The 56,135-nt window shown below is 50.0% G+C and carries 64 protein-coding genes (2 of these 64 cut by a window edge); 36 read left to right on the top strand and 28 right to left on the bottom strand.

What is annotated here, in order from left to right:
- The 7 genes in view from AF_RS06215 to AF_RS06185 are tightly spaced (at most 51 nt apart) and all read left to right on the top strand, a layout consistent with a single transcriptional unit that may run on beyond the window.
- Positions 1-1,841: the 3' portion of a hydrophobe/amphiphile efflux-3 (HAE3) family transporter gene (locus tag AF_RS06215; RefSeq protein ID WP_010878724.1), read on the top strand. 412 nt of this gene lie to the left of the window's left edge; 1,841 of the gene's 2,253 nt are visible here — the last part of the coding sequence; the start codon falls outside the window, past its left edge; its stop codon occupies positions 1,839-1,841.
- Between the two features lie 48 nt (positions 1,842-1,889).
- Positions 1,890-2,186, top strand: coding sequence for a hypothetical protein (locus tag AF_RS06210; protein ID WP_010878723.1), 297 nt, complete (start codon positions 1,890-1,892; stop codon positions 2,184-2,186).
- Positions 2,164-2,496, top strand: coding sequence for a hypothetical protein (locus AF_RS06205; protein ID WP_010878722.1), 333 nt, complete (start codon positions 2,164-2,166; stop codon positions 2,494-2,496). The genes AF_RS06210 and AF_RS06205 overlap by 23 nt, the downstream gene beginning before the upstream one ends.
- 4 nt (positions 2,497-2,500) lie before the next feature.
- Complete coding sequence (locus tag AF_RS06200; RefSeq protein ID WP_010878721.1) at positions 2,501-3,007, top strand: hypothetical protein; 507 nt, start codon at positions 2,501-2,503, stop codon at positions 3,005-3,007.
- Entirely contained in the window at positions 3,004-3,642 is a 639-nt protein-coding gene (locus AF_RS06195; protein WP_010878720.1) for a hypothetical protein, read from the top strand. Before AF_RS06200 ends, AF_RS06195 begins: the two co-directional genes overlap by 4 nt.
- Before the next feature lie 51 nt (positions 3,643-3,693).
- On the top strand, positions 3,694-4,242 hold the full coding sequence (locus AF_RS06190; protein WP_010878719.1) for a TIGR00295 family protein: 549 nt from the start codon (positions 3,694-3,696) through the stop codon (positions 4,240-4,242).
- The gene (locus AF_RS06185; RefSeq protein WP_010878718.1) at positions 4,242-5,069 is read left to right on the top strand and encodes a DMT family transporter; all 828 of its coding nucleotides are present in this window, start codon (positions 4,242-4,244) and stop codon (positions 5,067-5,069) included. Before AF_RS06190 ends, AF_RS06185 begins: the two co-directional genes overlap by 1 nt.
- On the opposite strand, the gene AF_RS06180 is transcribed toward AF_RS06185, so the two are convergent.
- The 6 genes from AF_RS06180 to lysS all read right to left on the bottom strand — a co-directional run bounded on the left by AF_RS06180 (position 5,034) and on the right by lysS (position 11,463).
- The gene (locus AF_RS06180) at positions 5,034-6,554 is read right to left on the bottom strand and encodes a sodium:solute symporter family protein (protein ID WP_143274408.1); all 1,521 of its coding nucleotides are present in this window, start codon (positions 6,552-6,554) and stop codon (positions 5,034-5,036) included. The two genes, AF_RS06185 and AF_RS06180, sit on opposite strands and share 36 nt — an antisense overlap.
- Positions 6,555-6,712: 158 nt before the next feature.
- Positions 6,713-7,936, bottom strand: coding sequence for a peptide chain release factor aRF-1 (gene prf1 / locus AF_RS06175; RefSeq protein WP_010878715.1), 1,224 nt, complete (start codon positions 7,934-7,936; stop codon positions 6,713-6,715).
- Entirely contained in the window at positions 7,936-8,691 is a 756-nt protein-coding gene (gene uppS / locus AF_RS06170) for a polyprenyl diphosphate synthase (RefSeq protein WP_010878714.1), read from the bottom strand. The genes prf1 and uppS overlap by 1 nt, the downstream gene beginning before the upstream one ends.
- Positions 8,688-8,981, bottom strand: a complete 294-nt coding sequence (locus AF_RS06165) for a DUF2551 domain-containing protein (RefSeq protein WP_010878713.1) — start codon at positions 8,979-8,981, stop codon at positions 8,688-8,690. The genes uppS and AF_RS06165 overlap by 4 nt, the downstream gene beginning before the upstream one ends.
- Positions 8,982-8,989: 8 nt before the next feature.
- Entirely contained in the window at positions 8,990-9,985 is a 996-nt protein-coding gene (locus tag AF_RS06160) for a radical SAM protein (protein ID WP_048064351.1), read from the bottom strand.
- The gene (lysS, locus tag AF_RS06155) at positions 9,982-11,463 is read right to left on the bottom strand and encodes a lysine--tRNA ligase (protein ID WP_010878711.1); all 1,482 of its coding nucleotides are present in this window, start codon (positions 11,461-11,463) and stop codon (positions 9,982-9,984) included. The genes AF_RS06160 and lysS overlap by 4 nt, the downstream gene beginning before the upstream one ends.
- Positions 11,464-11,573: 110 nt before the next feature.
- Between lysS and AF_RS06150 the strand changes: the two genes are divergently transcribed.
- Together AF_RS06150 and AF_RS06145 are read left to right on the top strand one after the other, a co-directional pair.
- Positions 11,574-12,749: a tubulin/FtsZ family protein gene (locus AF_RS06150; protein ID WP_048064350.1), complete on the top strand. Its 1,176-nt coding sequence runs from the start codon at positions 11,574-11,576 to the stop codon at positions 12,747-12,749.
- The gene (locus AF_RS06145) at positions 12,749-13,297 is read left to right on the top strand and encodes a UbiX family flavin prenyltransferase (RefSeq protein WP_010878709.1); all 549 of its coding nucleotides are present in this window, start codon (positions 12,749-12,751) and stop codon (positions 13,295-13,297) included. The genes AF_RS06150 and AF_RS06145 overlap by 1 nt, the downstream gene beginning before the upstream one ends.
- 34 nt (positions 13,298-13,331) lie before the next feature.
- On the opposite strand, the gene AF_RS06140 is transcribed toward AF_RS06145, so the two are convergent.
- Genes AF_RS06140 through acs form a run of 3 tightly spaced genes read right to left on the bottom strand, consistent with a single transcriptional unit; the run spans position 13,332 to position 16,905 of the window.
- Positions 13,332-13,781: a hypothetical protein gene (locus AF_RS06140; protein WP_010878708.1), complete on the bottom strand. Its 450-nt coding sequence runs from the start codon at positions 13,779-13,781 to the stop codon at positions 13,332-13,334.
- A gap of 7 nt (positions 13,782-13,788) precedes the next feature.
- On the bottom strand, positions 13,789-14,844 hold the full coding sequence (locus AF_RS06135) for a phosphotransacetylase family protein (protein ID WP_244372830.1): 1,056 nt from the start codon (positions 14,842-14,844) through the stop codon (positions 13,789-13,791).
- A 3-nt stretch (positions 14,845-14,847) separates the two neighbouring features.
- Positions 14,848-16,905: an acetate--CoA ligase alpha subunit gene (gene acs, locus AF_RS06130; RefSeq protein ID WP_010878706.1), complete on the bottom strand. Its 2,058-nt coding sequence runs from the start codon at positions 16,903-16,905 to the stop codon at positions 14,848-14,850.
- Positions 16,906-17,013: 108 nt separating this feature from the next.
- Between acs and AF_RS06125 the strand changes: the two genes are divergently transcribed.
- The 9 genes from AF_RS06125 (at position 17,014) to AF_RS13710 (ending at position 25,255) form a co-directional block, all read left to right on the top strand.
- Entirely contained in the window at positions 17,014-17,955 is a 942-nt protein-coding gene (locus AF_RS06125) for a 3-keto-5-aminohexanoate cleavage protein (RefSeq protein WP_010878705.1), read from the top strand.
- Positions 17,956-17,971: 16 nt separating this feature from the next.
- On the top strand, positions 17,972-18,613 hold the full coding sequence (npdG, locus tag AF_RS06120) for an NADPH-dependent F420 reductase (protein ID WP_010878704.1): 642 nt from the start codon (positions 17,972-17,974) through the stop codon (positions 18,611-18,613).
- Positions 18,614-18,778: 165 nt separating this feature from the next.
- Positions 18,779-19,123 carry a cupin domain-containing protein gene (locus AF_RS06115; protein WP_010878703.1) on the top strand — a complete coding sequence of 115 codons (345 nt, stop codon included), beginning with the start codon at positions 18,779-18,781 and terminating at the stop codon, positions 19,121-19,123.
- Positions 19,124-19,133: 10 nt separating this feature from the next.
- Positions 19,134-19,979, top strand: a complete 846-nt coding sequence (locus tag AF_RS06110; RefSeq protein ID WP_010878702.1) for an SDR family NAD(P)-dependent oxidoreductase — start codon at positions 19,134-19,136, stop codon at positions 19,977-19,979.
- Positions 19,970-20,917 (top strand): 3-hydroxyacyl-CoA dehydrogenase, encoded by a 948-nt coding sequence (locus AF_RS06105; protein ID WP_010878701.1) that lies wholly within the window; start codon positions 19,970-19,972, stop codon positions 20,915-20,917. Before AF_RS06110 ends, AF_RS06105 begins: the two co-directional genes overlap by 10 nt.
- 17 nt (positions 20,918-20,934) lie before the next feature.
- The gene (locus AF_RS06100) at positions 20,935-22,395 is read left to right on the top strand and encodes a sodium:solute symporter family protein (protein ID WP_148183449.1); all 1,461 of its coding nucleotides are present in this window, start codon (positions 20,935-20,937) and stop codon (positions 22,393-22,395) included.
- A 6-nt stretch (positions 22,396-22,401) separates the two neighbouring features.
- On the top strand, positions 22,402-22,524 hold the full coding sequence (locus AF_RS13715; RefSeq protein WP_010878699.1) for a hypothetical protein: 123 nt from the start codon (positions 22,402-22,404) through the stop codon (positions 22,522-22,524).
- A 120-nt stretch (positions 22,525-22,644) separates the two neighbouring features.
- Positions 22,645-24,765, top strand: coding sequence for a molybdopterin-dependent oxidoreductase (locus AF_RS06095; protein WP_048064349.1), 2,121 nt, complete (start codon positions 22,645-22,647; stop codon positions 24,763-24,765).
- A gap of 1 nt (position 24,766) precedes the next feature.
- Positions 24,767-25,255, top strand: coding sequence for a 4Fe-4S dicluster domain-containing protein (locus tag AF_RS13710; protein ID WP_048064348.1), 489 nt, complete (start codon positions 24,767-24,769; stop codon positions 25,253-25,255).
- On the opposite strand, the gene AF_RS06085 is transcribed toward AF_RS13710, so the two are convergent.
- Positions 25,230-25,790, bottom strand: coding sequence for a hypothetical protein (locus AF_RS06085; RefSeq protein ID WP_048064347.1), 561 nt, complete (start codon positions 25,788-25,790; stop codon positions 25,230-25,232). The genes AF_RS13710 and AF_RS06085 overlap by 26 nt on opposite strands.
- 322 nt (positions 25,791-26,112) lie before the next feature.
- On the opposite strand from AF_RS06085, the gene AF_RS13470 reads away from it, so the two are divergent.
- From AF_RS13470 to AF_RS06005, 17 genes are all read left to right on the top strand, one after another.
- Entirely contained in the window at positions 26,113-26,859 is a 747-nt protein-coding gene (locus AF_RS13470; protein ID WP_052270508.1) for a cyclase family protein, read from the top strand.
- Between the two features lie 50 nt (positions 26,860-26,909).
- Positions 26,910-27,926 carry a CoA transferase subunit A gene (locus AF_RS06075; RefSeq protein WP_231487661.1) on the top strand — a complete coding sequence of 339 codons (1,017 nt, stop codon included), beginning with the start codon at positions 26,910-26,912 and terminating at the stop codon, positions 27,924-27,926.
- Positions 27,927-27,931: 5 nt separating this feature from the next.
- Complete coding sequence (locus AF_RS13465; RefSeq protein WP_244372828.1) at positions 27,932-28,243, top strand: hypothetical protein; 312 nt, start codon at positions 27,932-27,934, stop codon at positions 28,241-28,243.
- Entirely contained in the window at positions 28,137-28,694 is a 558-nt protein-coding gene (locus AF_RS06070; RefSeq protein WP_244372826.1) for a CoA-transferase subunit beta, read from the top strand. The genes AF_RS13465 and AF_RS06070 overlap by 107 nt, the downstream gene beginning before the upstream one ends.
- Positions 28,695-28,706: 12 nt before the next feature.
- Entirely contained in the window at positions 28,707-29,981 is a 1,275-nt protein-coding gene (locus AF_RS06065) for a thiolase family protein (RefSeq protein WP_010878693.1), read from the top strand.
- A gap of 65 nt (positions 29,982-30,046) precedes the next feature.
- A complete protein-coding gene (locus AF_RS06060; RefSeq protein ID WP_010878692.1) occupies positions 30,047-31,093 on the top strand; it encodes an LLM class flavin-dependent oxidoreductase in 1,047 nt (348 codons plus the stop codon).
- 27 nt (positions 31,094-31,120) lie between these two features.
- Entirely contained in the window at positions 31,121-32,560 is a 1,440-nt protein-coding gene (locus tag AF_RS06055) for a replication factor C large subunit (protein ID WP_010878691.1), read from the top strand.
- Positions 32,561-33,007 (top strand): DUF2240 family protein, encoded by a 447-nt coding sequence (locus tag AF_RS06050; protein WP_048064346.1) that lies wholly within the window; start codon positions 32,561-32,563, stop codon positions 33,005-33,007.
- Position 33,008: 1 nt separating this feature from the next.
- Entirely contained in the window at positions 33,009-33,590 is a 582-nt protein-coding gene (locus AF_RS06045; RefSeq protein WP_010878689.1) for a metallophosphoesterase, read from the top strand.
- 50 nt (positions 33,591-33,640) lie between these two features.
- Positions 33,641-35,635, top strand: coding sequence for an acetate--CoA ligase (locus tag AF_RS06040; protein WP_010878688.1), 1,995 nt, complete (start codon positions 33,641-33,643; stop codon positions 35,633-35,635).
- A gap of 41 nt (positions 35,636-35,676) precedes the next feature.
- Entirely contained in the window at positions 35,677-36,501 is an 825-nt protein-coding gene (locus AF_RS06035) for an enoyl-CoA hydratase-related protein (RefSeq protein WP_048064685.1), read from the top strand.
- On the top strand, positions 36,502-37,389 hold the full coding sequence (locus AF_RS06030) for a 3-hydroxyacyl-CoA dehydrogenase NAD-binding domain-containing protein (protein WP_010878686.1): 888 nt from the start codon (positions 36,502-36,504) through the stop codon (positions 37,387-37,389). It abuts the gene before it with no gap.
- 283 nt (positions 37,390-37,672) lie between these two features.
- Entirely contained in the window at positions 37,673-37,864 is a 192-nt protein-coding gene (locus AF_RS06025) for a C2H2-type zinc finger protein (protein WP_010878685.1), read from the top strand.
- Positions 37,864-38,388: a metal-dependent hydrolase gene (locus tag AF_RS06020; RefSeq protein ID WP_148183508.1), complete on the top strand. Its 525-nt coding sequence runs from the start codon at positions 37,864-37,866 to the stop codon at positions 38,386-38,388. The genes AF_RS06025 and AF_RS06020 overlap by 1 nt, the downstream gene beginning before the upstream one ends.
- Positions 38,381-39,730, top strand: a complete 1,350-nt coding sequence (locus tag AF_RS06015) for an AN1-type zinc finger domain-containing protein (RefSeq protein ID WP_010878683.1) — start codon at positions 38,381-38,383, stop codon at positions 39,728-39,730. Before AF_RS06020 ends, AF_RS06015 begins: the two co-directional genes overlap by 8 nt.
- 139 nt (positions 39,731-39,869) lie before the next feature.
- Positions 39,870-41,345, top strand: coding sequence for a homocysteine biosynthesis protein (locus AF_RS06010; protein WP_010878682.1), 1,476 nt, complete (start codon positions 39,870-39,872; stop codon positions 41,343-41,345).
- A 5-nt stretch (positions 41,346-41,350) separates the two neighbouring features.
- A complete protein-coding gene (locus AF_RS06005; RefSeq protein ID WP_048064682.1) occupies positions 41,351-41,737 on the top strand; it encodes a 4Fe-4S binding protein in 387 nt (128 codons plus the stop codon).
- On the opposite strand, the gene AF_RS06000 is transcribed toward AF_RS06005, so the two are convergent.
- The 13 genes from AF_RS06000 to AF_RS05940 all read right to left on the bottom strand — a co-directional run bounded on the left by AF_RS06000 (position 41,721) and on the right by AF_RS05940 (position 51,675).
- The gene (locus tag AF_RS06000; RefSeq protein WP_010878680.1) at positions 41,721-43,091 is read right to left on the bottom strand and encodes a sensor histidine kinase; all 1,371 of its coding nucleotides are present in this window, start codon (positions 43,089-43,091) and stop codon (positions 41,721-41,723) included. The two genes, AF_RS06005 and AF_RS06000, sit on opposite strands and share 17 nt — an antisense overlap.
- A gap of 37 nt (positions 43,092-43,128) precedes the next feature.
- Entirely contained in the window at positions 43,129-43,452 is a 324-nt protein-coding gene (locus tag AF_RS05995) for a Zn-ribbon domain-containing protein (RefSeq protein ID WP_010878679.1), read from the bottom strand.
- Between the two features lie 13 nt (positions 43,453-43,465).
- Positions 43,466-43,813 carry a DUF2073 domain-containing protein gene (locus tag AF_RS05990; protein WP_048064681.1) on the bottom strand — a complete coding sequence of 116 codons (348 nt, stop codon included), beginning with the start codon at positions 43,811-43,813 and terminating at the stop codon, positions 43,466-43,468.
- A 5-nt stretch (positions 43,814-43,818) separates the two neighbouring features.
- Entirely contained in the window at positions 43,819-44,454 is a 636-nt protein-coding gene (locus tag AF_RS05985) for an Era-like GTP-binding protein (protein WP_010878677.1), read from the bottom strand.
- Between the two features lie 35 nt (positions 44,455-44,489).
- Positions 44,490-45,794 (bottom strand): phospholipase D-like domain-containing protein, encoded by a 1,305-nt coding sequence (locus AF_RS05980; protein ID WP_010878676.1) that lies wholly within the window; start codon positions 45,792-45,794, stop codon positions 44,490-44,492.
- Positions 45,751-46,698, bottom strand: coding sequence for a GTP cyclohydrolase MptA (mptA, locus tag AF_RS05975; protein WP_010878675.1), 948 nt, complete (start codon positions 46,696-46,698; stop codon positions 45,751-45,753). Before mptA ends, AF_RS05980 begins: the two co-directional genes overlap by 44 nt.
- 62 nt (positions 46,699-46,760) lie before the next feature.
- Positions 46,761-47,081, bottom strand: a complete 321-nt coding sequence (locus AF_RS05970) for a nucleotide pyrophosphohydrolase (RefSeq protein ID WP_010878674.1) — start codon at positions 47,079-47,081, stop codon at positions 46,761-46,763.
- A gap of 23 nt (positions 47,082-47,104) precedes the next feature.
- Positions 47,105-47,296 carry a hypothetical protein gene (locus AF_RS13090; RefSeq protein ID WP_048064344.1) on the bottom strand — a complete coding sequence of 64 codons (192 nt, stop codon included), beginning with the start codon at positions 47,294-47,296 and terminating at the stop codon, positions 47,105-47,107.
- Complete coding sequence (locus AF_RS05960; RefSeq protein WP_010878673.1) at positions 47,277-48,215, bottom strand: 3-hydroxyacyl-CoA dehydrogenase family protein; 939 nt, start codon at positions 48,213-48,215, stop codon at positions 47,277-47,279. Before AF_RS05960 ends, AF_RS13090 begins: the two co-directional genes overlap by 20 nt.
- A 103-nt stretch (positions 48,216-48,318) precedes the next feature.
- Positions 48,319-49,065, bottom strand: a complete 747-nt coding sequence (locus tag AF_RS05955; RefSeq protein WP_010878672.1) for an acetoacetate decarboxylase family protein — start codon at positions 49,063-49,065, stop codon at positions 48,319-48,321.
- 9 nt (positions 49,066-49,074) lie between these two features.
- Positions 49,075-50,379: an acyl-CoA dehydrogenase family protein gene (locus AF_RS05950; protein WP_048064343.1), complete on the bottom strand. Its 1,305-nt coding sequence runs from the start codon at positions 50,377-50,379 to the stop codon at positions 49,075-49,077.
- 20 nt (positions 50,380-50,399) lie between these two features.
- On the bottom strand, positions 50,400-51,020 hold the full coding sequence (locus tag AF_RS05945) for an SCP2 sterol-binding domain-containing protein (protein ID WP_010878670.1): 621 nt from the start codon (positions 51,018-51,020) through the stop codon (positions 50,400-50,402).
- A 61-nt stretch (positions 51,021-51,081) separates the two neighbouring features.
- Entirely contained in the window at positions 51,082-51,675 is a 594-nt protein-coding gene (locus AF_RS05940) for a hypothetical protein (protein WP_010878669.1), read from the bottom strand.
- 180 nt (positions 51,676-51,855) lie between these two features.
- On the opposite strand from AF_RS05940, the gene AF_RS05935 reads away from it, so the two are divergent.
- Positions 51,856-52,566, top strand: a complete 711-nt coding sequence (locus AF_RS05935) for an RAD55 family ATPase (protein ID WP_010878668.1) — start codon at positions 51,856-51,858, stop codon at positions 52,564-52,566.
- Here AF_RS05935 and AF_RS05930 read toward each other — a convergent pair.
- The 5 genes in view from AF_RS05930 to AF_RS05910 are tightly spaced (at most 48 nt apart) and all read right to left on the bottom strand, a layout consistent with a single transcriptional unit that may run on beyond the window.
- On the bottom strand, positions 52,518-53,171 hold the full coding sequence (locus AF_RS05930) for a hypothetical protein (RefSeq protein ID WP_010878667.1): 654 nt from the start codon (positions 53,169-53,171) through the stop codon (positions 52,518-52,520). The two genes, AF_RS05935 and AF_RS05930, sit on opposite strands and share 49 nt — an antisense overlap.
- Complete coding sequence (locus AF_RS05925; RefSeq protein WP_231487681.1) at positions 53,168-54,271, bottom strand: ATP-binding cassette domain-containing protein; 1,104 nt, start codon at positions 54,269-54,271, stop codon at positions 53,168-53,170. The genes AF_RS05930 and AF_RS05925 overlap by 4 nt, the downstream gene beginning before the upstream one ends.
- The gene (locus AF_RS05920) at positions 54,255-54,875 is read right to left on the bottom strand and encodes a biotin transporter BioY (RefSeq protein WP_010878665.1); all 621 of its coding nucleotides are present in this window, start codon (positions 54,873-54,875) and stop codon (positions 54,255-54,257) included. The genes AF_RS05925 and AF_RS05920 overlap by 17 nt, the downstream gene beginning before the upstream one ends.
- Positions 54,876-54,923: 48 nt before the next feature.
- Positions 54,924-55,553, bottom strand: a complete 630-nt coding sequence (locus AF_RS05915; RefSeq protein WP_010878664.1) for a V-type ATP synthase subunit D — start codon at positions 55,551-55,553, stop codon at positions 54,924-54,926.
- Between the two features lie 25 nt (positions 55,554-55,578).
- On the bottom strand, positions 55,579-56,135 hold the final stretch of the coding sequence (locus tag AF_RS05910; RefSeq protein WP_048064680.1) for an ATP synthase subunit B. It continues 856 nt past the right edge of the window; only the last 557 of its 1,413 coding nucleotides appear in the window; the start codon falls outside the window, past its right edge — the gene reads right to left on this strand; the stop codon is at positions 55,579-55,581.

The raw sequence follows: 56,135 nt of genomic DNA, 5'->3' as shown, positions 1-56,135 counted from the left end.
TCGTTCCAAAGCCAACCCTCGCCATGATGATTATACAGCTCGGCACGGCGGATGATACAAAACAGGAGGAGATTGCCATTGAGGTGGAGAAGGTCATAAGCTTCACGAACCCACCCCACGGCCTCGTTCTTCAGCTCACCGGTGGGCCAGCATTGAGCTACCAGATTGAGAGGGAGATTGGCAAAAGCTTTGGCATCACAATGATGGTCTCGATAATTCTGATGGTTCTGCTCCTCTTCCTAACTTTCAGCGGTGCTGTGAGGAAGAAGTACACCGCCTTTCTGCCACTCGTAATTTCAGTAATGTCCGTCACCGTTGTTTACGGTCTCATGCCCATCCTCGGCATCCCTCTTTCGGAGCACACCAACGGAGCGTTGCCCATGCTCATCGGCCTTGCCATTGAGTACGGAGCGCAGCTTCAGAACCGCTACGAGGAAGAGAGGAGGGAGGGGCGTGATGTTGACGATGCAGTTGTGATATCCATCACGAGAACTGGACTGGCAATTGTGATGGCGCTAATAACCACAGTTATAGGCTTCATGTCCATGCTCGCTCCCGGAATGCCCGCTATGGCCCAGTTCGGCATCATATCCTCTCTCGGCCTCATCGTTGCCTACCTCCTAACCCTGACCTTCCTTCCTGCCGTTCTGAAGCTAATAGACCACTGGAATGATGCCAAGGAGCAGAAGAGGGAAGAAGAGAAGTCTGTTGGCACGCTGGAGAGGAGCTTGTCCGCAATCTCAACTCTTACAGCCACAAGGCCTGTGGGAATACTTGTTGCTGCATCCATCATCGTTCTCTTTGGACTTTACGCAGCCCCCCAAATTGGCCTTGAGACGAACTACAACAAGTACGTTCCGCAGGATTTGACGGCGATGCAGAGGTTTAAGGAGATTGAAAGACTCGTCGGGGGGCAGGCAACCTACACTCTCGTTCTGGAAGTTGATGAGCTAAACGCTGAAACTCTGAAGGAGATAGACGAGCTCTCAAAGTACATTGTCGAAAAGGAGGAGCTCATTTACGACTACAGCTCCATAACAAAGCTCATTTCTGAAGTTAGAAAGGCCTACGGTTTTGAAGGTCTGCCAGAAAGCGATGCCGAGCTAATGCAAATTCTCTCCGCCTTACCACAGGAGGAGGTTAGCAGGTACATCTCAGGGGGGCAGATAGCGGTTCACTTCTCCTCAAACGCTGACAGTCAGGATGAGTACATCTCAACCCACAAAAGCATTGTCAGGGATGTTGAGTTCTTCGGCTGGAGTGGGGGATACTACGTTACGGGTGGCCCCGTCATTTACGGGGAAATGGGAAGGCTCATGACCTCAGGCCAGACCACGATGACTGTTGTTGCTTACGCTTTAATTATCATGCTTCTCCTCGCAGTTTATCGCTCCATAAGAAAGGCTGTTGTTCCTCTGATAGCCATCACCTCCGTAATAGGTGCGATGAACACCATCATGTTTCTGACGGGAACAAAGCAGACGATGATAAGCATCGCCCTGAACTCCATCACTCTCGGCCTTGGCATAGACTTCTCCATCCACGTCCTTGAGAGGTACTTCGAGGAGAGAGCAGCATTTTCTCCAGTTGAGGCGGTGAGAAGAACCATTGAAAGGACTGGAAAGGCCATAACAACCTCAGCGTTGACGATGGCAGGTGGATTTGGCTCGCTGATGTTCTCAACCTTCCCGATAATGCAGAACTTCGGCTTCATTGCCCTCGTGGCAATCCTGTTTTCGCTTCTGGCAGCACTAACAGTGGTTCCAGCCTTCCTGATGCTCACTGAGGGAATAGAGGCCAGAATTTCGGCTGCAATAAACAACATCAAAAATACCACATGAGCATGAGTATGAGGAAAATTTAAATACTTTTTATCACATTTTTTGTTAATGTTGGAAAAAATTTACTCTGTATTAGGCACAGGTTCATGCTTAGTAAAGGATGGTGAAATTATCGAAAGCTACCTTCTCAGCGATGAGGAGGTGAAGCTGATTGAAAAAATAGCAAAAGTAATACCCTTCTTACCCGAAAAATTCAAAGTTGGGTTTTTTGAGCATGAAGGTGGAAGAATAATTGCGATAAAGCATGGTGAGGTTTTCATCTGCTTTCCTGCAAGGTCGGATAACGTAATGAGCGAGCTTAGGAAGGTGGAGGTAGAGGTTTATGATAAAATCCTATCTCCTTAAAACGGGTGAAGAGCTGAGGGAGCACGGAGACGTTCCAGCGGAATACAGGGAGCTGTTCTCAATTTTGATTGAAAACGAGTTCAAAAATGCCGTGCTCATCCTCAACGGCGAAGCTCTGTACTTCGAGAGCAACAGCGTTTCAGGACTCGTCGAGGTTGACAGGAAACACATAGGAGCGGCAAAAATTCTCCTAAGAAGAGTTGCAAAGGAGGCAAAGAAGGTTGACCTCTCTTCTATCGAGGAGGCATTTGAGTTTGCGGAGCAGCTTGAGAAAGCTGATCTGGATGGGATTGCAAAATTTTTAAGGTGATGGTATGGTGTACGAGGTTCTCGCAGTAGTTTCGGGCGGGTTGCTCGGTTTTGGCGTTACATGGGCATATCTGAACTACGCGCTGAAGGAGGAAAAGGCCAAAGAGGAGGAGGTAATGAGGGCAAAGATATCCAACGTAACTTCTTCAGTAGAGCCAAAGTTGGAGACAAAAATGGAGAAACCCCCATCTGACCTGTCGGAATTCGTTGACTACCTCTGCAACAAGTACATGCTCAGCGACGTTACTCTGCTAACACCCGATGGCCTTCCAATAGCCTCAAACAGCCCCACACCAGAGGAAGATGCTGCAATAGCGCCGGAACTCATTAAAGTCGGAAAAGGGATGTTAAACTCAAGCAGAATTCTTCTAAGCGGGGAGAACACCAGAGTTCTCGTGATGCAGGTTAACCCAGATGTCCTGCTTCACGCGAGAGTTGCCAGGGACATTTCAAAGAGAGAGATAGAGAGGATTGGCGAGGAGGTAAACATGGTTTTGGAGGGGATAATATGATTCCTCTTGTCGCCCTGCTCGTCCTTTTAACTCTCCAAGCTTCTCCGGGAGATATTGTCAGCGTCAACGTAACGGATACGGCGACGCTAACAGTCGGCGATAGCTGCATGTACTTCGTGGACAATCTCCAGCCGTCCATCAACGCCACACCGGGGGAGTATGAAGTAAAGATAGGTATAAACTGCACTCCGGGGCTGAAAGAGGTGTACGCTGACGGAAGCGTTCTTGCACAGATCGATGTAAATGAAACCACCATTGACTACCAGGCTTACGCTGCAAGTTTGGAAAAGGAGAACCTTGCTTTGCAAAAGGAGGTTGAAAGTCTCAAGGAGAAACTGAAGATTTCGCAGGAGCAAATAGAAACGCTGAAATCACAGCTTGAAGACCTGCAGAATAAAGCGAAAATGCTTGGAATCCAGAACGAGTTGCAAAAGCAGCAGATAGAAGAACTTCAGAAGAAGCTTGAGAGAGCAAAAACGGAGCTCCAGAAGAAAAAGAGTGACTTGGATGAGTTAGAGGAGAAAATCAGGGAGTTGAACAGGCAGAGCAGCATTTACAGGCTTGCAACGTTCTTCATGGTATCCCTGTTCGTAGGCTCTTTCGTTGCCCTCGTGTTTGTAGCGAGGAAGGAGTGATTTCTCATTTTTTTGTTAAACCTTAAATAAACCATTTTCCCACTCCCCTCGATGGATGTACCTGAGGACGTCCAGAGGTTGTGGGATAAATACAAACTCGACGAGAGTGTTAGGAGGCACTGCCTCACTGTGGCAAGAGTTGCGATGAAGATTGCCGAGAATATCCGCAAAAAGGGTCACGAAGTTGACATGGATGCGGTTTTAAAAGGAGCGCTTCTTCACGACATTGGCAGAGCGATAACTCATGATCCGTTCCAGCACTTCATAAAATCCGCCGAAATACTGAGGAAGGAGGGGGTTGACGAGAAGATTGTAAGAATCGCGGAAAGACACTTCAGCGCGGGCATAAATGCGGAGGAAGCCAGCAAGCTCGGCCTTATACCGAAAAACTACATGCCAGAAACGCTTGAAGAGAAGATAGTCAGCTTTGCCGACAATCTCGCGATGGGGGTTAGGGAGGGCACGTTCGAGGAATTCATGAGGAGACTTGAGGAGATTGACAGAAAGAACCCGGAGATGCGATGGCTGACGGAGAGAACAAGGGAAAGAGCAAGGAAAATGAAGGAGGAGCTTGAAAGGCTTAGCGGACTGGTGTTTTAATGCTCAACTACCTTCTTTTATTCACGGCCGTTCTCGCCGTATCCTCCGCAGCAATATTTGCATTCCTCGCTTCTGTCCCTGGAGTCGTCGCCGCTTTCTGGAGGCTTACCCTCTCCATACCCTTTCTCCTGTTAATTTACAGGCCCAGGAAGATAGTGATGTCGAGAATGTCCGTTCTCGCGGGACTTGCCCTTGCCCTCCACTTTTCCTTCTGGATAGAGTCACTCTTCCACGCCTCAATTGCTGTAAGCACTACTATAGTCTGCACGCACTCCCTCTTTTCCGGACTTTTTGCGTATCTCTGGGGAGAAAAGCCCAGACCCAATCAGATTGCAGGTGTGCTCATTGCGATGGTTGGCGTTTACCTTCTAAGCGGTGCCGATGCGAGGGCTGACTTGTACGGAATACTGCTGGCCCTTGCCGGTGCGATTGCAGGCGGATACTACTTCGCATCCGCAAGATTTGCAAGGAGCGTTGACTTTCCATCCTACCTCATCGTGACCTACTCCTCAGCGGCAGTTTTTTCGCTATTAGCGTGCCTTCTAACCTCTCAACCGATTTTCGGCTACCCTGCCAGCACCTGGATTTACCTCGCGCTCATGGCGCTAATTCCGATGCTGGTAGGCCACTCCCTGCTCAACTACCTCCTAAGGCAGATGGAAGTTCTGCCCGTCACGGCAAGCGTTATAGGGGAGGCCGTTGGTGCTACAGCCCTCGCTGCAATTTTCCTGAACCAAACCCTTGAAACTCAGGCTTACGCATACATGTTCGTCATCCTTTCCGGAATTGCCCTAACCTTTTTCAAGCAGGGAAACCCCGACAGCTAAGACGAAGCTGGCCACAAAGCCCGGCAGTACAGAGTATGCAGGAATGCCGGCTATGTATATCGTCTTTCCGTAGATTGCGAAGGTTGCAAGAGTTACAACAAACCCCGCAATCATGCTCAGCCTTGCTGCGTTTTTGGTCATCCTGTCCCAATACAATCCCAGCATTATTGGGAAAAAGAAGCAGTTCGTCATGAGTGACAGAGCCGCCCAGATAAACCACGCAAGGAGCTGCTGAGGGAACAGAGCTATCAGGAGGGAGCCAAAGCCAATTAAAGGCACAACGAGCATGTTGACCTTTTTCAGCGCATTTTCAGACAGATTTTTACCAAGGGCGTTCCTCAAAACGTCGTAGCTGATGTTGTTCGCCGCAGTTAGGATAAGCCTGTCCGTTGTGGACATCACTCCCGCCAGAATTGTTGGGAGAAGCAGGACAAAAAGCCAGTAGGGAAGGGCCTTGCTGGCTATTGTCGGGTACGCCATGTCCGACCACTTAACCTCGATGCTCCCCAGGGTAAGGCTGGGAATGTCTATCATTCCTTTGGCCCAGGCAACCCTCGCAGCCATCCCCGCAAGGGCCGTGAGAAAGATTGCCGAAAAGCCGATTACGTACATTACCAGCGGTCCCCACCTTGTGTACTCGATTTTCCTGAAGGTCAGCATGTTGTTAACGATGTGCGGAGCGACCATTAATCCGAGTGGGACAGTTATACCGAAGAGCGTGAGGTTGTAAACCCAGCCCGCGAGTGGGACTGAGGCGGGGGCGAACGGTTTGCTGAGATACTTAGCAAACATGAAGTTCTCCGCCACACCTCTCGTGGCGTTCTGTATTTCAGGCATCGCTGCCAGAGCCTGATTCATAGCCTCGAACCCTCCAACCCAGGCAATTATGAATGGAACGGTAACGTAAATGCCGAGCAGCATAAGAATGGACTGCAGAAAGGTTGTCCAGGCCGTGGAGAACATCCCTCCGCTCATGACGTAGGCAACGACGATTACAGCCGCAATGACTGCCCCCAGCCAGTAGGGAATTCCAAGCACGACGTAGCTGACCACACCGATTGCCGTGTACTGCCCAATCAGGTATACGAAGCAGGTTACCGCCGAAATCAACCCGGCGAGAATTCTGATAATTTTCGGATCATCGTAGCGAAAAGCGAGATAGTCCTGAATGGTGAGTATTCCATTTTTGTCCTTGAGATTGAACAGCTTGTAACCGATCAAAATCGTTCCGAAGGCTATGGCAAAGGGCGGGCCAATTATCCTTTCCCACACGTTCGCATAGCCTGTGGTGAAGGCCAGGCCAGCAACGCCGATCAGAGTCATTCCGCTGAAGACGCTGCCGATCATCAGTAGGCAGTACGTCCAGAATCCGAGCTGACCGCTCGCTGCAACAAAATCCGCCACCGTCTTCGTCCTTTTTGCCCCGTAGTAGGCTATGATGGCTATGGCTATTAGATAGGCTAAGAATACGGCTACGGCTAACAAAAAATCACCTCCAGCTTAAGCCCCAGATTAACAGAATAACGATTTGAACGCCAACAGTCACACCGATGCTCGCAAACGTTACCGGCTCCATTCCAAACATGCTCTTATGCGCCAAATTTGCAAATAAAAGGATTTCCATTTTTGCTGACACTTGTTAGTCACTGACCGCCGTCCGGCTTGAATCTGAGAATTGCAGCTATTCCGCCAAAGGCTTTGTAAAGCATCTCACCCTCCTCGCTCTCTGTCGAGAGGAACTCGACCTTCGCCCCTGTGCTTTCCGCAAGCTCTGAGAGCTCAAGCACGATGTCCCTCCTCTCAACCTCCTCCATCTCGACGTTGTCCTCCTCGCAGAAGGGTGGCTTTTCTATGCCCTCCCTCACGGTCACCTCAACCTCCTTGCCGCACTTGGGGCATCGGTACTTGACCCTCTCGTACCTGAGGTCTTCGGAGAGCAGCAGCGTGTCAACAGCGCCGAGCTCAATGTACCTCCTTACCTCCTCCTCACCGTAAGCAGCTAACCCATCCCTAGCGACCTCTTTAAGGAACCTCTGCATCAGGTTCTTCTCTCTGATAATGTCAACTTCCTGCAAAACGTCCTTCGCCTTCTCCACAAGCTCATACAGCCCGGACTCGTCTGTGTAGCCGACGTCGAAGAGCCCCAACACCTTTTTCTGCAACTCGTGGTGCAGGTACTCACCCTCGTAGAATTCCTCCTTTGTAGGGGATGGCCCTCCAATGAGGATTCCGATCAGCTTGTCCTTGTAAGGCAGCAAGGCCTCGCTGGCCATCTCTCCTACTTTCTTGTAGAACTCGTGAATTGCTATCTCCCTCAGCCTCTCAAATCTAACGCTGCTCTGCCCTCCCTGCCTGTGCTTTCCGGGAACCATGGACGTGTCCCAGTCGAGGACCTCTATCCTCTTGCCCTTAAGCAGTCCCACCGTGGCCTCCCTTCGGTCGAGGACTATGAGCCCGTAAAGCTTCTTCTCTGTCAGCATCTCCTTGAGAGGGTCGAGGTAGAACTTCGAGTCGCAGTGGTACTTGTAAAGGGGAACGGGCTCAGGAGGCTCAATTATTTCGGTAATGTGCTTTTCCTTGCCGTTTATGTTGACAACACCGCTTATGATAACCATCCCGTTTTCGGGAGGTTTTCGGAAGTGCTTCAATCGGTTCAAAATTGCCTCTATACCTGCAAGAACGTTTGTTCTCGTTTGCTTTGATTTTATATTCGAAGCCTGACTCAGTTCACTTCTGAGCTGGTTGGAAACGTCGGCAATATTTTTATCAGGAGGAATATATAATGTAATGAGCTCGGTACCCCTACCCTTGTACTTCTCAAGCTCCTCCAGCTTCCTCTTGAACTCGTACATCATCTTCTGGGACATCACACCACCTCGTGACTCTTCCTGTACTGCCAGGCTCTTATCGCCCTGAGCAGGTCTATCTTTCTGAACTCAGGCCAGTAAACATCGCAGAAGTATGCGACGCTGTTCGCAGCCTGCCAAGGGAGGAAATTCGAGAGCCTCTGCTCACCACCCGTCCTTATTATCAGGTCAACCTTAGAATACCTCCCCTCACCATATAAATGTTCCTCAAGCATTTTCTCGTCAATCTCCTCCGGCCTGACCTCCCCTTTTCTCACCTTTCTTAAGATGGCTCTGACGGCATCTATGATTTCCTGCCTCCCGCCGTAGGCCACGGCAACGTTGAGGTAGTGCCTTCTGTGCTTTTTGGTTCTTTCCTCAACCTCCTTTATGGTCTCTCGAAGGTTTTCGGGCAAAAGCTCCCTCTTGCCGACCACCTTAACTCTGAGCTCCCTCTCGTAGGTCCTCCTGTCCTTTAGAAGTCTCCTGAGCTCGCTTTCGAGCAGCTGGAAAATGTTTTTCTTTTCCTTCTCACTTCTCCTGAAATTTTCGGTTGAGAAGGCGTAGAGGGTTAGCATCTTAACCCCCAGGTCCCAGCACCACTCAAGAACCTCTTCGGCTTTTTTAGAACCAAAAAAATGCCCTTCATGTGGCTCTAAACCTTTTTTCCTCGCAAATCTTCTGTTTCCATCCATAATGATGGCTATATGATGGGGAATCGCCCCCTTCCTTACACTCCTCAGCAGCTTGTTCTCATAAATTTTGTGAAATATCATTCAAATTCCTCGACGATTTTCCTGACCAAATCAGCGTATTCGCTCTTGAGGTAATATCTGTTCTTCTCCCCAAGCTCGGTCTTGAGTATTCCGAGCCTTGCGGAGATTAAGCCAACCATTGCGGAAACCCCCCTTGGGCTTATCGAGTAGCCCCTTCTTGACAAAATATCGTGGATTTCGCTGGTTGTGAATTTCTTCCCCTCAAGGAGCACTCTGAGCAGTTCCCTCCTCAGACCGTTCTTGTCCCTTTCGAGGTACTTCCTCAACCTCGACTCGACCTCTCCGTTCATGCCACACCTCAGATATCCATTACTTCAAGCACAAGCCGGTTATATGTGGGATATCTTTCGACTATCCTGAGCCTTAACCCCTCAGATTTTAAAGCTTCTCTAATCTTCTTCTCAAGTTCGGGAGTCGTTTCAATGCAATCTTCGAACCTTACAAATTCCTGTCCGGCTTTTCTGAGAATCTCTTCGGCGATGCTCAGCCTTTCTGCATCACCCTCAACTCTCGTGCATACAAGCGTGCCGTCTCTCGTGACGGCGTAAAACTCAGGGTGGTTCATGGCCATCCTTATCAGCCTCCTTCTGAACTGAGCAATGTCCTTGAATCTCGCGCTGCAGTAGTGAAACTTCTCAGCCCTCTCGTACTCCTTTACAATCCTCTCCGTCTCCTCATCACTGACGTAGTAGTCTGTGATGCTGTAACTCTCCGCAATCCTTTCCCAGTTGCTTTCACTCACTTCAAGCTGGTTCACGTTGAGAAAAGCGTCGTTTCTGTTTACAATTTCGACAATTTTCTCCTCAAATCGGATTGCGGGAATCTCAAAACCCGCGTCCATCCCCAGCTTTTTAGCCAGCCTGATTGACTCCTCATACTTTTCAGGACTCTTCAGTTCGGGTGGATGAAAGCGAATCTCGTCAAGCCCCTCAAGCTTTTTCAGCTTTTCTCCTGCGGGAAGGGACGTGTAGAGGTGAACGTGCAGGTCGAGCTTCTTTGCAAGCTTCAGGTATTCCCGAACCTTCTCAATTTTAAGCAAGGGCTCTCCTCCCGTAATTGCAATTCCCTCGGCGTCCATCATCTCTATTTCCTCAAAAACATCTTCTACGCTCTTCACAGGCCTTTCGTTGGCAAAGACAACATCCCTACCAATTTTCTCCTTTGAAACGGGGCAGTAAAAGCACGAGTTGTTGCAAATCCCTGTAACGAACAGCACGAGCTTCGCTCCCTTCCTGCACAGCCTGCATCCCTCTGGCAAGTAGGTGTAGCGACTCCCTGCCTCGATTCTCCTCATAGAGCAGCCTTTATCCTCTCCCTTACCCACTCCACTCCCAGAGATTTTATGAAGTAACCCACCCTCGGCCCGTAGGTTTTGCCGAGAATTGCTTTGTAAATCGCCTGGAAGGCCTTTGAAGACTTAATGCCAACCTCCTTTGAAACGTCATACACAAGCGTGTGTATCTCTTCGGGCTTCATGTCGCTCCGCAGTCTTTCAGCGTAGGCTCTAAGAAACTTCTTTTCCTCCTCGCTGAACTCCGCGGTGACCTTTTCGGGTATCTCGAATTTTATGTTGTCCGGTGCGTATTTCTCCAGCCACTTCCTCGCGTACTTCAGCCTCCTCTCCACGTCTCTTCTCGTCACGTCATCAACCGTGTATCCCGTTCTCTCTATGATTTCGAGCGCCTTCTCTAAATCCCAGTTGGCAATCTGACCAACAACAATAAGATGGCGGAAGGGGACGTCGGAGTAAACAACCTCACCGACGAGGCTGAGTTCAACACTCCTGTCCTTCTCCTTGAACTTCTCCTCGAACTCCTCCACGAGGTCGAGCAGCCCCAAACCGGGGTCGAATTCAATGTGCCTCTCCGGCTTGACCCTGATTGTTATGTACCTCACAATTTCTGGAGGTATCACCTCGACCATCTCTCTGACGGGAAGTACGATGCCTTTGGAGCTTTTCATAGCCCCCTTTCCCTTGAGGTGAATCCACTCGTAGGGAACGGGATAGGGAGGCTCGTAATCGAATATTTCCCTTGCAATTCTCACACCCGTGTCGTAGCTCCCTCCGGCAGCCGCATGGTCCTTCCCAAAAGGCTCGCAGGTAATGCTCAGAATCTGCCACCTCGCAGCCCAGTCAACTCTCCACGTTAGCTTGCCCCCTCCTACATAACCAACCCTGCCGCTGTGGCCGCAATCGCACTCGTAGTAAATCCAGTTTTCATCGAACGAAGTCACCCTCGTGGAGTTAATCCTTCCGCAGTTCTCGCAGAGCGGCATGAAGGGATACCAACGCTCCTCAAGCTCCCTCCCCGTCACCTCAGCGATTATTCTGGCAATTTCGTCCCTTCTCTTTAAAGCGATTCTCGTATTGTTCTCGTAGAGCCCCTCTGAATACATCTGGTAGGCTCTGCGAACCTCTACCGGAATACCGAGGATTTCAAGCGATTCTAAGAAGGGCTGAAGAAAGTGCTCGGAGTAGGAATCATGGCAGCCCTCCGGGTCGGGAATCTTGCAGAGAGGCATCCCAACGTAGTTCTCGTACTCCTCCGGAAGAAAGGGATACCTCCTTCTCAGCGGATCGAAATCATCAGCAATATAGACAATTTTCGCCTCTCCCCCAGCATCAAGAAGGGCTCTTCTGATTGCATCCGCCGTGACCATTTCCCTGAGGTTACCAAGATGAATATGTCCAGAAGGTGATATTCCTGTGGCTATTCTGTGAGAGTTCGACCTCTTCAGCAAATCCGCTGCAATCACATCAGCCCAGTGCATCGGTCAAGCTGAGGCGTTGCTGTTTTTAAACTTGCCTTTATCGAGATTGCAAAGTTGGGAAAAAGGTTTAAATAAAAAGCGTATTAAATCTTAGCGTTGAGGTGATATTAATGAGATTCTTCATAATCGGCTTCGGACAGGCTGGAGGAAAAATACTGGACATGTTCATCGAGAATGAGAAGATGAGAGGCTCCAATATCAGGATGAGGTGGCTTGCGATAAATTCCGCCAGAACTGATTTAATGGGTTTAAAGCACGTCCCCGTTCAGGATCGCATTCTCATCGGCCAAACCATAGTGAAGGGACACGGAGTTGGGACGGACAACAAGCTGGGGGCTAAGGTCGCTCAGGAAGACATAGAGACCATCTTGAACGCCATCGATGAAAGGGGGACGCACGACATGGATGCTTTTCTAATCGTTGCCGGGCTTGGTGGAGGAACGGGGAGTGGTGGAGCGCCCGTTCTCGCCAAATATCTTTCGGAGATGTACTCGGAGCCCGTTTACGCTGTCGGCATTCTTCCCGCTCCCGAGGAGGGCAAACTTTACTCCCTAAACGCCGCCAGAAGCATGATTTCTCTGCTGAAGTACGTGGATAACCTTATCCTTGTGGACAACGGAGCCTGGAAGTTTGAGGGGACAAGCCTGAAGGAGTCCTTTGCTAAGATTAACGAGGAAATTGTAAGGAGGCTCGCTTTGCTGGCAAGGGCCGGGGAGCCGATTGAAGAGGACGTTGTTGGAGAGATGGTCGTTGACAGCAGCGAAGTTGTCAACACTCTGAGAGGGGGTGGAATCTCCTCTATTGGTTACGCAACGACTCTCGCCGAATCCTCTGAGAAAAAGAGAAAGGGCTTCAGACTCTTCGGCAGGAAAGAAGAGGAGGAAATTGAAGCTCTTGAAAACGACAAGCCGATGAAAATAGCAACTCTCGTGAGGAGGGCTGCTCTTGGAAGGCTGACAGTGCCGTGCAACATTCACAGCGCTGAGAGAGCGCTTGTTCTCGTCGCAGGACCGCCGGAGCACTTGGACAGGAAGGGACTGGAGAAGGCGAAGATCTGGCTTGAGGAGCAGATTGCGGGCGTTGAGGTCAGGGCCGGAGACTATCCAACGAGGAGGACTAAATATGTTGCCGCTCTTGTGCTGCTTGCCAACGTTACAGACATTCCGAGAGTTAAGGAGTTGCAGAGGCTCGCTGCTGAGGCGAAGGAGGAGGCTGAGGAAGCGGAGAAGATGAGGATGACCAAGACAATAGAGCTTTTCGATGAAGATATAGAGCCGCTGATTTGATGAGGTTCGTAGTAGCCTTAACGGGAGCATCGGGGCAGATACTCGGAATAAGGCTTATTGAGAAGTTGACCGAGTTGGGGGCGGAGGTTTACGCCGTAGCGTCGAGAGCAGCGAAAATCACACTGAAGGCGGAAACTGACTACGACGAGGGCTACGTGAGGGAGATTGCAACCAAGTATTATGATGAAGACGAGATTGCCGCACCCTTCGCCAGCGGGAGCTTCAGGCACGATGGAATGGCTGTTGTGCCTTGCAGCATAAAAACAGCCTCATCAATTGCCTACGGCATTGCAGACAACCTGATAGCGAGAGCTGCGGATGTAACCTTGAAGGAGAAAAGGCGACTTGTTCTTGCCATCAGAGAAGCTCCGCTACATTCAGGGCACCTCAAAACGCTTGCAAGGCTGGCGGAGATGGGGGCAGTAATTTTCCCCCCAGTTCTGTCCTTCTACACAAGGCCGAAGAGTGTTGATGACCTCATAGAACACACCGTTTCGAGAATAGCCGAACAGCTTGGGGTTGAGGTGGACTACAGAAGGTGGGGGTAAAGTTCCGATGGGGCAAAGCTGGGAAATCTGGTTTTCAATCAAATCTGACCATATCTTTGTCGCACAGCATGTCCAGCAAAAACCTGAGAAGTTCGTGATACACTTTCCTCAAACTAACCTCCCTCATCTCCCTTAAAATCAGCTCGTCGATTTTAGACTGGATGTCCTCAATCCTCTGCAGAGTGTAAATGAAGTCCTCCAGATGCTCTCCAAGATTACTTCGCAGGAAGTGCGAGTAAATGATGTCCTTCAAGGTGCTAAGAAGCCCTTCGGAATAGGTGGTTCTGGCGGCGAAAATCTCCCTCATCTCGTACTCGGTGGGCCTAATATACCCGTTCTCTATGGCCGAAAGCTCTGCAATCCTCGTAAAGAGAATCAGGGATAGTGGGGATAGCGGTGTTTTTCCAATTCTTTCAATCCTCTTTTTGAGCTCTTTCTCGAATACTTTTTCCAGCTCTCTTTTGAATGTTAGCTGCCCCGCCATTTTACCACTAATCCAGCCCCAAGTATTCTATAATGGTCTTCACGTTAACATGGGATTCGAACAGCTCCCTCATGATGCCCACCTTAGGCTCCCCTCTTATCCTCGTTCTACCAAAAACGCTCTCAAGCCTGCTCACAGCTGTAAGAGTGTCGTGTCCCGTTAGTATGACCGGCACACCCCTCTCCTCCGCCTTCGTCAGAACAAGCTGGACAGGCTCAAGGTTTCCAGTGAGTATGAGGCACCTCACGTTTGGCATTTCAAGTGCAGTTAAAAGCAAATCGCTCCTGTCCCCTCCAGTAACGAGAGCAGCATTCCTCGCCTCTCTTAAGTATCGCAGAGCAGATTGTGGGGACATTGCACCGATAACCACCTGCTCGACCATTTTTTCTTCCCTCGGCTCAATCAAGTACTCTCCCGAAACCGCTTCTCTAATCTCTTCCACCGACAACCCCGCAAGAACGGGATTTCTGGGAATTGCACCCACTATGTCAAGCCCCGCCTCGTTGAGGACCTTTCTCGCGATTCCTTCTATGTAAGACATTTTGTATCCGCTTACCTGATTGAAGACGACCTTCTCAAGCATCGTTCCGAACGCGGACTTTGCCGCAAGAACCTCGTCAACAACAAAGTCGTTAACGTACTTCCCCACTAAGAGCACTTTGGCGCTGAGCATCTTCGCCACGCTCGCGTCATCTATGCCAACCGCCACACCCGTTCTGTAGTTCTGAGAGCCCTCAACGATAACTACGTCCTTGCCTTCCGAAACCTCGGTAAATCTGTCAAGAACAGCCTTCCTGAGTACCACCGGGTCCACCGAGGTGGCGAAATCGATATAGGGGCGGTCGAGAACCACCGGACATACGTCTTCCTCCACACCGAGAATCTTGGCCGTGATGAGGCTGTCCTCCTCCACCGCTCTATCCCCAACCTTGACCGTGTTAACGCCAAGTGCCTTGAAGTATCCTACCTCGTAGCCCATCTCCCTGAGCTTCAGCCCAAGGGCGATGATTATTCCGCTCTTGCCGGAGTATCCCTCAACTGACGAAACCAGCAAACACTTCATCACTCACACCTCCTCACCCAAAACCATCCTGAAATCCACCACAGCATATCCACTCTCAAACACCTTGACAGGATTCAGGTCCATTTCGAGGACCTCGGGGTGGTCCAAGCTTAGTTTTGAAACTCGCAAAAGCAAATCAGCAATCGCATCGATGTCGGCTGGCTTCTCACCCCTCAGCCCCCTCAAAATTCGGTAAGCCTTGACTTCCCTGACCATTTCATGGGCCTCCCTTCTCGTTATCGGGGCGATTCTGAAGGAAACGTCTTTCAGCACCTCAACGTAAACCCCACCCATTCCGAACATAATCATCGGACCGAACTGTGGATCCCTTTTCATACCCACTATCAGCTCCTTTCCCCCATCAACCATCTTCTGAACGAGGACACCCTCAATTCTTGCCTTTGGCATCCTCCCCTCCACGTTTGACAGTATCTCGAAGAAGGCTTTCTCCAAATCGTTCTCCCCCACATTGAGTTTTACTCCACCAACATCACTCTTGTGCACGACATCGGGGGAAACAACCTTCAGAACAACCGGGTAGCCAATGCTTTCCGCAATATCTCTCGCCTCGTCAACGTTCCTGGCTATTCCGTAGGGTGCAACCTCAATGCCGTATGCCTCCAGTACTGGCAAACCTTCCGCCCCCACCACTCTGCCACCACTCTCCAGCAGCTTTTCGATAATTTCTTCAGCCTTCTCGCGCTCCACACTCACATCCAAGTCTTCCTTCACTCTTTCCTTTGCAGAGATTTTAGAGTACCTTCCGAGTACCGAGATGGCCCTGACCGCTCTCACGGGGTCGAAGAAGTTCGGAATGCCCGAACTCCTCAGAATCCTTTCCGATTCATCTACACTCTCCCCACCCATGAAGCAGCAAACTGCATTCTTTCCGACGACACTCTCCGCAGCCTTTAAAAAGTCCATCTGCGCTGTGGGTGTGAGTATGGTGAGCACGATGTCCACGTTTTCATCCTCTGAAAGAATTTGAAGGGATCTTGAAAATCTCTCGGCGCTGGCATCACCCAGAATGTCAACCGGGTTGTAGAAGTTCGACTCAGCGGGCAGAAACTCCTTGAGCTTCCTTATTGTCTCAAAATTGAAGTTTGCCAGAGGCACACCAAACTGGTCGCATGCATCCGCTGCCATAACTCCCGGGCCGCCTGAGTTAGTGAGAATTGCTAAGTTTCCGGCTTTTCTGTATTTTAGCAGCAGCAGTGCGAAGTCAAATAGCTCTTCAACTGAACTCGCCTCAATAACGCCACTCTGCCTGAATGCAGCTCTGTAAGCTTCGTAGCTACCTGCCAGACTTCCCGTGTGGCTTGAAGCTGCCTTTGCACCGCTCTGGGACTTCCCCGCCTTCATCACCACTACTGGTTTCCTCCTTGCCACACTCTTCGCCACCCTCATGAACTTTCGCCCATCTTCCACACCCTCCATGTAAATCAGAATGACGTCGGTTGAGTCATCTTTGGCCAGGTACTCCAGAAAGTCGGATTCGTCGAGCATGGCCTTGTTTCCCAAGCTGACAACCTTGCTGAAACCGACACCGTTGCGTTTTGACCATTCAAGAACCGCGAGAATGAAGGCTCCGGACTGGCTGAGGAACGCTATTCTGCCCTTTTCGGGGGCCACTCTGCTGAACGTGGCGTTCATAGCAATCTCGGTGTTTATCATGCCGAGACAGTTGGGGCCAACCAGCTTAACGCCATACCTTTCGGCCACCTCGACCAGTTCCCTCTCAAGCTTTGCCCCCTCAATCCCGGCCTCCTTGAAGCCTGCCGAAATCACCACGGCACCTTCAACGTCCTTCCTTCCGCACTCCTCCACTGCCTTCGGAACGAGCTTCGCTGGAACAACGATGATGGCCAGGTCCACATTTTCGGGTATCTTGAGTACCGAGGGGTAGCACGGGAATCCAAGTATTTCCCTGTACTTCGGGTTTACAGCATAGACAGTGCCGCTGAAGTTTCTGAGATTTTTCATAATCGTGTTACCCACCTTTCCCTCCTGAGGTGAAGCACCTATCACTGCCACGACTTTCGGGTAAAACAAGCGCTCCATTGGAGAACGGCAGATTTTTCTCTCTTAAATACCTTTTTTACCGGTTTATGTCAATTTATGTGATTTAGAAGATTAATCAAATATAATAAGTTAAATCCTATCTGTGACATGAGGAAGGACGATGTGGTTATTGTCACGTGCGCCATAACGGGAGCGATACACACTCCGAGCATGTCCCCGTACCTGCCGGTCACACCCGACCAGATTGTGGAGGAAGCGGTGAAGGCCGCAGAGGCAGGGGCCGGAATGGTTCACATTCACGCGAGAGACCCGAAAGACGGGCGCCCCACAACGGATGTTGAGGTTTTCAGGTACATATGCAGGGAAATCAAAAAGCAGAGCGATGTTGTTATTAATGTTACAACCGGAGGAGGAGGCACACTGGGAATACCCGTTGAGGAGAGGGCAAAGGTCGTGCCCGCCCTGAAACCGGAAATCGCAACCTTCAACATGGGCTCCATGAACTTCGCCATTCATCCACTACTCAAAAAGTACAAGGAGTTCAAGTACGACTGGGAGCCCGAGTATCTCGAAATGACGAGGGACATAGTTTTCAGAAACACGTTCAAGGACCTTGAGGCGCTTTCGAGAATTTTCAAGGAGAACGACACGAAGCCGGAGCTTGAGTGCTACGACATAGGGCAGATATACAACACGGCCTTCATGTTCCACGAGGGCTACCTCGAACCGCCACTCAGGCTGCAGTTCATCCATGGGATACTCGGCGGAATTGGAACCGCTGTTGAGGATGTTCTGTTCATGAAGCAGACGGCAGACAGGTTAATTGGCAGGGAGAACTACACGTGGTCCCTTGTTGGAGCGGGCAGATTTCAGATGCCTCTCGGAACGCTTGCGGTGATAATGGGCGGTGACGTGAGAGTGGGGCTTGAGGACAGCCTTTACATTGAAAGAGGCAAGCTTGCTAAAAGCAACGCCGAGCAGGTCGAAAAAATGGTAAGGATTGTGAAGGAACTCGGAAAGAGGCCCGCAACACCTGACGAGGTGAGGGAGATACTCGGACTTAAGGGAAAGGAAAGGGTAAACTTCTAACTTTTTTGGTGGTGCAATGAAAATCGCCCTTCTTGGAGGTACGGGCAACCTTGGGGAAGGTCTGGCTCTGCGATGGGGCAAGCTGGGCTACGAAATCATAGTTGGCTCAAGAAAGCTTGAAAAGGCTGAGAAACTGGCATCGGATTACCTGAAAAAGGTCGGCGATGCATCCATAATAGGAATGCGAAATGAGGATGCCGCAGAAACCTGCGATGTTGCTGTATTCACGATTCCGTGGGAGTTCGCCTTTGACACAGCGGAAATGCTGAAAAGGCAGCTGGCGGGGAAGGTGGTAATCTCACCGCTGGTGCCTATGAAAAAAGTCGGCGATAACTTCGTTTACGTCAGACCTGAGGAGGGCTCGGCAGCAGAGAAGCTTGCGTCAGTACTGGAAGAAAGCAGCGTAGTTGCAGCATACCACTCGATTCCCGCAAGGAGGTTCGCAAATCTTGGCGAAGAGTTCGAGTGGGACGTCCCGATTTGCGGTGACAGCGGTGCAAAAGAGGTGGTTGTTGACCTTACTGAGAAAATTTCGGGGCTGAGAGCCCTGGATGCTGGCGGGCTTTCAAACGCTCATCTGGTGGAATCCCTGACGCCGCTTATACTCAACGTGATGAAAAGGAACAAAACTGGAGAACTTGGAATTTCATTTCGCTAAAATTTCTATTTGTAGTATTTACCTTTTCTTTAACAGATTTTTCGAATTGTTCAAGCGAAGCTCGTTTAAACGAGGTGTGGCTGATATGTAGAGTCGAACCACATTGTATAATGATATGTAATGATATTGAAAACATACTTAAATTAACTTTTTTGAAGCTAAATCATGAAGAAGGTCTGCATAGATGATGTGAAACCATACGAGGCGCCGGGCCATTTTAACATGGTTGCTTTGAGGCTGCATCACAAGGAAACCACAGGCTCTGAGAACTTCTGGGTTGGTCTGTCTCATTTTCTCCCCGGAGGAGGTGCAGACTGGGACAAGAGCGACATTGAGAAGGTGTACATAGTGCTGAGCGGAAAGATGACCGTAGTGAAGGAAGGCGGGGAGAAAATTGAGCTGGGGCCGATGGACTCCCTGTACATTCCGCCGGGCGAGTCGAGGTACCTGGTAAACGAGACGAACATGCCGGCAACAATGCTTGTAATTGCGAGCTACCCCAAGGCGTGAGGTGGTCAAAATGGTAAAGGAGGTTTTCGAGTCCATAGAGGATTACGAGAAATCTCTGGAGGAGAGAATTCAGAGCGGTTCGATGGGGTACAGAAAGATGTTTGACTTGACCGGAAAGGTGGCCATTGTCACAGGTGCCACCGGTGGACTTGGTGGGCCAATCGCTCTCGGACTGGCGGACTTTGGGTGCGACGTTGTTGTGGTGGGAAGAAGACTGGAGGTGCTGGAAAAACTGAAGGAAAGCATAGAAAAGCTTGGGCAAAGAGCACTGGCAGTAAAGTGCGACATCACAAGCGAGGAGGATGTAGCAAATCTTGTGAACAGGACGGTGGAGGAGTTCGGCAGGATTGACATCCTCGTTAACTGCGCGGGGATAAACATTCCGAAACCTGCTGAGGAGTATCCGCTGGAAGACTGGAACAAGGTCATGGATGCAAACGTCACGGGAGTGTTCCTGGTTTGCAGAGAGGTCGGCAAGGTGATGGTCAAGCAGAATGGAGGGAAAATAATCAACGTGTCCTCTGTCAGAAGCAGCTACGGTATGCCCAAAAACTACATCGCCTACTGCTCCAGTAAGGCTGCCGTCAACATGATAACAAAACAGCTGGCGTGTGAATGGGCAAAATACAACATCCTCGTGAACGCAATAGCCCCGACAGTAATTGCGACACCGCTCACCGCCCACATCATGAAGGATCCTGAACTATCAAAGACGATGAAATCGCGCATTCTTCTCGGAAGGTGGGGGTATCCAGACGACCTTATTGGTGCAGTTGTTTTCTTCGCCTCTGACGCGTCGAACTTCGTGACAGGGCAGATACTCTACATCGATGGAGGGGTTACTTCGTGGGCGTAAAGGTTGCCTGCATTGGCGCCGGAACAGTTGGCGCAAGCTGGGCGTCACTTTTTGCTTGGCGTGGTTGTGACGTTGCGGTTTACGACCCGTTTCCTGAGGCTCTGAATAGGGCAGAAGCGAGCATCGCTCGCACAGTTTCAACTCTCAGTGAAATTTTTTCTGGTAGTGAGGATGACGTGAAAAGCGCCCTGAGCAGAGTTAAATTCACTGAAAACCTCGAAGAGGCACTGAAAGGGGCATACTACGTTCAGGAGTCGGCGGTGGAAAAGCTGGAAGTTAAGAGAGACCTTTTTGAAAAGATGGATGCAATTGCAGAACCGGAAACGATTCTCGCCACGAGCACATCAGGTCTGAGCATATCAGAAATTCAGACCGCTGCCAGAAAGCATCCCGAGAGGTGCATTACCGCCCATCCGTACAATCCGCCCCACCTCATTCCGCTTGTTGAGGTCGTTCCGAGAAAGCAGACGGACGAAAGCTGCACAGAGAAAACAGTTGAATTCATGGAGAGAATGGGCAAGAAGCCCATCGTCGTAAAGAAGGACGTTCCGGGAATGGTGGCGAACAGACTTGCTGCAGCACTGTGGAGGGAGGCGGTGAACCTCGTTTATCAGGGAATAGCCACACCTGAGGAGATAGATGTGGCAGTTAAATACGGTCCGGGAATCAGATGGGCGATTACTGGGGTTTACCTCACCTACCATCTCGGTGGTGGTCAGGGCGGGATGAAGTACTTCCTCGAATTCTTCGATGACCACTACAGGCGACTGTGGTCTGATCTGGCGAACTGGTCGGAGTATCCGGAAGGCTCATTTGACGCCATACTCAAATCAATGGAGGGGTACGATATCATCAAAAGAATGTCATACGATGAGCTTGCGAAGTGGAGAGATGATCAGCTGGCGAAGATTCTCAAATTGATTTTGGAGGATGGTTAATTGCAGGAGGTGGTATTTTGGAGGCAAGATGGGATATACTGATACCCGTTTTGGTGTATTTCCTGGTGACAACCCTTGGTGTTGGATTCTACCTGATGAAAAGGATGGAAAAATCCGAAGAGGACTATCTGGTTGCGAAAAGGGGTCTGGGTGCGGTTCCAGTTGGTGTTACCCTCGCCCTTACGGTGCTTGGAACTCCCCACATACTGGGAGTTATGGAGTCGGCATATGACATCGGATTGCCCGCGGTCTGGTTTTCCTTCGCACACGCAATAATGCTGGCAATTGTATGTCTTTTTACTGGAAGATGGGCGAGAAAGCTCAAAGTGGAGTCCGTTCCAGAGTTTCTTGACGTCATTTTCAGCAACTACTGGTTGAGGCTGATGGTCGGTGCTGTCATAGCCGGAGCCATTTTCGGAATCTGCACCCTTGAAACACAGGGACTCGGTGTTTTCGTCTCAATTCTCACCGGAACTTCTATAGAAGTGGGGATAGTGATTGGAGCGCTGATAGGAATTCTTTACGTCGTCCTTTCGGGCATGAAAGAGGTTGCATGGCTCAACGTTCTCAACGCGGTTATTCTTTACATAGGCATCATTGCCGCAACCTTCGTTCTCGGCTCAGGGCTGCAGAACGGATGGGAGGGCGTTAACGAGTTCTACATCTCCAACGATTTGGCGGGCAAACTCAACATATTCGGATCATGGGAGGTTTTCGTCGGCTTTGCTCTCGTGAACGTGCTCGCAACGGTGTTTTTCCAGGGAATCAGCCAGCAGGGACTGCATGCGGCACTGGCAGCAAAATCTCCGGATGTGCTTAGAAAAGCTATGCTCATTGCCGTGCCTGTGAACGGATCCTTTGCCGTGTTTGCCGCAGTTATGGGAATGGCTGCAAGGGCAACACCGGAATTTGCCGAGCTCGGTGCGAAGACTGCTACACCCGCAATGATTGTGTCGGTTCTGCCAACATGGGCGTCGGCACTGCTTCTTGCAACCTGTCTTGTTGCTGTGCTGTCATCCTACGCCATCACACTTCTCGCCCCCACAACGATATTCGTTAACGACATTTACAAGGCCGTTCTCAAGCCGAATGCCTCGCATGAGGAGCTTCTCCGGCTCTCCAGAATTCTTACCGTTCTGCTCGCTGTTGCCGCGCTGATTCCTGCTGTGAGCCTCCCACCAATACTCGCCGCCATGATGTGGTTGTTCTCATGGCTCGTCCCAGTGTTCTGGTTCGTCATATTCGGGCTCTTCTGGAAGAGGTCCGCCCCAGCGGCGATTATCACGTGCTTGCTGGTTTGGGTGACCATAAACGCATGGACGATGACTCCACTGCCAGAAGTTCTCGGAGCTCCGGGTTGGCTGCATCAGGTCTATCTCGCTCTCATAGTTACTCTGGTGATCGGCTCACTGCTAAACGCGGTTCTGCCAGGGAAGCCGGGACTCTTCAGAGAAAAAGCTTTGGCTGTGAGGGGGTGAAAGGGAATGTTTCCGGCAGACGTTATACTGCAATGCTTCGGATTCAGTGTGGGAATAGCTCTGGTGGGATACGTCATCTCGCTATTCCTTGACTGGAGCGAGGAAGAGGGTGATGAAGATGATGCTTGAAGTCGGAACCGTGACGTGGATGGCGCTGATAATCGCCCTCATGTTCATTTATTTTGGCTTCGGATTTTACGGAGCCAGAAGAAGAAAGTAATCCCTTCCATTTTTTTGAGAGGTGCTGAAATGTCCGAGCATGTCGTAAAAACTACCTGCAAGAGCTGTCACGGCGGATGCAGGGTGCTCGTTAAGGTAAAGTCAGGGAAAATAGTGCACATAGAGGGTGATCCCAGCTCGCTTACCAGAGGAACGATGTGTCCAAAGGGACTGGCGAGCATCAAGGAGGTTTACAACCCTTCGAGGCTCAAATATCCGCTGAAGAGAGTTGGCGAGAGAGGAGAGGGAGAGTGGAAAAGAATAAGCTGGAAGGAGGCTCTGGATACGATAGCGGAAAAAATGAAGGAATACATCGAGGAGTACGGCCCCTCCTCAATTTTAATCGGTCAGGGAACAGGGAGAGGCTACAACCGCTACACGTTCAGATTTGCGAGGTCGATAGGATCGCCAAACGTCCTCCTGCCTGCACATTTCTGCTATGCTCCAAGGCTCGCAGCCTTTGGCATTACCGTCGGTGGCAGGCTGTACTGCGACTACCACGGATGGGGTGGGGAGTACCCCAAAACCATAGTCCACTGGGGAAAGCAGCTTGAGTACACCAACGCCGACGGCGAGATGGCGGTCTGGTTTTTGAGGGCTCTGGAGGAGGCAGAGCACTTCATCCTCGTTGACCCGAAGGCAACTCCCGTTGCACACAGAGCGGACCTCTGGCTGCCCGTAAGGCCGGGGACTGACGCTGCGCTCGCGTTGGGTATGCTCAACGTCATCATCAGCGAGGAGCTCTACGACAAAGACTTCGTGGAGCAGTGGACTCACGGCTTCGACAGGCTGAGGGAGAGAGTTGAAGAGTACAGCCCTGACAAGGTGAGCAGAATCACGTGGGTGCCCGAGGATAAGATAAAGCTCGCCGCGGAGTGGTTCGCAACATCAAGACCGGGCTGCATACAGATAGGTCAGGCTCTGGAAGCGGGAAACAACTCCATTCAAACTCTCAGAGCAATAATCTGTCTGATGGCGGTAACCGGCAACATAGAGAGGCCTGGCGGAATGGTGAACTGGGTGCCTCCAGAAACAGGGGAGATGGAGGAGTTCGCCTTAGAGGTTCCGCCACCTGAAGAGCTGCCCATCGGCGCTGACAGGTACAAACTTCTCGCCCTTCCGCCCTTCGCAATGTGCCACTTCGAGAGCGTTTGTGAGGACCTGCTCAATGGGGAGAGAAGAATAAAAATGATGCACCTTCAGGGAACGAATCCCGTGCTGGCCTACGCCAACTCGAAAGACGTGCTCAAGGCATTGCTCAACGTGGAGTTCATCTCGGTTGTTGACCTCTACATGTCACCGACGGCAAAGTATGCCGACATCGTTCTCCCAGCGGCACACTGGCTCGAAACCGACGATATTTACGACATGCACCCCAGATTCTTCGTCTCGGCGATAGTCAGGGCGGTTGAACCTGTTGGGGAAGCTCTGCCCGACAACGTGATATTCAACGAACTCGGCAAGAGGCTTGCACCGAAGTACTGGTTCAGCGACGTTTACGAAATGCTGAACTACCAGCTCAGGAAGGCGGGGATTACATGGGAGGAGTTCAAGGAAATCGGCGTGCTGGCAAGAACCGGAAAGGAGCACTACTACAAGTACAAAACCAACTACTGGAGGGAGGGAGGAGGATTTCCAACACCGACCGGCAAAATAGAGCTTTACTCAACCATCCTCGAAAACCTCAACTACGACCCGCTTCCCCACTACCGGGAGCCGAATGAAAGCCCCTACAGCACGCCGGAGCTGAGCGAGAAGTATCCGCTGATACTCTCCACAGGCGGGAGGGTGCCGTACTACTTCCACTCCCAGTACCGCCAGAATCCGTGGTTAAGAGAGCTGCAGCCCGACCCAGTAGCCCTGATACATCCAGAAACTGCTGAGAAATATGGAATAAAGGACGGAGACTGGATATGGATTGAGACCCCGCGTGGAAGGATAAGGCAGAGGGCGAGGCTTTTTGAGGCTATGAATCCTCGCTACGTGTTCGCTCAGGCTTCATGGTACTATCCGGAAAAACCCGACCTCGGTATTTTCGAGAGCAACGCCAACGTTCTGACGAGCAACAAACCTCCCTTCGACCCCTGCATTGGCTCCACGACCTTCAGGGCTATGCTTTGCAGGATTTACAGATGCGACGGGGGTGAGTGAATTGTCAAAACTGACCTTCGTTCACGACCGCAGGAAATGCATTGGCTGCTATGCCTGCGTAATAGCATGCAAGGTCGAGCACAGCTCCGAGAACTTCGACGACCCCGGAAGAATCAGAGTTTTCCACGATGGACCAAGGATTACGGGTGAGAAGGTACAGCAGCACTTCAAAGTCGTCGTTTGCAGGCACTGCCTGAGTGCCCCGTGCGTGGATGAGTGCCCGACTGGTGCGCTGAGGAAAAGCGAGGATGGAATGACGGTCTTGGACCTGGATTTGTGCATAGGCTGCAAAATTTGCATGGAGGTGTGCCCATTCGGAGCGCCGCAGCTGGGCGATGATGGAAAAGTCAGAATCTACGACCTCTGCATGCCGCGCATTGAGGAAGGTAAAAAACCCGCCTGCGTTTCAGCCTGCGTTGCTCAGTGTCTTCAGGTCAAATCGGTGGAGGATTTGAAGAAGAAATCTAAAACTCGGAAACCTGAAGGATGAAGAGCTTGTTCAGCTTCTGCTCCTCAACTATTTTATATCCTATTTTGAAAAATCTCCTGAAGTACTCGGATGCAAAGTCGCTGAACTCGCTGTTCAGGTTGTGGTAGAAGGTCACCTTGTAACCGCTCTCAGTCTCCTTGTACTCAATGTTCGTGAACCACCTGTTCCCCTCGACGTAAATCTTCTTTAGGGCATCCATCATCTTCGGGAAAAAGCTTTTGGAATCCATGCTCTCGTCAACAAAACTCAGTATTACTGCTGTTATAACGTCTTCGTCAAACAGACCCTCCTTTTTTCCTTCAAGAAGGTGCATGAAATTCTTTTTGGAAATCAGTATGTTCTCGAACTCGTTAATTAGCTTCTCCCGTATTAAAATCCTGTCAGCTTTTGAGCCATACTTTGATACGTCGTAGAGAAGCCTTATAGCCTGGTCAAGGACGTTGCTCTGGTTTCCGTAAAGCTCTGTCAGCTCTCTGAGGAGTTTGTATGCGTCCTGTGAAACGTATGTGCCAAGCCTGACCATCTTAGTCTTCATATTTTTCATTATTTTACAAAGTTCAAAAAGTTTTTTAAATTCGATTCTTAAATAATAATCCACGCACGAAGTGGTTGGGTGAAAGCGCTGCTCACTACCTCGCAAATTCCAGCTACATAGCTGCACATAAAATTATACAGAATTATTGATAATTCTTAATAAGTTTCTACAGAAAGTCCATTTGAGGTGATGGTGAATGGTGGACGAAGCAGATTCTCCGTACCTTCACGGAATGCTCGACCCTGAGCTGATTGGGAATCCGGAGGACATTCTGGAAAAGCCGGCGCTGAAGATTCTGGGAAAGGAAGTTGAGGTGTACGACCTGTCAAATCCCTTTGGTTACGGTGTGCCGCTGTGGCCGTACTTCAACGATGTAATTATCGACCGCTACCACTACCACGCCAAGTCAAGAGTTCTTTCCCAGATAATCACGACGACCATGCACGTTTCAACGCATGCTGACGCACCGATACACGTTGAGGAGGGATTTCCATCGATTGACGAGGTTCCGATAGAGAGGTACATGGGAGAGGGTGTTGTGGTCTCGATTCCCAAAAAGAAGTGGGAGGTAATAACCGCCGAGGATCTGGAGAAGGCCGACCCTCCAATAGAGAAGGGAGACATCGTTATCGTTAACACAGGCTGGCACAGGTACTGGAGCGACAGCGTCAAGTACTTCTGCTACGCGCCCGGATTTTACAAGGAGGCAGGTGAGTGGTTCGTTAAAAAGAAGGTTAAGGCCGTGGGAATTGACACTCAGGCTCTCGACCACCCCCTTGCAACGAGAGAAGCATGGCACCACCCCGGTGCAGACGAGAGAAACTCAATTCTACCGTGGCTGAAGGAGGAGTACAAGCAGCTGACGGGCAGAGATGTCAGCGAGGACTTCCCTTACTGGGAGCCGTGCCACAGGCTGCTCCTTACACACGGAATAATGGGATGGGAGAATGTAGGAGGGGACATCGACAAGGTCACAGGGCAGAGGTGCACGATAATCGGCCTGCCGATAAGGTGGGTCAAGGGAGATGGCTCAATAGTCAGACTCGTCGCCCTTGTCGAAAAGAGGTAACCTCTTTTCAATTTTTCCCGTTTCTGATTTTTCACACAGGAGGTGCAGAGATGGAACCTCTGGAAATTATGGATGAAGGCGAAGGCCCCCTCGTTGGCTGGTGTGACCCTGACGAGTTCCGGGAGTGGGTGAGGGACAACAAGAGCAGAGAGATGGCTGACAAGACGATGTCCGCAGAAGAGGCGGTTTCGAACTTCATCAAAGATGGCATGTACGTCGCCAGCGGGGGATTCGGGCATGTAAGGGTTTCCATGAACATCATTTATGAAATCATCAGGCAGGGAGTAAAGGGACTTACGATGGCGGGAAAGACCTCGGTGCACGACCTCGATGTGCTGATGGCTGCCGGCTGCGTTGAAAAGGTTGAGGCTGCATACAGCTTTGGCCACGAGCTGAGGGGGCTGTCGCCCGCTTCGAGAAGGAAGGTTGAGGGTGGGGAGGTAAAGGTTATCACCGAGTGGAGCAACGCAGCTTTGCAATGGAGGTTCAAAGCAGCGGCAATGGGTCTTCCCTTCATTCCAGCAAGGATTTTGATGGGAACGGACACGTTCAAAAAGAGTTCTGCCAAAATCATCAGAGACCCATACAGCGGAAAGCCCGTCACCTTGATTCCGGCCTGCTTCCCCGATGTGGCCATAATACACGTTCACCGTGCCGACAAATACGGAAATGCTCAGATTGATGGAATCCTTGTTGAAGACTACGAGCTTGCGAGGGCAGCGAAGAGGCTGATAGTCACAACCGAGGAGATAGTCCCGACGGACAAAATCAGGGAGAGTCCGTGGAGAACCTCCATCCCCTACTTCCTTGTGGATGCCGTTGTAGAGCAGCCCTTTGCGTCCCATCCCTGTAATATGCCTTTGCTCTACTACTTTGACGAGGAGCACATTGCCGAGTATCTTGCATTGACGAGAACGGAGGAGGGAGCCAAGGAGTACTTTGAAAAGTACGTTTATGGAGTCAACGATTTCTGGGAGTACCTCGAAGTTGTCGGTGGTTCTAAGAGGCTCGAAAAACTCAGAAGGATTGAGCAGCTCAGGGAGCGCCCTGTTTACCCGTGGAGGTGATAATCTTGGTGGAGTATTCTGATACCGAGTACATGGTTTGTGTCGCCGCAAGAATTCTCGAAGACCGAAAAAGTGTGTTTGTGGGGACAGGAATGCCTGTTCTGGCTGCGTGTCTTGCTCAGAGACTTTACGCACCAAACCTTGTACTGGTGTTTGAGGCAGGAGGAATCGCACCAAAACTGCCGAGAATTCCCATTTCTGTTGGAGAGAGTGCGACATTTTACAAAGCGGTTATGGCATCGAGCATGGATTACGTCATGTCCTTGGCACAGATGGGGTACGTGGATTACGGATTCCCTTGGGGCAGCACAGATTGACCCCTATGGCAACATCAACACAACAGTCATAGGGGACTGGGAAAAACCGAAGGTTAGGCTTCCCGGAAGTGGTGGAGCAAACGATGTCGCCTCGCTTTCCTGGAGAAACATTGTTCTGATGAGACAGGATAAGCTCAGGTTCGTGGAAAAGCTTGACTTTCTTACAACTCCCGGATACCTCGACGGTAGCAGAGAAAGTTCTGGACTTCCGGAAGGCACTGGCCCCTACAGGGTGATAACGCAGATTGGTGTTTACGGTTTTGATGAGCAAACGAAGAGAATGAAGCTCTTAGCGCTTCATGAAGGACGTAACGTTGAGGACGTGTTGAATAACAGCTCTTTTGAAATTATCATCCCGGAGGAAGTCGAGTACACCGAACCACCAACAAGAGAGGAAATCGACACACTTAAAGAATTGGACCCGGATGGTATTTTAATAAGAAAAAAGTGAAGGAGGTGTATTATGGCAGTTATTGTAGGAGCGGCAAGAACCCCCGTGGGTAGATTTGGAGGCAGCTTGAAGGATGTAGCTGCATACGAGCTTGGGGCTGTTGCGATTAAGGGAATGCTGAAAAAGCTGGGCGTTGCACCAAAGCCCACTCCCGAATCCATTGAGTTCTACCCGGAGAAGCTGGAGAAGGGCAGAATTGATCTGGAGTCGGCCTACGACTACGATGGGGTTGAGGTGGAGATTGACGAAGTCATTATGGGAAACGTTTTGCAGGCAGCTCAGGGACAGAATCCAGCGAGGCAGGCGTCAATTCTTGCGGGAATACCAAAGGAGATTCCCGCTTACACTGTCAACAAGGTTTGCGGGAGCGGCTTGAAGGCCATCGCCCTCGCCTACCACGCCGTAAAGGCTGGAGACGCTAAGGCAATCATCGCAGGAGGGATGGAGAGCATGAGCAACGCCCCCTACGCCCTGCCAAAGGCGAGGTGGGGATACAGGATGAGCGTCACAGCCAAGGACGAGATTCTGGACCTCATGGTTTACGACGGCCTCTGGGAGAAGTTCTACGGCTACCACATGGGGATGACAGCCGAAAACATAGTGGAGAGGTACGGCATAAGCAGAGAGGAGCAGGACCAGCTTGCATACGAGAGCCACATGAGGGCTGTAAGGGCCATTGACGAGGGCAAGTTCGCTCAGGAGATAGTCCCGGTGGAGGTTAAGCAGAAGAAGGGAGCAGTTGTGGTGGACACCGACGAGCATCCAAGAAGGGACACGAGCCTTGAGAAGCTCGCGAAGCTACCCCCTGTCTTCAAGAAGGATGGAACTGTCACTGCAGGAAATGCGAGTGGGGTTAATGATGGAGCCGCTGCCGTTCTGGTTATGGACGAGAAGGCAGCGAAGGACTACGGGCTGGAGCCGAAAGTCAGAATACTTGCTGTTGCTTCAGCGGGCATCGACCCTGCATACATGGGCCTTGGGCCTATACCAGCCATAAGAAAGGTTCTGAAGAAAGCTGGGCCTGAAATCAAGGACATAGGGCTGATTGAGCTCAATGAAGCCTTTGCAGCTCAGGCGTTAGCCTGCATAAAGGAGCTTGGACTGGACATGGAAAAGGTCAACGTCAACGGCAGCGGTATATCCCTCGGCCACCCAATTGGCTGCACAGGGGCGAGGATAACAACAACGCTCATCTACGAGATGGAGAGGAGAGGGGTGGACTACGGTCTGGCCTCTCTCTGCATCGGCGGTGGGCAGGGAATGGCGATGGTTGTTGAGAGAGTCTGATTTTAATTTTTATTTTTTCCAACAGATAGTTAAAGTATAAGTAATGAGAAATCTCCCTGTTGGCTATGAGCGTCAGATTCGGCATGCTCCTCTCACCTCCGATGCCCGCGCTTGAAAAGGTTATTAAGATTGCCCAGCAGGCTGAGGACAGCGGGATGTTCTCTTTAACGGTGCCGGACCACACTCTTATGGTTCCCCCAGGCTTTACGCCAAACGCCCTTTCCCTGCTGTCCGCTTTAGCAGTCAAAACTTCAAAGGCTATGCTGGGAACGGGCGTGACCGATGTTGTTCGCTACCATCCCTCCGTTCTGGCTCAGATTATGGCCACCATAGACCACCTCTCGTATGGGAGGGCTTTCCTTGGGCTCGGTGCAGGAGAGGCGATGAACATAAAGCCCTTCGGCATAGAGTGGAAAAAGCCCTACACGACGCTGAGAGAGGGCATAGAGATCATAAAGAGGCTGTGGGCAGGAGATAGATTCAGCTACGAGGGAAAAAGGTTCAGGCTGGATGATGCCTTCCTTCAAATAAAGCCGCTACAGAAGATTCCCATTTATCTCGGAGCAAATGGAGTCAAAACGAGAGAGCTCGCTGGAGAGATATGCGACGGATGGATGCCCATTGCAGAAACGCCGAAGACGTACAGGGAGAACCTAAAAGACGTTGAGCGCGGATGCAGTAAGGCTGGAAGAAATCTTGATGAAATCGACACGGCGTTGCAGATATACACCGCAGTTGATACATCTTTTGAGAGGGCAATGGAGAGGGCGAGGCAGTTCAGCGGTGTGATTGTTTCTGCGGCAGAAAAGGCGGAGCAGGCGGGATACAGCCTCGAAATGCCGGAAGGCATATCAAAAAAATTCTACTTCGAGCAACTTCTTCTTGATGACAAAATGCTTATGGAGTTCGTAAAGCTTTCATCCCTTGTCACCGAGGAGATGATAAGGGACTTCTTCATCGTTGGAACTCCTGAGGACTGCGAGGAAAAGATTGAGGAGTTCGTGAAGGCGGGTGTGAAGCACTTCATGCTCATAAACGTCGGCCCCGACCCCAAGTACGTCCTGAAGGTGTATGCGGAGAGAATCATTCCGGCATTCTCTGAGATAAAGTGATATACTCCTTTGGACGACTGGATTTGAATGCTGTGGGTTGAGAAGTATCGACCGAAAACTCTTGAAGAAGTCGTTGCAGACAAGAGCATAATCACCAGGGTCATTAAATGGGCTAAAAGCTGGAAGAGAGGAAGTAAGCCCCTTCTTCTCGCCGGTCCTCCCGGCGTGGGAAAAACGTCCCTCGCTCTGGCCCTTGCCAACACAATGGGCTGGGAGGCTGTTGAGCTTAACGCCAGTGACCAGAGGAGCTGGAGGGTTATAGAAAGAATTGTTGGAGAAGGAGCGTTTAACGAGACAATAAGCGACGAGGGGGAGTTTCTTTCATCAAGAATCGGGAAGCTGAAGCTAATTATTCTTGACGAGGTTGACAACATTCACAAGAAGGAGGATGTTGGGGGAGAGGCTGCACTAATAAGGCTCATTAAAAGGAAGCCCGCACAACCCTTAATTCTGATTGCCAACGACCCTTACAAGCTCTCCCCTGAGCTGAGGAATCTTTGCGAGATGATTAACTTCAAAAGGCTAACAAAACAGCAGGTTGCCAGAGTTCTTGAGAGAATTGCTTTGAAGGAGGGAATTAAGGTAGATAAAAGCGTTCTTCTAAAAATAGCTGAGAACGCCGGAGGAGATTTAAGAGCTGCAATTAACGATTTTCAAGCCCTCGCAGAGGGGAAAGAGGAGCTGAAACCGGAAGATGTCTTCTTAACGAAGAGAACGCAGGAAAAAGACATTTTCAGAGTAATGCAAATGATTTTCAAAACAAAAAATCCGGCTGTTTACAATGAGGCCATGCTTCTTGACGAGTCTCCGGAAGACGTCATCCACTGGGTTGACGAGAACCTGCCCCTGGAGTACTCTGGCGTTGAGCTGGTCAACGCTTACGAGGCGCTTTCAAGAGCAGATATTTTTCTCGGTAGAGTTAGGAGAAGGCAGTTCTACAGGCTGTGGAAGTACGCAAGCTATCTCATGACCGTCGGCGTTCAGCAAATGAAGGAGGAACCCAAGAAAGGCTTCACTAGGTACAGAAGGCCGGCCGTCTGGCAGATGCTCTTCCAGCTCAGGCAGAAAAGGGAAATGACGAGAAAAATACTCGAAAAGATTGGGAAGTACAGCCACCTCTCTATGAGAAAAGCCCGCACCGAAATGTTCCCCGTGATAAAGCTGCTCTTAAAGGAGCTTGATGTGGACAAAGCTGCAACCATCGCGGCCTTCTACGAGTTCACAAAGGAGGAACTGGAATTCCTTGTTGGGGAGAAGGGGGACGAAATCTGGAAATACGTTGAGAAGCACGGAATGCACAGAATTGAGGACGAGACCTTCCTTGAAAGCTTTGTGAAAGCTGAAAAGGAAGAGAAGGAGGAGAGTGTTGAGGAAGTTGCTGAGGAGAAACCTGAAGAAGAGAGAGAGGAGCCAAGAGCGAGAAAGAAAGCCGGAAAAAATTTAACTCTCGATTCCTTCTTTTCCTGAATGATGCGCAAGGTGATCGCTGCAGCCTTCAAGAGCAAGGGAAAAAAGAAAATGAAAAGAAGCGAGTTGATTTATACCATGAGCTTCGATTTGAACTGGTTTACCCACGAAGGGAGCAAGAAGGTCGTGGAGGAGGCCGAGAAGGAGGGGTTGCTTGCAGGCGATGATGAACTCCAGCCAACCTTTGACCTGGATGAGGTTGAACTTACGGACTTCAAGCCTGACCTTTCAGAGCTTCTGTCAAGGTCGGTAACGGATAGAATCATTGAAGAGATAGCTGTAAAACTAAAAAAGGATGGCAGGGAAGTCGTTTCCATGGTAAACAGGAAGCAGGAAGAGCTTGGCGGCATAATCAGTTTTCCGGTGGCTGCACTAATCGTAGCCAAAGAGGTGGGGATAAACATCGCGCCTTACATCGAGGAGGTAGAGAGAGAAGTATTCCAGTGAGATGAGGATAGAGGAGGATGTGCTCTTTATCGGCAGGAAAGCTGTAATCGCTGACATACATCTCGGTCTGGTTAGGCACTATGATAACGAACTGATTGAGAAGGCTCTCAGCATAGCAGAGCGAGTCGAAGCTCTGATTGTAGCAGGTGATTTGAAGCATATCGGCAAAAAGGGGTTGCACGAGAGGTTTATCAGGGAGATTGGTGAAGTAACTGATCTGATTCTTATAAGGGGAAATCACGACATCGGATTGAGTGGGGAGAAAAGCATCAGAATCGGAAAGTACGGAATTTTCCACGGTCATGCTGTGCCTGATGAGGAAGTCCTGGATGCAAAGGTTCTGATTTTCGGCCACGCACATCCGGCTTACTTCGTAAAAGACTCTGCTGGCGGTTACAGAGAGAGAGTTTTTCTCACAGGAGAGGTTGAAGACAAAAGAGTCGTCGTTCTTCCTGCATTCAACGACCTCTGCGCCTCCACCGCGGTTAACCTTGACAGACCAGCTGGCTTCATGTTCAGGAGGTACGATTACAAAAGATGGTACGCAATTATGCTGGATGGTACACTTTTAAGAATTTTCTGAATTAAAAATTACAGCAAAATAGTAATATATATGTTAATCAAAGCAATTTCATGCTACTCCTCGAACACGAATCCAAAGCTCTGCTGGAAAAGTACGGCATAAAGACTGCAAAGTGCATCTTCTGCGAAACAGAAGAGCAGGCTGTTAAAGCTGCGAAGGAAATCGGCTTTCCCGTTGTGATGAAGGTTGCAGGCAGAGAAATTGTGCACAAGAGCGACGTTGGTGGAGTCATTCTTAACGTTAAATCGGAGGATGAGGTTAGGGAGGTTTTCCAAAGGCTGATGTCCATTCCAAAAGCTGAGGGAGTTAACGTTCAGCCCCAGCTTGAGAAGGGGATCGAGGTTATTGTTGGCGTTGCAGAGAACGAGCAGTTTGGAAGCGTTGCAATGTTTGGGCTTGGTGGTGTTTTTGTTGAGGTTCTGAAGGATGTCAGCTTCCGCCTGCTTCCCCTAACAAGGAGAGATGCGGAGGAGATGGTTAGGGAGGTTAAGGGGTATAAGCTGCTTGAGGGTTACAGAGGAGTTAGGGGGGATGTTGGGGCAGTTGTTGATTTGCTGCTTAAGCTGAATGAGGTTGTTGAGAGGGAGAGTATAGTGGAGATGGACCTGAATCCGGTTTTTGTGTATGAGAGAGGAGCTGTTGTGGCGGATGCGAGGATTGTGGTGGGGGAGAGGAAGAGATTTGAGATGGGTGTTGAGGATATAAGCTTCTTTTTCAAAGCCAAGAGTGTGGCGGTTATTGGGGCTTCAAGGAACCTTCTCAAGCCCGGTGGGAGGGTTCTTTCCAATTTGAAGCACCTTGGCTTTAGGGGGAAGGTTTATCCCGTCAACCCCAATGCAGGCGAGATTCTTGGCTATAAGTGCTATCCCTCAGTCAGAGCGATTCCGGATAAGGTTGACCTCGCCGTAATAGCAGTCCCCTCAAAAAACGCCATAGAGGTCGTTAAGGAGTGTGCGGAGAAGGGAGTTAAAGGAATCATTGTTTTGAGCGCAGGTTTTGCGGAGGGCTGGGAGCAGGGAAAGGAGCTGGAAAGGCAGATTGTGGAGATTGCAAGGAAAAGCGGAATGAGGATAGTCGGGCCAAACACTATGGGCATACTCGACCCTGAATCGGGATTGACCTCCTTCTTCTCAGTGCTCAGAAAAATCGGTCAAGGAAACATCGGTGTTCTCGCCCAGAGCGGTGCGGTTGCCAACTTCATTCTCCTGCCTCTGTGGCATGTAGGATTCAGCAAAATCGTTGCAATAGGCAACAAGGCTGATGTTGGAGAGGTGGAGGTGCTAAACTTTTTGCTGAAGGATGAAAAAACGAGGGTTGTTGCAGCCTACCTCGAAGGCTTCACAAACGGCAGGAAGTTCTACGAGCTCATGAAAGCCTCAACCAAGCCCATCGTCGTTCTGAAGTCGGGGAGGACTGAGGCGGGGAAGAGGAGCGCCTTAAGCCACACCGCCTCAATATCAACAAGCGAGGAGATTTTCGAGGCCGCATGCAAACAAGCAGGAGTGGCAAAGGTTTACGATTTCGAGGAGCTGGTGGATGCTGCGAAGGCCCTCGCCTTGCAGCCCCTTCCCAGAGGCACGAGAGTTGGCGTAATCCAGCCTTCTGGGGCAGAGTGCGTGATGTCAGCGGATGCAGTAGTGGAGAACGGCTTGGAGCTGGCGAAGTACTCGGAGAAAACGCTCGAAAGGCTGTACGAACTCGCCCCGGAGTGGCACAGCATCAACAACCCGCTCGACCTCTATCCAATAGCAGAAAAAAGCGGTGATGAGGTCTTCAATGAGGTGCTGAAGGTCTTCAACGAGGATGAGAACATAGATGCGATTGTTGCGGGGGTTTTCATTCCCAGCATTATGAAGCTCGGCGTCGACTTCTCGTGGACCAGGAAGTTCAGCAAGCCGGTCCTTTTCACCATGAAGGACGACATAGAGGAGCTGAGGCAGGCGAGGATTGAGATTGAGAGGAGCGGAGTTCCCGTTTACCCCACTCCAGAAAGGGCTGTAAGGGCACTGAGACACATGGTTACGGTTGCAAAGAGGAAATCTTAAGTATTTTCCAGTACATTTTTCCCTGCCCGGAGGTGGGCTTTTTGAAGTTTCAGGACATAATCTACGAGAAAGAGGGAAGAGTGGCGAAAATAACCATCAACCGCCCCGAAAAGCTGAACGCCTGCACGCCCGTGACGGTTTACGAGATTAGCAAGGCCTTCATTGACGCATGGACGGACAGGAAGATTGGTGTTGTCGTTTTCACGGGGGCAGGGGATAAAGCCTTCTGCGTCGGTGGGGACCAGTCCATCAGGGATCTGGGTGGGTACAGCTACAGCAGCGAGGAGCTTGAGGGGACTATTGCCGCTTTACCGCTTGAGGTGGGATGGCAGATAGTCACCTTTCTCATCAGGCACATTCCCAAGCCAGTCATTGCGAGAGTGAATGGCTATGCTGTCGGTGGGGGGCATGTTTGGCAGGTGAACTGTGATCTCTCAATAGCCTCTGAAAAAGCAAAGTTCGGTCAGGCGGGGCCGAGGGTTGGCAGCTTCGACCCAGGTTTTGGCACTGGAGAGCTTTGGAGAAACGTTGGAATGAAGAGGGCGAAGGAAATCTGGTTCCTCTGCAGGCTCTACACCGCTGAAGAGGCCCTGAAAATGGGCCTTGTCAATGCTGTTGTCCCCCACGAGAAGCTTGACGAAGAGGTGGAGAAGTGGTGCAGCGAGCTGCTTGAAAAAAGCCCTACAGCATTGAAAATGCTAAAATACGCCTTTCTGGCTGACACTGAAGGCCTTGCGGGCATAACGGAGCTTGGCGTGGGAGGGCTAAGCCTCTACTACGGCACTGAGGAGTCGCTTGAGGGCAGAAACGCCTTCATGGAGAAGAGGAAGCCCGACTTCTGGAAGTTTGTTGAAGGAGGTGATTGAATGAAGCTGGAGGATATTAAGGTTATTGGAGTTGTTGGCGCTGGAGTTATGGGGCATGGAATTGCTCAGGTGGCTGCGAGAACCGGCTATGATGTGGTAATGGTTGACGTGAGTGAAGAAGTGCTTAAAAAGGCGATGGAGCTGATAGAATCAGGCCCCTTTGGCCTGAGAAGGCTTGTGGAGAAGGGAAAGATGAGCGAGGATGAGGCAAAGGCGGTGATGGCGAGGATAAGGACATCAACGTCTCTCGAAGCTTTAAAGGATGCGGACTTCATAATTGAGGCTGTAACCGAGAAAGCTGACCTAAAGAAGAAGATTTTTGCCGAGCTGGACAGAATATGCAAGCCAGAAACCATCATAGCCTCAAACACCTCCGCAATAATGATTTCTGATCTGGCTACGGCTGTGGAGAGGAAGGACAAGTTCATCGGGATGCACTGGTTCAATCCTGCTCCGGTTATGAGGCTGATCGAGGTTATAAGAGGGGCATTAACGAGCGATGAAACCTTCAACATCACCGTTGAGCTTTCCAAGAAGATGGGCAAGATTCCCATCGAGGCAGGAGATGGTCCGGGCTTCTTCACAACCAGATTCATAAACTCGTGGCTCGTTGAGGCGGTAAGACTCTTCGAGATTGGAATTGCAGGAATTAAGGAGATTGACGAGATGTGCAAGCTGGCTTTCGGCTTCCCAATGGGTCCCTTTGAGCTCATGGACCTCATTGGCTTGGATACTGCGCTGCACATTGCCGAGTATCTGTACAACGAAACGAAGGAGCCGCACTACGCTGCACCAAACACGTTGAAGAAGCTCGTCCTTTCAGGTTACGTGGGAAGGAAGCCCGGAAGCAGAGGAGGGTGGTACGACTACTACGGGATAGAGCGCTAATCATCTAAAATTTTCAATACTTTTTTCATACGACTAATAAAAAAATATTCTGAGAAAAAAGATATTCAGCATTTTATCATCGAAAAAATCCCGCTTGGACAATCTATTGAAAAGTGTTAAAAGCTTTAAAATATCCCCAATCAGGAATTGGGGAAAGACTGCTAACCCCTCGATAGCTGGAACTCATCATATTTGCCGGTAGTTATTGGGGGGTGGATGAAAGAATGCAATATGGAACGAAAAATTTAAGACTACTTTAATTTAGTATAGCAAGGTGTGACATATGCCCGAATGTCCTTATTGTGGTAGGTGGTTTAAAACGAAAAGGGGTTTGAATCAGCACATTGCGAAGTCGCATGAAACCAAGTTTGGAGGTGTAAGAGTTTTAGACCCCACGACTATCGATCCACTGGGTGCCGCAGAGAGGCGCGCTGAGAGAAAGAAGAAGAGAAAGAAGGGATTCGGTCTCTGGTGATGAGGCACACTACACATGTGATCTTCTCAATGCTTTTCATCACCGCAATTGCCGAGTTCATTCCATCGTTCACCGAGTTTATCCCCTATAGCTATGCACTGACAATCTCAATGTTTTCCACTCTGCTCCCTGACATTGATCACCCCCACTCCTACATCAGCAAGAGCTACTGGGGTGTTTTTTCTGGAGCGATTCTAAAAACAACGCATCACAGAGGTTGGACACACAGCCTCGTTGGTGCCGGAATTTTCTCTTTTATTTTTGCAATTTTGCTTTTAATCTTCGGGTCCAGCCCGATTTACTCTATTGTTTTCTTTTTGGGATACGTGGCTCACTTGATCAGTGACAGCTTGAACCCCACAGGAGTGAACTGGTTGTGGCCCAAAAACGGAAATTTTCGGATAAATCTCGTCAAGACAGGTTCTGAAGGAGAAGTTTTACTACAAAAGGTGTTTTTGCTTTTGTTTGTCGGATTGCTTTTTTATGATTCGATGTGGAATAATGGGGGTCTAATAAATGGCTAAATGTGATTTCTGTGGCAAAAAAGTGGACTTACCATTTAGATGTAACTATTGTGGAAGTCTTTTTTGTGAAGATCATAGGCTACCTCCTAAACACAACTGTCCTAATATAGTTCAGTGGGGAAGAAAGGCGCCACCACCAAGAACCCACAGAAAGAAAACTTATTCGAGACGCAGAACGTCAAGATTAAAAGTTAGAACGGAGGACAACTGGGTTCCAGTGCAGGTAAAAAAGAAAAAGAGCGGAAGTGCGATTAAGTATCTAATCGCTATAGTTCTACTTGTCGCTATTGTGTCTGCAGCCTATACCTACTCGCGCTCCAAACAGTTACCGGATATCTTCCCTTTTGACGTACAGTCTGGAACGATAACTTTTTCAGAAGTGCCACCTTCGCAAACCGTTCCTCCTTCACCAGCTATCAAAAAGTGTGACGACGGAACTCCATATGGTTCCTGCTCGCCAACAAGACCACTTTTCTGTGATAATGGGTCTCTTGTCAAAAAAGCCTCTTTGTGCGGATGCCCAAAAAAGTACATACCTAAAGGAGATGGCTGCATATATCAGCTAACCTTAGGGCCGGAGCACAGGTCTCTGAGCTACTGCAATAACGGGCTTAAAAGTTCTCTGCCTTTCACAGTGTATAGGGGTCTAAAAGAGTATCTCTCAAATCTCCCCAGAACATTTGTCTGCGATCCAGAATGCCCAAGCGATCAGGAGATTTATCAAATGATTATTAACCAACCAGATCAGGTTGAATTTATCCAAGAACTCATTAAGCTGATAAAGGTAATTGGGCAAACTAAAGATGATCAGGCCAGAATTGCCATTAGCATTGTGCAGATGATTCCTTACGACTACGAGAAGGTTTTCACCCTGAGCACTGAGAGTTGGAAATATCCCTACGAGGCTCTGTATGATTATAAAGGTGTTTGTCAGGACAAATCACTGCTATTGGCCTTGTTGCTTAAGGAACTGGGTTTTGGAGTGGTCTTACTTGTATATGAAGATGAAAACCACATGGCAGTCGGAATAAAGTGCCCCGGAAGATACGCCAATTACATTTACCAAGGCTCTGGCTATTGTTTCGTGGAGACCACAACTCCGAGCATCATTACTGATATGTCTGGAGAGTACTTAGGGGTTGGGGCTCTTAAGTCTAAGCCAAAAATATACATTGTGAGTGATGGAGATTCTCTCGATTCTGTTGGTAAAGAATACCAAGACGCGAGAGAGTGGCAGAGATTAAACGCAATTGCAGAAGCTAACAATTACATTCTTTCACATGAAGATTATGAAAAGTGGCAGGATTTAGTAGAAAAATATTGTATCGAAGTGAAAGATTAATTCTTGGCAATATTATTTTTATTATATCACACTTCTTTGCTCAATCTTATCTCAATCCTTAAGAATTTGATTACCAACAGTAATTTAAAGCAGCTCAAACATTACAAAAGTTTATATACCTCAGCCCACTTCACATTACATGGCCAAAACCGTTGAGGAGATCAACCAGAAAATCAGGGAAGGGAACGTTGTGGTTGTCACCGCTGCCGAAATGAAGGATATTGTAGAGGAGCTTGGACCTGAGAAGGCCGCAAAGGAGGTTGATGTTGTCACAACTGGAACCTTCGGGGCGATGTGCTCAAGCGGCGCCTTCTTCAACTTTGGTCATGCCGACCCGCCGATAAAGATGCAAAGGGTGTGGATGAACGACGTTGAGGCTTACACAGGCATTGCAGCTGTTGATGCTTATCTTGGAGTAACGCAGCTTTCAGAAAGCGTTGAGGAGTACGGCGGGAGCCATGTGATTGAGGAGCTTGTTAAGGGCAGGGAGGTTGAGCTGAAGGCAACGGCCTACGGCACTGACTGCTATCCGCGAAAGGAAATTGTTACTGAAGTATCGCTTGAGGACGTTAATCAGGCGGTCATGGTAAATCCAAGAAACGCTTACCAGCGCTACAATGCCGCAACGAACAGCTCCAACAAGCTTCTCAGGACTTACATGGGTACCCTGCTGCCGAACTTCGGCAACGTGACCTTTGCTGGCACCGGTGAGATAAGCCCGCTGAACAACGACCCTGAGTACCGCACAATTGGCATAGGAACGAGGATATTCCTCTGCGGGGCTAAAGGCTACGTTATCGGGGAGGGAACTCAGCACGCCCCGCCCTACGGAACCCTCATGGTGAAGGGCAATCTCAAGGAGATGAAGCCTGAATACATGAAGGCTGCGTACTTCCCCGGCTACGGAGCTACTCTTTTCGTCGGCATAGGCATCCCAATCCCGATACTCGACGCAGAGATGGCCAAGTTTACGGCTGTCAGAAATAGCGAGATAGAGACCAAAATCCTCGACTTCGGTGTTGCGAGGAGAGACAGACCTGTTGTTAGGAAGGTGACCTACGAGGAGCTGATAAGCGGTAGGGTTGAGATTAACGGCGAAGAGGTGAGGGTTTCTCCGCTCTCAAGCTTCTACATGGCCGAGAAGATAATGAAGGAGCTCAAGCGTCAGATCGAGAGGGGAGAATTTCTCCTAACCGCTCCGGTTGACAGAATTCCAACCAAGGAGGTATTCAAGCCGATGAGGCAGAGAGAGGTTAAGGTCGTCAAGAGCGTGATGGTCGAGGCGTACACGATCTCTCCGGAGACGGCGATAGAGGAGGCGGCGAGAATAATGATGGACAAGGGCATTAACCACATTCCGGTGGTTGAGGAGGGAAGGCTTGTGGGTATAATCACTTCGTGGGACATCGCCAAAGCTGTGGCCAGAAACAGGAAGGGTGCAGTTAAGAGCATAATGACGAGAAACGTCATCTACACCCACCCTGACGAGCCTGTAGAGGTTGCGGCGAGGAAAATGGAGCAAAACAACATTTCAGCTTTGCCTGTTGTCGATTCAAGAAAGAGGGTGCTCGGAATAGTGACCAGCGAGGATTTGAGCAAGCTCATTGCGAGGTGATAATCGTGAAGCTGCTGCTGAGGTTCGACTCAAAAACCGTTACGGAGCCTGTGCTGTCCAAAGCCACCCTGAAAACGGGAACCCTAATCAATATACTCAGAGCTTCCGTGGGTGCGAGGAGAGGGGAGATTCTGATAGAGGTTGACGATGAAAAGGCAAAGGAGGTGGAGAGCTTTCTTAAGGAGCAGGGGGTAGAGGTTATCGAGCTGCTCGAAGCAGTTCAGAAGGACGATGAGAAGTGCGTTCACTGCGGTGCCTGCGTAAGCATCTGCCCGACGGAGGCGATATACATAAACGGAGACAAGAGAGTAGCGATAAACACGGAGAAGTGCGTTCACTGCGGCTCGTGCGTGAAGGTCTGCCCGACGAGGGCTCTCAGCCTTCCTCTTTAATTTTCGGTATTTTTATTTCAAAAATTGCTCCGCTTGGCTCGTTGTCTCTAACCTTTATTTCTCCACCAAAAATTTCGAGAATCCTTTTTGTGATGTAAAGGCCGAGCCCCATTCCCTCTCCGGTGGTGAAGCCCTCCTCGAAAATTTTCTCTTTGATCTCATCAGGAACACCTTTCCCGTAGTCAATAACTCTCACTATTCCATTCCTTTCGTTCGCCAAAACTTCGACCCTGGCCTTCCCTCCCCCGTGAACCATTGCGTTCTGCAGGATGTTGTTCAAAACTGCCCTTAGCCCCTCATTGGCGCTCACTACCACGTTTTCTGCCTCAACACTCACCTCAACGTTCCTGAACTGCTCAGCCACCTCTCTAACCATCTCAGCAACATTGACAGGTTTGAGCTCTTCAAGAGCTTTTTCAAGCTCTCTCGCGTCATTGATAAGCCTGAACACGTAATCAGACCTTCTGATTGCAAGGGGAATCAGTTTTTCTGCCTCTTCTGGAGAGTCCCTGACTATCTCCAGCACCGCCCTTATTGCTGTGATTGCGTTGGCAATATCGTGCCTCATGACCTTGTTAACGAAGGCAAGATACTCTCCTTTCTTTTTGAGCTCTATGTTGAGCTTGTGTATCTCTGTCGTGTCAACGACGGTGGCGGCAACCGCTGGCCTACCTCTGTACGTAACCCTTCCCGGCCTTGCGGTTACCCACCTGACTTCCCCGTCCTTCCTTATTATCCTCCAGCTGTAGGTTTCCATTGTGTCTCGCAGACCCTTTTCCCTTTCAATGTACCTCTTGTAAACCAGCCCCCTATCTTCGGGATGGATCAGGAAGAAGGGGTTTCTACCAACGATTTCCTCTCTCTTGTAGCCCGTTGCCTCTTCGAAGGCCTTGTTGACGTAGACCATTATCCCATCCTGCAAGAGGTAAACGGGTGTCAGAGAATCCTCAACGAGTGTTCTGTAGAACTCCTCGCTCTCTCTTAAAGCCTGCTCAAGCTCTTTTGACTTCGTTACGTCAATCCAGTTCCCTATGATGTAACTCTTCCCCAAAAACGTGAACTTTGCGGTAAACCCCCAAACGTGCCTAACCCTCCCGTCCTTGGTTATGTAGCGAGACTCGTAAAATCTTCCCTCCTCTCCAAGCTCCTCAAACTCCCTCTTAAGATATCGGCGGTCTTCAGGATGTGCGAGCTCAAAGATGCTCTCCATTGCGTAAATCTCCTCCTTGGAGTACTTTGTTGCCCTCTCCACCACATCATTGACGTAAAGAACCTTGCCGTTCTCATCTGTAATGTAAATGGCCGCCAATGACTTGTCCACGACTTTCCTCCAGAAGCTGGCGTCGAATTCCATTTCCCATCTCCTAATACAAATGATTATTTAAAATTAACTACTTCTCGACCCTCTTTCTCTTCAATAAAGAGGGGAGGTGGATAACGTACCTTCCGTCCTCCTGAAGAGCGATAACGATTCCCTCACCCTGCAGAAGCCTTTCTATGTTGATCTCGTACCTTCCGGGAGAGAGAATTCTGACGGTCTCAATTCCCATCTCAGTAAACTCCTTCCTGATCTCCTCTTCAACCTTCTCCGGTTCTGCTGGCCTTTTCTCGTCGGGAACGTAGAGGAACTTGTTGTTTCCGCACTCGCAGCCCTGGAGTAACCTCATATCTCCAGTTGGGTACAGCTTTCCGCACTTGGTGCATCTGTGTGCCATGGGAATCTAACCTCTAAACCTGAACGAGGGCCTTAATCACGTCAGCCTGCTTTTCGAGTGTTTTCAGCCTGTTCGCAGGACCTATAACCGTCAGCCTCCCTTTCGGCTTGCCAAATAGCTTCGAAAATACGCCTCTCTCCCTTACCGGATACGACTCAACCTCAATGCCTATGAAGTTCTCGTGGTCTATTTCAAGCATCGTCATCTCTATCAGCTTGGCCTCCTCCTCTGGAGTCAGGCCCGTTTCGAGAACAACAATTTTTCCCTCCTTGACATTGTCCAGAATCATCCTCAGCTTCTCCATTGAGGGCATCTTTTCAAGCATTTCTTTCGATATCAAGTGCATCTGAACTCCTTCCATTCCCATCACCCGAACCTCTCGGCCATTGCTTTATACAACGAGTCTATATTGATGCCCTTCAAAGCCGAAATCGGCACGACGGGGTGCTGCGGGAAGGCCGACTTTATCCTCGCCGGTGAGGCGTTTGGCAAATCTATTTTGTTCGCCACTATGAGCAGCGGTAGGTTTCTGGCCTCCATGTTGCCCACTATGGTCACATTCACCTGAGTGAAGGGGTCCTCTGTCGCGTCCATCACGAGAAGCACGCCATCGAGGTCGTCGAGCCACTTTATGGCCTCAATAACACCCTCAGTAGCCTCTTTCGCTCTTCTCCTCGCCTCCTCCTCATCCAGTCCGTATTTCAGGAACTCCTGAAAGTCTATCTTCGTCGCAAGTCCGGGCGTGTCGACAATGTCGATGGTTAGCGTCTTTCCGTCAACCTCTATCTTAACACCCTCCCTGAGCTTGGCCCTTCTTGTCTCGTGCGGTACATCGCTCGGCGAGCCGATGACATCTCCCGTCCAGTCCCTCAGAATCCTGTTTGCAAGCGTGGTTTTGCCAGCATTTGGAGGGCCGTAAATACCTATCCTCATCTTGTCTTTCTTGAAGAACAGCTTCAGAATGAATCCGAATCTCTTCCTTAGGGCGAGCATCAATCCCATTCTGACACCTCACTTTATTTTCTCATAGGTGATAATTAAAACTTATCCTTCATTTTTCTGAAAATAGCAACCGAGGCGAGAAAAGCTGCGAAGGTTAACAACAAATCTAAGGGTGTTACCTCACCGCCTTCAAACTCTTTTATAACTGCATCCGCCATTTCGGGGTTGTTAATTATAACCCCGATCTCCCTGTTCAGCTTCAGGCCGTGCATGTTCATGTTTGCGGAAGTTATCAGCAGCCTTTTGTCGGAAACGATGGCCTTTCCATGGAGATTATCGATAAGCTCAACCTTCACACCTTCTTTTCTGAGAGTGCTCACAGCCTCCTCCTTAGCGTACTTTGCGTTCAGAACAACCTTTACCTCGGCTCCGCTCTCCTTTGCCCCCTTTATGGCCTCGAGAAGGCCGTCATCCTTGTACCACCTGAAGTCGATGTAGGGGGCTATTATTAGCAGCCTCTCTCTGGCGGAGGATATGAATTTTAGCACAGGATTGCAGTCGGGCAGGATAAAAACCGTGATTGGGGCTTTGAAGGTCAAGGTTCTACCGTCCGCACCATTCCTGTAAGTCCAGTTGGAGCAAGTTTTTGAAACGCTTGTTCTGTACTTTTCATCGTTCCTGAGAAGGTTCTGGAGCATTTCCGAGACGTTGTGATTTTCAAACAGCACTACAAAGCCTCTCTTGCTGAACTGCCAGTTCTCGGTTGTGATTACCACCTTATCGCCCTTCACGGCGAACTTGTAGTGGAAGTTTCGATATGAGGGGGCTGAGAGGAAAACCGTGTCTGTTTCGAACTCCCTGCAAGGTCTATCGGTTCTCGCATCCACGAAGAGCTTTGAAGGGCTGAAGGGTGCGTGGAAGGTGTAGGAAGCCACAACCCACCCGTCATCGAGGGTGAAGTCCGACGGCGTTAGGATAAGCTGACCTTCAACAACCTCGGTAAGGCAGGAAAAGTTGCTCCAGTCCTCGTAGCGGAAATCCCAGCCTGAGGCGGTTCTGTAGTAGATTACACCATCATCGAGGAATTTAATGTCCTTGCCGTAGTAAAAGCAGTCCTTTCCCTCCGCGTCCTCAACGCAAACCTCCTCTCCGCTGTTGGAGAGGGCCATTTGTGGGGAGAATTGAACGTCTGCCCTGTAGCCAAACCTCTCCTCGAAGTAGCTGAGATTCTTAGCTGCGATATGCGTTCCGGGCCCGGCTTCAACCCAGCCCTCTCCGTCCGTAAGCAGACAGCTGGAGTTGCAGCGGAACTTTACGTATTCGGCATCATCCAGTCCGTAGGGGTTTGGATAGACCTCAATCAGCGCTGCTGCCAGAAGCATCAGGAGAGCCAATTTCATTCCTCAACTCCCCGAAGGTGGCAAACCTCTCCGCCACGACGTTGTGCTGATGAATGCTCTCCTCGTTCTCCTGTCTCAGAAACACGAGGATGTCATCGGGAGCGTTTGGAAAGGTTTTCAGCAGCTCCATCGCCATGTACCTCACACCATCCTCCACGAACCTTGTGTTTCTGTGAGCCGCCTCAACAACGGCAAGCTCGTCCTCCCTCTTCAGAATCTCGTAGGTTTCGTAGCTCATCGAGGACTTTGCAACATCAATCAGCTTGGCTATTGGAACCTTAAAGCTGTCCGTGACCTGAACCTTCAGCGTTGCCCTGCCGCGCTGGTTGTGGGTGGCTACAGGTATGGCGTCGAGTATTTTCTGAATTGTTTCCTCGTCAAACCCCATTTTTGCCAATCTCTCTGCGGAGCTTGCCTTCACGAGTTCCTGAGCGCAGGGGCAGGCTGTGATTCCCGTAACCTCCACACCGACCATTATGACCTTGCTCCCATCCCTGCCCAGCGTGGCCTCACCGAAAATCTTCACGACCTCTTGAGTTCTCTGCCCAGTTTTGGGAGTTCTCTTTCTCATTATGAGCTCTGAGTTCATCCTCGCCTCCGCCTTCGTTGCGTACTCGTGCCTTTTGAGAAGGTGGTCGGCTATCTCCACAACCAAGTCCTCGATGTTCTCTATCGGTTTTGCGGTGAGGGTTTCGAGAACCTCGTCTATAACCTCAAAGTTCCTGCTAAGATTGACGCCTTTGAGATGAGCGGGAAGGTCAACGAAAACGTCGAAGGTGGAGATAAGGATGATGGGCCTTTTTCCCTCCCTCTGAACCTCCACAAGCTTCTTTATGCCCGTAGCACCAACTCTGCTGAGTCCTATGGGAACTTCGGGCTTCAAAAGCTGAACGTCCGGGAGCATGGGATTCAGTTGGCGGGCTGGTTAATAACTGTTGTCGAATTTTTGATTTTACGGGAAAAGCATCAGAACTCGTGAACTCTGTTCTTCGGATACTTCCTCTCGTTCTTCTCCATCTTTCTCTTCACCGCCTCTATCGGGTTTATTTCGGCAACGTCACAGAGAAAGAGGAGGTAAATCAGCACGTCTGCAATTTCCTCCTCAACTTCGCCCTTTCTCCTTTCCAGAACCTCAAACTCCTCATCGCTGCTGCGAGTCCACTGGAAAATCTCAAGAAGCTCAGCAACCTCAATCGAGATTGAAACGGCGAGATTCTTGGGAGTGTGGTATTTAAGCCATCCCCTCGAATCCCTGAACTCCCTCAGAATGTCTAAAAGCTCCTCCATGCGGTAAAATTGGTTCAAAAAAATTAAGCCTTACTCCTTAGCGTCTTGCACGGTCTGAAAACCTCGAGGCCTGTCTTATTGAAGGCATCGTCCAGAGCCTCAATCAAGCACTGGTATCCAAGTAGCTCGGCTGCATCAATTATACCGTAGGGCGCGTTCGTTGCCAGCCTGTAAACTCTGTTTACAATCTCCTCTTCAGCAATCCCGTCCTCCACGATTCTGAACGCCTCGTTGACAATTGCGGCAACGAGTGGTGTTACATCCGCAGGATTGGCTTTCCGGGATGCTCGCCCTTCTCCCATCCCACTTATAGAACCCCTCACCGCTCTTCTTTCCAAGCTTACCCCACTCGACCATCTTCTCCATGAAGAAGTCCATTGCTCTGATTCCCCTGTACTTATCCCCATAGTACTCCCTGAAGCTCTCAAGGACGTCCTTTGCAACATCAAGGCCTATGAGGTCGATAGTTTCGAAAAAGCCGTACCTCATGCCGAGGTTTCTCAGTGCAGCGTCAATCTCCTCCGGCCTGCTGTAAAGCAGACAGTACCCAACCGCCACACCAGCAGCAGCGAGCATTCTGTTCAAAACATGCCCCCTGCACTCCTTCCTTAAAACCACGGGCTCCTTGCCTATGGACTTTGCCATCTCAACGGCCCTCTCAACCGTTTCGTCAGAAACAATCTCCCCACCAACCTCGACGAGGGGCATAAGGATGGGAGGGTTGGAAAAATGGAATAGCGTCAGCCTTTCTGGATTTGCGAGATGTCTTGCAATCTCGGACGGCATGAAGCTTGAGGTGTTTGTTGCGAGAACTGCCGGGCTGTTTATCTCCTCAATTTTTCTGAAGAGCTCAATTTTATCCCGAAGCCTTTCCACTATTGCCTCAACAATAAAATCGCACTCATAAACCCTCAGCTCGGTCGTGTAGGTTATCAAAGATGCTGGATTATCCTGCTTCCTCAACCCTGCCTCCTCAAGCTCTTCCAAGCTTTCCCCTCTGTGCCTATCCTCAGCCCTTCTGAGAGCTCCCCTGCTTTTGTCCACAAGCGTAACCTCAAAGCCTGCGTTGGCGAAAAGCAAGGCAATCGCCGCCCCCATCGTTCCCGCGCCGATAACCGCTATCACAGCCTCCACTCCCTCATAACTTTCTCGGGCCTCAGGCCCATGTTGTACTGCATGTATGTCCCCATCAGAACCTAACCATTGCCGCCTCTGCCTCTTTTGAGCATATTCCCCCTCAGTACTCTCTCAGAATATCAACAAAGCCGAGCTTCATGTCGAACTGGAAGTAGAGTGCGGTCATGAGCGTGTCTATCTCCACCTTGTGCACCGGGTCGATGACCGATGGAGAGTCGTAGGTTATGTTGCCCGGCCCCATGAAGATTGCCCTTTCTCCTTTGGGGTCAACGTGGAAGTCTATGTCCGCATACCACTTGACTAGCTGCGTAACACCACCTTTACCCTTTATTGGCGGCAGGTGGCGGACGGAGTAGAGATAAGTTGGTTTTGGAAGCACGAAATCGATCATACCACCTAGAGCTCTCGTGTTGGGCTTCATTACGAAGGTAACGAGCCTTTTTCCCGTTGGCCTCTCAAGGTAACCCATAACAACGTCGAGCTCCTTTACGAGCCCTATATTGGCCAGCTTTTTGGGAGCACCCGCAAGCTCCCTTCCCGCTGCGAGGGCAGAGTCGTTGGTCACGTATATGTATGGGATGTAGTACCCCATGTCTCCCTGCTCGTCTTCTACCTGTATCACGGTCAGGTACTCGTGGTACTCCCCAACCGTGCTGAACGAGTAGTGGGAAATCCATATTCCCCCCTGAGCGGGCTTGCTGTACGCCTTCAGTCCTTCCGGCAGAAGGTCACTCACGTCCCCTTTAATGGTGAAAAACCCTACAATAGCGTCGCAATTTCTGTACTCTATCCCCCTATCCTCATCCACCTCGTAAAGAGGTGAGTCATGCGGAATTCCCTTCAGCATAGTACCACCTCAACCCAAAACCCTCATAACATGGTTCACATCGTAAAACTCCTTTTCGTAGTTGTCTATAACATCCTCAGCCGCCTCAAGGCTGAGAACCTCAACCGTTCCGTCCTCAATAAGCATGCACCTGGCATCCCTGAAGAACTTCTCAATTACGAACTCCTTGATCAGTCCGTAAGCACCGAAAATCTGAAGGGCATCGTGAGCAACCTCGTAGGCTATCTTTTTCGCGTAAATCTGCGCCGCTCTCGCATGCCTCGGCGAGGCGTCGGCGGTCTGCTGCTCTATTATCTTTTTGTGAGTGTACTCCGTAGCCTTCCGAACGTAGTAGCGTGCCGTCTCCACCTTCTCGAACATCTCGTAGAGCTTCAGCTTTACGTTCTTGTGCTTCACGATGGGTACTCCTCCCTGAACTCTCTGCCTCGCGTAGTGCAAGGCCTCCTCGAAGCAGGCCCTCGCGAGGCCAACAGCAAAAGCTCCCATCCCGCAGCTTGTCAGGCAGAGAAGCTGATCAAAGAATACGCCGTAGAAAAAGCCTGGAGCCACAACAACGTAGTGCTCCGGAATCCTTACGCCGTCGAAGAAAAGCTCTCCCTGCGGGTCATCTCTCATTCCGAGCATGTCCGCTGGCCTTCCCTTCTTCACACCATCCGCATCGAGGGGAACTATGCAGAAAAGCCCCTCAGCGATACTTCTTGACCCTTTAAGCTGTGCATGCAATCCGCAGTGAGTTGCAACCGGAGCGGAGGAAACCCAGGCGGACTTCTGCCCGCTTATAACCCACTCATCCCCGTCCTTCTCAGCTACAACGTTTCCCTTACCGAACTTCGCAACGAGTTCCGGCTCCTCTCTGAGCGTAATCAGGTAATCGCTTCCGTGCTCCGGCTCTGTTACACCCCAGCATCCGTGGAATTTTCCCTCGCTGTCCTCAATCCAAGGAACGACAAGGTCCTCGTAAATCTCAGGAGTCCCGAAAAACGCTGCCGAAACGAAGGGAATCATGTCCACTCCCAAAGCGGTGGCGAAGCCAAGACTTCCCCACGCAATCTCCTCGAAGAGAATGTAGCGCTGCAAGGGTGTCAAGCCCGGACCGCCTTTGTTCTCGGGCAGGTACATGCGGTGGTAGCCGAGCTTTTTAATCTGCTTCCAGACCTTGAAGTAGGGCGAACCCGGCTTAACTCTCTCTTCGGGAGGCATTCTGTCCAGCTCAATCGATGCGGGCCTTATTACCTCCTCAGCAAACCTGTGGACCTCCTCCTTGAGCATCCTGTCTTCTTCGCTGAGCTCATCGAGGTCGAGGTACTTTGGCATCCATACCACCAAAAAATAAGTTAAGTCTCGATGGGGATGGATGCCATCAGGTCAGTAAACTTCTTGACTGTTGCCATGTTTCGCATCATGTAGCCCATATCTCCCTGCAATTTCAACTTGCCGCTCACAACAAGAGTGATAGCGTCAGCCTTGCCCATAACGAGCTGCTTGAACACAGCATAAGGACCTATGAGCTTGAACTTCGCATCCTCGTGCTCTCCCGGCGCAGCAACCTCAATGTTTCTGAAGTCGCCGTGCCAGAAGTCCATCCAGATGTTGAGCGATGCACCCTTCGCAGCCTCCAGTATCTTGTCCGGATTTTCGGCAATCTTCTTCGCGATCTCCTCAACGTTTGCATCGCTCAGATCAGAATCAAGGGACAGTCCAAGAGCTTCGAGCAACTTCTCGCTCGGTGTTCCCCTGAACCTTTCCCTCTTCTCCTTTGGAATGCTGTCAAGCATGCCTAAAAAGCCTCTCAGCACCTTCGGATTCTGGAAGTCCCTCAAAGCCTCCTCGTCCAGCTCAACAACGCAAAGGTAGTCCCCCTCCCAGTTCGCAGCAACCCTTCTGTACTCTTCATCGGCGTTTACTTTTTTATAAAGCTCCTCCATCCACTCCTTCGACGGAAACACAACTGCCATGTTCAATCAAAACATTGAAGAGTATTTTAATCTTTTGAGATTACAATGTTTAAATGTTAGCTTACTCCCTCACGCTTGAGCACGGATAAGCATCGGTGCTAACATGCCTGAAAGACAGAGTGTAGCCGCCAGGATAAACGGAAAACCTCACCTCCACACCGTAGTTCCTCTCAAAGAAGTGCTTGATGACCATGCACAGAAGCTCTGCCAGCCCCCTTCCGAGGTTCGACCTCACCATTATGTGGGTCTCCTCACCCTCCAAGTTTACCTTGGCATCAACAGCCCAGTTCATTGCAATTAAAGCAGTTCTCATGAACTCAATGGCCTCTTCAAACGCAATTTTCTCAATAGGCCTTCCGTAATACCATTCCAGCAGAAAATTAATTTCGTTTTCGCTTAAAACCTTCTCGATCTCCCCTTTGAGCGCCTTCTCAGCGCTCTCGAATCCGATGGCTATTACTCCCGCCTCTCTCATCATCTTCGCTCTAAGACGGTCGAGCTTGGACAACTCATTTTCTCTGATTTCAAAAAGCTGCTTTACAGCTTCTTCAATAAGCTTGTTTAGCTGACCGTACTCAGGCAGAAGCTTTTTGATATAATGCTCGTAAACGTTTGAGTTTATCGTCGTCTGTATCCTGACCTTTCTTGCAGCCATGCTAATAGTACGTTTAAAGCCATATAATTGTTATTATTTTACCGTTAACTTTTGTGTTGATGTTTGTTATGAGCACTATGCCCACCTCAAAATTTTTTCCCACCTGACTATATAACGGTTATAATGATAATTATGGAAAAGCTTAAATGGTTTGAATTCAAGTACTAACAAGGTGGTATTGTGCAGATACTTAAAACTTCAGACGTGCCAACAGGCATCGTTTTGCTTGACAGAAGGTTAGATGGGGGTCTGCCGGCGGGCAGCTTTGTTTGTGTTTACGCCAACCCGCTCGCGATGCCTGAGGCGTTCCTTTACCAGTTTGCCACCGTTTTGAAGACTTACTACTTCACCACCAGCCGCCCGGCAAAGTTCGTCAAGCAGGATATGGAAAAGCTCCGTCTCGACACGAGTTTCGTTACTTTCGTTGATGTTTACGAGCAGTACTACCTCAACGAGTACGGCCAGTTCATCGTTGAAGACAGATACAGGGACAAGGAAATTTTCGACTACGTTGACGACAGGCTTTCAAGAATTGCAGAAGAGGAGAGCGGTGAGTACAACGTGATCATCGACTCCCTCTCCTTCTTCCTGAACCTCAACACTGACTGGGGGCTCAAAGACTGGTTGATAAACAAGCTTTATACCCTTGCAAAGGAGAAGGGTGTTGTGGTTTACTGTCACCTTATCAAAAACCTTCATCCGGTGGATGTGGTCAACAAAGTTCTGGACATCTCTGACGTGGTGTTTGACATCGAAGTGGAGAGGGTTGGAGAGAGATTGGTCAGCAAGTTTGCGGTGCCCAAACTGAGAGGAAAGAGACCCGTTACCGAGTACTTCAGATTCTACGTTGAAGAGGGCATCCAGGTTGACACCTCAAGAGATATTGCATAAACGAAAACCGCCGTTGAAGCGAGTAAAAGGAGATAATCAGCTTTTTCCGGTCTTCTCATTTTCTTGACCGCTTTGTAGCTGAAGTTCTTAGAGTATAGCGACTCTGAGAAGCTAACCGCCCTCAAAATGGCGGTTGAGACGAAGGCCTTTAGCAGTCTGTAATAAGACCTGCCGTAAAGGCTCTTCACGTTCTCAAAGTCGCTGACTACAACTGGAAGCATCGACAGAGCAATTTGAAGCAGGCTTACAAATTTTTCGGGGAACCTGAAGAACAGCAACGCTCCGGAAACTTCGGACGGTTGAGAGGAGAATACTATGGAGCCAGAGGATATTATTGCCAGGAACGCCAAAAGAGTCTTTAAAGCAGATATTCCAGAGAAAAGTGCGGTAATGGCAAATAGAAGGTAGAATGGTAGAAAAGCTCTCAGGAGCTTCAGGCTTCTCCCCTTAGTGGCTATCAGTGAGATTGCTATTGCAGCAATTGCAACCTCAAACGCCATGCCGGAAACGTAAACGGAGATTGACAGCAAGGAGGCTGCGATTACGGCGCACCTCCCCTCTCTATCCCCTCCTCTCAACCCCTCCTTTAGCGATTCGATTATCATAGCTCCACTTTTCTGTCGCAGTGTTCAGCCACATAAGGGTCATGGGTAGCTATAATCGCCGACTTTCTGTGCTTTCTGAGCAGGTAAAGCAGTCTCCTCCGAAAGTTGCAGTCCTGCCCTGCAGTGGGCTCGTCGAGAAGCAATATTTTCGACTTAAACGCCTTCGCAATTGCAACCCTCTTCATCTGTCCCATGCTGAGGGACTGCGGGTGCCTGCTGAGCAAGCTCTCAATACCGAACTCTTTGGCTGTTTCCAAATCAACCTCCTTTCCAACGCTGTCCTCCACAAGGTGGTATGATGGGTTCTGGAGGACGATTGAGAAGTCCAGCCCGAGCTTTCTCATCTCAGTGGCTATTTTCTTCAACATCATCGTCTTTCCAGCTCCGTTGTCTCCAACCAAAGCTATAAGCTCCCCCTCTCTGAGCTCAATCAGCCCATCGTAAACAGCTTCACCTGGCTCAACCTCTGGAATTTCGAAATCCTCACACTCAAGGCCGAGGTTGATGGTCTTTTCGAAGAAGCTTGAGAACTCAAGCCTGTGCTCCGAAACTAAGTGCGGGTAGTCCCTGAGTATTTTGATAACTTTCAGAACATTTTTACGGCTTAGATTTGCAAAAGGCTCATCAAAAACGAGTATTCTGGCTTTTGAGGCAAGTGCTGCGGCAATTTGAACTAACTGAAGCTCACCGGTAGAGAGCTCATACGTTTTTCTCTCCAGCAGCCCACCGATTCCGAGCTCCTCACAAACCTCCTCCGCTTCCCTTTTCGCCTCCCCCCAACCAAACCCCTGCTGAATCAAAGGAAAGACAAGCTCATCGATAACCTGCGTAGAGGTAATCATCTCCTCAGGGTTCTGCTTCACAAAGAACGCAATTCTGGGATTGGGCTTCTCTCCAAAAACCCTCACCTTCCCTTCAAGAGTTCCGCCAAGGAAGTTCGGAATCAGTCCGTTAACCATTTTGAGTACGGTGCTCTTTCCCGAACCCGTTGGGCCGATGATGAAATCGCAGCCCTCGAAGGTTGCGTAAAAATCGCTCAAGCCAACCCTTCCGTTAGGGTATGTGTACTTATCCACCCTGAGTTCAATCAACCTCCACACCCCTCTCATTCAGCATTCTGTGGACGTACCTGAAAACCAGTACGGCCAAGAGGTGGTCAACGAAAAAGTCCTGGGGGAGGAAAATCAGAACGGTTGCGGCGAAGATAACCATGGTGGGAGAGGAGAAGGAGAGGTTAAAGGCTCTGACGGCGCTCTCGGATCGGATGAGCAGCTTTTCATCAATCATTGCGAAGTTGTAGAAAACAAAGAAGCCAAGCAGGTAGATGGGCATAGATGCCACAAGCGTTGAAAGCCAGAGCATTAACACCTCTCTTCTGCTCCCCTCCCTCCAAATTGCTCTCCTGAAAACACCCGCCAGGAAGGATGAGATCAGAAATCCGTAAAGAAAACCAGCGGTTGGACCAATTAAAACTCCCAAACCGCCTCCACCTGCAGCTATCGGCAGGGAAAAGGCTATGAGGGCTAGGTAGATTGCCATCGACAGGAGGCCGTAGTAGGGCCCGAGAAGAAACCCTGATAGCATCACGCCGAAGTTTTGCATCGTATAAGGCACAGGTCCTATTTTAAAGCTTAGCTGCGCAGATACCGCGGTTATTAAGGCTGTAACCACTGCCAGAGCGGTTTTCTTTATATCGTTAACCATGAATGTAGATCGGTTAACGAGAATTTAAAATTTTCCAAAAAAAGAGAATTAAGACTTTGCCTTCTTCATCTTGAGCTTCTTCAACCTTATAATGTTCTCTCTGTCCATCTCCTCCAGCTTGAACGAGATGAACTTTGCAAGCTCCTCCATCGTTGGAATAACGCGGTATTCGAGAGCGTTAACTCTTCTCTTCGTCCTCTCAATTTCCTCAATGAGCTTTCTGAGGGTTGTTTCAATCTCCGCAACCTCAAGTACAGCATCAACAAGCTCCTCGTAAGCCTCGACCGCTTCATCGACTCTCGTGGATGTGCTCAGGATTCCGTATCCCCTCTCCGTGGGCTTCTTTCTTATTGGCTCTCTCTTGATGACTGGCACAACGACTCCCATTATGTTCTTCCTCTTCATGCTGAACTCTGGCGGAATCTGGCAGCAGGAGAGGGCGATTGACCTGACAGCTACGATACCGTCAACTGCTATCGCTAACGCAAGCTTGCTCTGAGCTTTCTCGTACTTCTGAACCATCCCACCAATGACTTCCTTTGCCTCCTCCAGAAGCTGCCTGAACTCCATGATGAGGCCATCTCTCTTCATCTTAAGCAGTGCATGGCCACGGGTGGCCATCTTTATCCTTCTTCTGAGCTTTATGAGCTCCATTCGTGTCGGTTGGACCTCTGCCATTCCCTGTCACCTCTAAAAATTGTTTTCAGGAGGCCTCCTCTGTGGCCTCCTCGGGCTTAGCTTCTTTTTTCCTGTACTTGGGGTGATATTTCTCTATGAACTTTCTCTCAACCTTCGTGAGCTCTCTCTCAGGAAGCATTGCGAGCAGCTCCCATCCGAGGTCGAGAGTGTACTCAATATCTCTGTCCTCGTATCTTCCCTGCTGGACAAACCTCCTCTCGAACTCGTCGGCAAACTTCAGGAAGAGCCTGTCCCTCTCTGACAGAGCCTCCTCACCAACAATGGCGACGAGACCTCTGAGGTCAACACCCTCAGCATAGGCCGCATACATCTGGTCGTTCCACTGCGGGTGGTCCTCTCTTGTGTATCCCTCGCCGATACCTTCCTTCATCAACCTGCTGAGCGACGGAAGGACGTTGATTGGTGGATAAATACCCTTGGCGTGCAACTCTCTGCTCAAAACTATCTGTCCCTCGGTGATATACCCGGTGAGGTCGGGAATTGGGTGGGTGATATCATCGCCCGGCATTGTGAGGATTGGCATCTGCGTAATCGTCCCCTTCCTGCCCCTGATACGGCCAG

Origin of the sequence: Archaeoglobus fulgidus DSM 4304 (genome assembly GCF_000008665.1) — an archaeon.
In the GTDB taxonomy this organism is placed as follows: domain Archaea; phylum Halobacteriota; class Archaeoglobi; order Archaeoglobales; family Archaeoglobaceae; genus Archaeoglobus; species Archaeoglobus fulgidus.
Note: the sequence above shows the minus strand (reverse complement) of the source record. Positions and strands in the feature narration are given on the sequence as shown.

Bases quoted from the DNA above. Each gene is read 5' to 3' on its own strand.
- AF_RS06205 (WP_010878722.1), top strand. From the start codon at position 2,164: ATGATAAAATCCTATCTCCTTAAAACGGGTGAAGAGCTGAGGGAGCAC.
- AF_RS05920 (WP_010878665.1), bottom strand. From the start codon at position 54,875: ATGGTTAACGATATAAAGAAAACCGCTCTGGCAGTGGTTACAGCCTTA.
- AF_RS06025 (WP_010878685.1), top strand. From the start codon at position 37,673: ATGCCCGAATGTCCTTATTGTGGTAGGTGGTTTAAAACGAAAAGGGGT.
- AF_RS06010 (WP_010878682.1), top strand. From the start codon at position 39,870: ATGGCCAAAACCGTTGAGGAGATCAACCAGAAAATCAGGGAAGGGAAC.
- AF_RS06115 (WP_010878703.1), top strand. From the start codon at position 18,779: ATGAAGAAGGTCTGCATAGATGATGTGAAACCATACGAGGCGCCGGGC.
- AF_RS06125 (WP_010878705.1), top strand. From the start codon at position 17,014: ATGAGGAAGGACGATGTGGTTATTGTCACGTGCGCCATAACGGGAGCG.
- AF_RS05930 (WP_010878667.1), bottom strand. From the start codon at position 53,171: ATGATAATCGAATCGCTAAAGGAGGGGTTGAGAGGAGGGGATAGAGAG.
- AF_RS06095 (WP_048064349.1), top strand. From the start codon at position 22,645: ATGTCCGAGCATGTCGTAAAAACTACCTGCAAGAGCTGTCACGGCGGA.
- AF_RS06160 (WP_048064351.1), bottom strand. From the start codon at position 9,985: ATGAGGAGAATCGAGGCAGGGAGTCGCTACACCTACTTGCCAGAGGGA.
- AF_RS06040 (WP_010878688.1), top strand. From the start codon at position 33,641: ATGCTACTCCTCGAACACGAATCCAAAGCTCTGCTGGAAAAGTACGGC.
- AF_RS06195 (WP_010878720.1), top strand. From the start codon at position 3,004: ATGATTCCTCTTGTCGCCCTGCTCGTCCTTTTAACTCTCCAAGCTTCT.
- AF_RS06055 (WP_010878691.1), top strand. From the start codon at position 31,121: ATGCTGTGGGTTGAGAAGTATCGACCGAAAACTCTTGAAGAAGTCGTT.
- AF_RS05955 (WP_010878672.1), bottom strand. From the start codon at position 49,065: ATGCTGAAGGGAATTCCGCATGACTCACCTCTTTACGAGGTGGATGAG.
- AF_RS06200 (WP_010878721.1), top strand. From the start codon at position 2,501: ATGGTGTACGAGGTTCTCGCAGTAGTTTCGGGCGGGTTGCTCGGTTTT.
- AF_RS06110 (WP_010878702.1), top strand. From the start codon at position 19,134: ATGGTAAAGGAGGTTTTCGAGTCCATAGAGGATTACGAGAAATCTCTG.
- AF_RS06150 (WP_048064350.1), top strand. From the start codon at position 11,574: ATGAGATTCTTCATAATCGGCTTCGGACAGGCTGGAGGAAAAATACTG.
- AF_RS06135 (WP_244372830.1), bottom strand. From the start codon at position 14,844: ATGAAGTGTTTGCTGGTTTCGTCAGTTGAGGGATACTCCGGCAAGAGC.
- AF_RS13715 (WP_010878699.1), top strand. From the start codon at position 22,402: ATGTTTCCGGCAGACGTTATACTGCAATGCTTCGGATTCAGTGTGGGA.
- AF_RS06210 (WP_010878723.1), top strand. From the start codon at position 1,890: ATGTTGGAAAAAATTTACTCTGTATTAGGCACAGGTTCATGCTTAGTA.
- uppS (WP_010878714.1), bottom strand. From the start codon at position 8,691: ATGATATTTCACAAAATTTATGAGAACAAGCTGCTGAGGAGTGTAAGG.
- AF_RS06085 (WP_048064347.1), bottom strand. From the start codon at position 25,790: ATGAAGACTAAGATGGTCAGGCTTGGCACATACGTTTCACAGGACGCA.
- AF_RS05945 (WP_010878670.1), bottom strand. From the start codon at position 51,020: ATGGCAGTTGTGTTTCCGTCGAAGGAGTGGATGGAGGAGCTTTATAAA.
- AF_RS06015 (WP_010878683.1), top strand. From the start codon at position 38,381: ATGGCTAAATGTGATTTCTGTGGCAAAAAAGTGGACTTACCATTTAGA.
- AF_RS05940 (WP_010878669.1), bottom strand. From the start codon at position 51,675: ATGGCTGCAAGAAAGGTCAGGATACAGACGACGATAAACTCAAACGTT.
- AF_RS06145 (WP_010878709.1), top strand. From the start codon at position 12,749: ATGAGGTTCGTAGTAGCCTTAACGGGAGCATCGGGGCAGATACTCGGA.
- AF_RS06000 (WP_010878680.1), bottom strand. From the start codon at position 43,091: ATGGAATTCGACGCCAGCTTCTGGAGGAAAGTCGTGGACAAGTCATTG.
- mptA (WP_010878675.1), bottom strand. From the start codon at position 46,698: ATGCTCCCGGACGTTCAGCTTTTGAAGCCCGAAGTTCCCATAGGACTC.
- acs (WP_010878706.1), bottom strand. From the start codon at position 16,905: ATGGAGCGCTTGTTTTACCCGAAAGTCGTGGCAGTGATAGGTGCTTCA.
- AF_RS05915 (WP_010878664.1), bottom strand. From the start codon at position 55,553: ATGGCAGAGGTCCAACCGACACGAATGGAGCTCATAAAGCTCAGAAGA.
- AF_RS06060 (WP_010878692.1), top strand. From the start codon at position 30,047: ATGAGCGTCAGATTCGGCATGCTCCTCTCACCTCCGATGCCCGCGCTT.
- AF_RS05950 (WP_048064343.1), bottom strand. From the start codon at position 50,379: ATGCCAAAGTACCTCGACCTCGATGAGCTCAGCGAAGAAGACAGGATG.
- AF_RS06075 (WP_231487661.1), top strand. From the start codon at position 26,910: ATGGAACCTCTGGAAATTATGGATGAAGGCGAAGGCCCCCTCGTTGGC.
- AF_RS05990 (WP_048064681.1), bottom strand. From the start codon at position 43,813: ATGGAAGGAGTTCAGATGCACTTGATATCGAAAGAAATGCTTGAAAAG.
- AF_RS05980 (WP_010878676.1), bottom strand. From the start codon at position 45,794: ATGAAATTGGCTCTCCTGATGCTTCTGGCAGCAGCGCTGATTGAGGTC.
- AF_RS06140 (WP_010878708.1), bottom strand. From the start codon at position 13,781: ATGGCGGGGCAGCTAACATTCAAAAGAGAGCTGGAAAAAGTATTCGAG.
- AF_RS06045 (WP_010878689.1), top strand. From the start codon at position 33,009: ATGAGGATAGAGGAGGATGTGCTCTTTATCGGCAGGAAAGCTGTAATC.
- AF_RS06190 (WP_010878719.1), top strand. From the start codon at position 3,694: ATGGATGTACCTGAGGACGTCCAGAGGTTGTGGGATAAATACAAACTC.
- AF_RS06030 (WP_010878686.1), top strand. From the start codon at position 36,502: ATGAAGCTGGAGGATATTAAGGTTATTGGAGTTGTTGGCGCTGGAGTT.
- lysS (WP_010878711.1), bottom strand. From the start codon at position 11,463: ATGCACTGGGCTGATGTGATTGCAGCGGATTTGCTGAAGAGGTCGAAC.
- AF_RS06050 (WP_048064346.1), top strand. From the start codon at position 32,561: ATGATGCGCAAGGTGATCGCTGCAGCCTTCAAGAGCAAGGGAAAAAAG.
- AF_RS06065 (WP_010878693.1), top strand. From the start codon at position 28,707: ATGGCAGTTATTGTAGGAGCGGCAAGAACCCCCGTGGGTAGATTTGGA.
- AF_RS05970 (WP_010878674.1), bottom strand. From the start codon at position 47,081: ATGGAGGAGCTTTTAGACATTCTGAGGGAGTTCAGGGATTCGAGGGGA.
- npdG (WP_010878704.1), top strand. From the start codon at position 17,972: ATGAAAATCGCCCTTCTTGGAGGTACGGGCAACCTTGGGGAAGGTCTG.
- prf1 (WP_010878715.1), bottom strand. From the start codon at position 7,936: ATGTCCCAGAAGATGATGTACGAGTTCAAGAGGAAGCTGGAGGAGCTT.
- AF_RS06165 (WP_010878713.1), bottom strand. From the start codon at position 8,981: ATGAACGGAGAGGTCGAGTCGAGGTTGAGGAAGTACCTCGAAAGGGAC.
- AF_RS05995 (WP_010878679.1), bottom strand. From the start codon at position 43,452: ATGGCACACAGATGCACCAAGTGCGGAAAGCTGTACCCAACTGGAGAT.
- AF_RS06020 (WP_148183508.1), top strand. From the start codon at position 37,864: ATGAGGCACACTACACATGTGATCTTCTCAATGCTTTTCATCACCGCA.
- AF_RS06185 (WP_010878718.1), top strand. From the start codon at position 4,242: ATGCTCAACTACCTTCTTTTATTCACGGCCGTTCTCGCCGTATCCTCC.
- AF_RS05985 (WP_010878677.1), bottom strand. From the start codon at position 44,454: ATGGGATTGATGCTCGCCCTAAGGAAGAGATTCGGATTCATTCTGAAG.